Below are 56,372 nucleotides of genomic sequence, written 5' to 3'. Positions count from 1 at the left end.
AGCTTCGCCAGCAGGGCCGCGATCGGCGCGCCCACCGCGAGCAGCCCCAGCACCCAACGGGTGTGCGGCCGGATCAGCGGCACGAGCGCGTAGCCGATCGTCAGGAGCGTCAGCAGCGGCACGAACACGACAGCGGCGTGCAGCACCAGCGGGTGGGCGGGGAGGCCCATGAACTCCTCGAACATCGGCGTCTCCTCACATCGGTCGGACGTCGATCGTCCGGGAATGGACGCTATCGGTACCAGCCGGGCGTGTCACGCCCCAAGATTGCCACCGGCGCCCGTCCCGGTCGGCCCGGCCGCTGCGCCGGGCACCACGGTCCTGAGTCGTCGATGGTGGCAGCGCTCAGTGCGGGTTCCTGCCGAACGTGCTGCTCAGAGCGATCCGCGCAGCACACGGCAGCTCGCCCGGCGCCAACTGTGTGTGCGACGGCCGCCAGAGCTCGGCGCCCTTCGCGGTGACCCGGGCCAGGATGCAGTCGTACTGCGCGGCCCGCAGGGCCACCCCGACCCTGCCGCCCTGCGCGGTCACCTCCTGGGTGATGGCGGGGTCCAGTTTCAGGTCGTCGATCGCCGCGCGGACGGCGGTCTCGTCCGGGCTGACGCCCCGCAGTGCGCTCGTGAGCTGTTCGTCGAGGCCGTCGAGCGTCGGGTCCTGGGTGACCTGGAGAGGATCACCGGGCGGGCACTCGATGTCGTCGTCGCGGCTGTCGTCCTCCGGGCCGAGCTGAAGGCGGAAACAGATCGGCTCGTCCCGCTCGCCGATCACCGAGCCGTCCGCGCCGATCTCCACCCCGTGCCCCATCACCCGCAACACCAACGTCACGCCGGTCCCCCAGTGTGTCTCCCCGGTGACCGAGAGGACCGCGACGTCGGGGTCCTGGCTGGCCGAGTGCACGTACTTCTCGGCCTGGTAGAGGTGGTCGTACTCGAACCGGAAGAGAACCCGGTCGACCTTCTCCGCGGCGTCGGCCACGGCCGTGTCGTGGACCGGGTCGTCCGGGCCGTCGACGTAGTGCCACAGCGCGCCACCCACCAGCGCCACGGCCAGCAGCAGGCCCGCGCCGACAACCACTCGCCGTCTTCCCATCGCCACGGACCGGATTATGTCGCAGCCGGGACGCCGCCGATGCCCCTCGACTACCGCGACCGGGGCAGGCAGTCCTTCTTGTACTTCAGGCCGGAGCCGCACCAGCAGGCGTCGTTGCGCTCCGGCGGCCACGGGATGCGCGCGCTGGGCCGCGCCGAGACCTCGGCCGCGTACCCCGCCCGGACGCCCGCGTCGGTCGGGTCGCCGTCACGTCGACCGGCGAACGCGTTCAGCCCGGCCACCGTCGCGCCGAACACGCCCAGCCCGGCCTGACCGGCGCTCCTGAGTCGGACCAGCTCCTTCTCCAACCGGCCCCGGTGCGCGTCCCAGTCCGGGCCGTAGACCTCGGCGAGGGCGGGATGCTCGGAGATCAACGTGTCGAACTCGGCCCGAGGCCAGAAGAGCAGGTCGGACTCGGCGTCCCTGCGCTCGCCGGCCCGGCGCACGAGCTGGGTCTCCAGCCGGTCCGCCAGGTCGTCCTGCCGGTCGTGCGGCAGGTTCAGATTCCGTCGTACCCGATGCCGTTGTTGCAGCAGGAAGAAGGCCACCCCGGGCGCGTCCGGCGGACCGAGGTCGACAGCGGCGTCGGTGGCCGCGCCGGTGCCGCTCGCGCGGTCGCCGAGCAGGGAGTCGACCGCCTCGCTCAGCCAGGTCTCGGCGGTCGACGAACGGCCACCGGCGTCCAGCGCCGCGCTGACGTAGGCGGGGGCGTCGGGCTGCGTGAGCAGCAACGGGCGCAGGGCGGTCAACTCCGCCATCGCCTCGTCGTCCTGACCACCGGCCCGGAACAGCGCCCGCGCCCGCAGCGCCCGGGCGAACCCGGCCCGCGGGTCGTCCCCCGACGGGTACGCCGCCACGGCCTGCTCCGCGTAGCGCAGGGCCGCCTCGGGCCGCGCCCGGATCTCGGCGATCTCAGCGGCCAGGGTCAGGGCGTCCCCGGCGTCCTCCGGATCCTCCAGCCGGCCCTGCTCCGCCGCCTCGGCGAGGTCGGCGGCGACGCCGAGCGGGTTGGCCGTCCCGAGCGCCGAGCGGCGCAGTTCAGCGAGGTCAGCCTTGGTGAGTACGTCTCTCGTCGGCACGATCTCACGGTACGTCGGGGTGCGCGCGGTAGGCGGGCAGATCACCTGTTACGCCGCTCTCACCCCGCCGGAGCCGTGAACACGTGTGCCGGGCGGACTACGACCAGGCTCCGGCCGCCGCAGCCCGGGCGGCGTAGCTGTCGAAGTCGAGCGGCTCCCGGCCGAGCACCCGACGAACGCCGTCGGCCGGTTCGGCGAGATGGCCCGCGCGCATCCCGTCGAACAGGAGGTTGAGCGCCGAGGCCGTCTCCGCCGGATAACCCTCGGCGAGCAGTTCGGCGTGGTACTGCTCCGGGGTCAACTCCACGTAGCGGATCGAACGACCGGTCACCCTGGCGATCGTCGCCACCGCCGTGGCGAAGGTGAGCGCCCGAGGGCCCGACACGTCGTACACCTGTTCGTGATGGTCGGGGCTGGTCAGGAGCGTCGCGGCCACCTCGGCGATGTCCTGGGCGTCGACGAAGGGCTCCGGGGTGACGCCGATCGGCAGGGCCAGTCGGCCGTCGAGCAGCGGTTGGCGCCACAGGTCCTCGCTGAAGTTCTGGCTGAAGTTGTTCGCCCGGATGATCGACCACTGGACACCGGATGTCCGCACGGCCGTCTCCGCGGCGACCATGCCGGGGGAGAAGTCACCAACCTGGTCGATCCCGCGTCCGGACAGCGCCACGATCCGGCGCACACCCGAGTCGGCCGCCCGCGTCACGAAGTCGGCGGCCAGTGTCGGCTCCTCCGGGGCCAGCAGATAGACCGCCGAGGCGCCGGCCAGAGCCGGCTCCCAGGTGTCCCGCCGCGACCAGTCGAAGCGCACCTCGCCCGAGCGGGAGGCCGCCCGGGCGTGGTGGCCCGCCGCCCGGAGCGTCGGTACCAACCGGCGGCCCGTCTTACCGGTTCCGGCCATCACGAGAATCGACTCGGCGTTCGTCGTCATGCCACGAGTCAACTCGACCGGTCACGGTCGGCCCATGTGCTGTCGTACGCCGGGCATGTGTGATCGTCCGAGCGCCGTCATCCGGGATCTATCGTCGGTGTCATGGACCCGTTCGACAGTCTGCTGCGGAGCGTGCACGCGGACGGCGCGGCCTTCGGCCGTTCCGTCCTGACACCCCCCTCGGCGCTGCGGTTCACCGACGGTGCCCCGCTGACGCTCTGTGTCCCGCTGCGCGGCGAGGGTTGGCTCTCCCATCCGGAGAGCGACAAGCCCCACCTGGTACGGGTCGGGGAGGTCGCCGCCGCGCGTGGCCCGGCACCGTTCACGTTCTCCGCCGAGCCGCGATCGAGCTTCCAGCCGGGGGAACTCCGGGACGTCCGGCGCGGCCGGACCGGGGCGATCGACTCGACGGGCGCGGACCAGACCGAACGTCTCGTGCTGCTCGTCGGGGTGTACCACGTTCGAGGCCGGGTGCCCCAACGGCTGCTGGGTGCGCTGCCACCGGTGCTCGTCGTGCCGGACGAGCACGACTGCGCCCCACTGCGCGACTACCTGGACGCACAGCTCGACGCCGGCAGGCCCGGCCGCCAGATCGTGCTGGACCGCCTGTTGGACTGGTTGTTGGTGTGCACCGTGCGGGACTGGTTCGACCAACCGGACGCCGAGCCTCCCGGCTGGTACCGCGCGCTGAGCGACGACACCGTCGGCCCGGTGCTGCGCGCCATGCACGACGCCCCGGGTCGACCGTGGACCCTCGCCAGCCTGGCCGCGCAGGCCGGAGTCTCCCGGTCCACCATGGCGAAACGGTTCACCGACCTCGTCGGCGAGCCGCCGCTGACCTACCTCACCGACTGGCGGATGACCCTGGCCGCCGACGTGCTGGCCGAATCGACGGCGACGGTCGCCGCTGTCGCACACCAACTGGGGTACGCGGACGCCTTCGGCTTCAGCGCGGCCTTCAAACGGGTCCACGGGGTGAGCCCGAGCGGACACCGCCGGCTCACCCGGAGCGGCGACCAGGCGGCGTGATCGGGCCGATGGCCGCATCGCGGGGCCCGGAGCCGGTTGTCGAGTGGTCGCAAAACCAACCAACTACGGTCATCTGCCGTCAACCCGCCGTCGATAGCGTCCGGTCGCCAGTTTCTCGACCAGATCGCACGAAGGCGGAGTCATGGGCACGGTGGATCGGCGTACGTTCCTCAAGGCGATGGGGGTCCCCGCGATCGGCGCGGCGCGGTCGCCGTCATGACAGCGGGCGGGTGGGGCGTACCCGGTTCGGTGTGGTGCGTACATGTGCGCGTTCGCCCTGCCTGCCGACGAGGCTGAGGAATTCGACGGGCCCGGAGCTGGTGGCGCCGAACCAGTGGGGCGTGCGGGTATCGAACTCGGCGGCTTCCCCGGGTTGCAGGGTGAGCTCGTCGTCACCGAGGACCAGACGCAGGGTGCCGTTGAGGACGTAGACCCAGTCGAAGCCCTCATGGGTGCGCAGGTCGGGAACGCGATGGTCGTCGCCGGTGGGCAGGACGAACTTGTAGGCCTGGATGCCGCCGGGCCGACGCGTCAGCGGCAGGATGGTGGAGCCGTCGCCGACGGCGATGGGGCGCAGGTTGATACGGGGATCGCCGGTCAGTGGGGCGTCGACGAGTTCGTCGATGGTGACGTTGTGGGCGCGGGCGAGCGGGAGCAGTTGTTCGAGCGTGGGGCGTCGTAGGCCGGCTTCGAGTCGGGAGAGCGTGCTGGCGGAGATGCCGGTCTCCTCGGCCAGGTCGGTGAGCGTGATGTTGCGGCGCTGCCGTAGCTGCCTCAGCCGCGGGCCGACAGCGTCGAGGGTGCGGTCAAAGTCTTCGTCCACACCGTGATTTTGCCATTCGGCAAGAAGTTTTGCGCAATGTCGTCGAGCGGGCCACGATCACCCTTGGCGCGAGTCGTCGTCCCCCCGTTCCTCCTCAAGGGCCAGGTAGGCGCGCATCTCATCGCGGGCCCCCGGAAGGCCGTAGCCGCCGACCAGTTCGGTGACGTTGCCGAACTGCTGACCGCCGATCAGCCAGGGCGCGGTCGACCGGCCCAGGGCCTCGGCGAGCCGACGTTGTCGGGGCGTGAGGGCGTCGACAGGTGTTCCCGCCGTCATCGGGCCGTCCGGAAACGCCAGCGGCAGCGCCACCCCCAACGCCGTCAACGACCACTCGGCGCTGACGGTCGGCAACCGTTCGAGCAGCGCGTCGAACGCGCGGTCGGCGTGCTGCGGACCGAGCTGCCGCAGGGCGAGCGCCGCGTAGCCGCCCAGATCGCCGCCGAGGAACGGCACCCACTCGCCCTCCACCGGCTCGGCCGGGGCCTCGCCGGAAGCCGCCGACGCCCAGCCCAACAACTCGGCGACGGTCGCCGGGTCGGCCGCCGCGCCGAGCACCCGAGCCCGACCGACGGCGGCGGCCCAGCGGACCAGCGGGCGTGCATCGGTCAACCACCGGACGTCCGGCGCGGCACCGAGCAGCCCCGTGGACACCAGCATGGTGGCCACCTCGCCGGGCGTCGCCGCGACGCCGGTGGCGGCGTCGACCGCGCTGGCCAGCGCGGACACGCTGTCGTCGGCCTCCTCCGGAAACCAGGCCAGGAGGTACGCCGCGAACAGGCGCACATCGGGATCGGCGTGACCCAGTAGGGCGCGGATCGCGGGAACCCCGGCGCGCACCGCGTCGTAGGTCGCCAGCGCGACGTACGCCCACAGTCGGCCCTGATCCGCCTCGGACAGCGACTCGACGTAGAGGTACTCGACGTACTCCTTCCGGGTCTCGTCGGTGCCGGTCCACGGCGGCGGCTTCGCCGCGAGCAGCTCCCGACCACCCTCGGCGGCCCGGCGGTACTCGGCCACCGGGAAACCCTCCGGTAGGACACCCTCGTCGTACCCGACGGCCAGGGCGCTCAACAGCCCGAGCACCGCCGCCTGATCCGGGGTGACCGGATCGCCGAGCATCTGCAGCAGGAACGGCACCGCGTACGCGCTCGCCTCGAACCGGTTGCCCTGGTGGAAGATGTTGGTGTAGAGGTCGCCCAGCGCCTCGTCCCGGGTGGCCGAATCGGGGGAGAGCAGGGCACGCAGTTGGCCGGGCACGTCGTCGGCCGCCCCGTAGGCGTGGCCCAGCCGCGCCCAGTCGATGTCGTCGAGTCCGTCGAGCACGCCCCATGCTCTCCCGACCCCCTGACCATTCTGTGCGGTGGGTCGGTCAGAACTCCTCGTACACCGCAGGATCTTGATCGGAGAGCCGACCGTCCGGGCGGCCCAGCGCGGTGATGGCCTCGACCTGCGCGTCGGTGAGCGTGATGCCGAAGACGTCGAGGTTCTCGGCCTGCCGCTGCGGCGACGCGGCCTTGGGCAGCGGGATCACCTGGCGGGCCACATGCCAGGCGAGGATGGTCTGCGCCGGGCTGACGCCGAGGGTGTTCGCGATCTCCACGATCACGGGGTGCCGCAACAGGTCGTTGCCGTGGCCGAGCGGGCTCCAACCCTGCACCAGGATCCCCTGCTCCCGGTGGTAGTCGAGCGCCTCCTGCTGCGGGAAGTACGGGTGCACCTCGATCTGGTTGACCACCGGGGCGACACCGGTCTCGGCCACCAACCGCTCGATGTGCTCCGGCAGGAAGTTGGAGAGCCCGATGTGCCGCACCAGACCGCGCTCGCGCGCCTCGATCAGCGCCCGCCACGCCTGCACATACCTGTCGACTTTGGGGTTCGGCCAGTGGATCAGGTACAGGTCGACCCGGTCGAGGCCGGTGCGGAACACACTCTCCTCGATGGTGGTCAGCGCCGCGTCGTAGTCGTGGTGCCGCCCCGGCAGCTTCGACGTGACGATCAACTCGTCCCGCACGTCGCCCGCCGAACGGGCGGCCCGACCGACCGCGCCCTCGTTCTCGTAGTTCACCGCCGAGTCGAGCAGCCGGTAACCGGCCCGGATCGCGTGCCCGATCGCGTCGACGCCCGCCGAACCGTTCAGCTGGTACGTGCCGAGCCCGACCGCCGGCAGGGTGGTGCCGTCGGCAGCCGTCAGATGGGGAATCGTCATGATCGGAACCCTACCCGCGCGATCCGTCCCACAGGCTGCGTCTCCCGCCTGGACGGTGCCTCAGGCGGACCCGGGGTCGCCGGTGGGGGAGTCCCGGATGGCGAGTGCGGCCTGGACGAGCGCGGCGTGGGTCAGCGTCTGCGGGTAGTTACCGAGGTGGGCGCCCGTCGCGGGATCCATCTCCTCGGCGTAGAGGCCGAGTGGGCCGGCGTGGTCGACCATGGCCCGGAACAGCTCGACGGCCTCGCCGCGACGGCCGGTGCGGGCGAGCGCCTGAACGAGCCAGAACGAGCAGGGCAGGAACGCGCCCTCGGTGCCGGGAAGACCGTCCCGTCCGGGCGGGTAGCGGTAGAGCAGTGGACCGCCGGCGGACAGCCGGTCCCGGATGGCGTCGACGGTGCCCCGTACCCCGGGCGACTCGGCCGGGTCCATCCCCAGCAGCGGCAGGACGAGCACCGCCGCGTCGAGATCCGGGGAGCCGTAGCTGCGGACGTAGCTGCCCGCCGTCGGGTCGAAGCCGCGCGCCCGGACCTCGGCGGCGATGGCGTCCCGGGCCTCCTGCCAACGTCGACGTTGACGCCCCGGTAGGGGGTGCGTGTCCGCGATGGCCAGGGCACGGTCCAGGGCGAGCCAGCCCATGAGCTTGGAGTGGACGTGTTGGGCGGGCTCCCGTACCTCCCAGATGCCGGCGTCGGGCTCCCGCCAGCAACCGGCGACCACGTCGGCGAAGCCGCGCACCGCCCGCCACGTCTCGGCGTAGAGGCGGTGTCCGGCCTGGGCGAACGCCCAGGCGGCGTCGATCACCCAGCCGTACCCGTCGAGCTGGTGTTGACCGGCGGCGTCGTTGCCCATCCGGACCGGACGGCTGTCGAGGTAGCCGGGCCAACCGGGCAGTTCCCGTTCCGCCGGCACGTGCCGGCCGTGCACCGTGAGCAGCGCCGGCAGGCGTGGCCGTTGCAGCCGGCTGGCGTGCAACAGCCACGCGAGGAAACCCTGGGCCTCGTCTGACCTGCCGACGCTGAGGAAGGCGCTGACGCCGATGCTGGCGTCACGGGGCCAGACATAGCGGTAGTCCCAGTTACGTCCCCCACCCGGATCCTCGGGTAGGGACGTGGTCGGCGCGGCCACCGGCGCTCCCGAGGGCGAGTAGGTCAGCAGCCGCAGGGTGAGCAGACTTCGGACGACGTGTTCCCGGAACGGCAACCGCTCGTCGATCTCCGCGACCCAGGCCCGCCACCGGGCCTCGTCCTCACCGAGCAGGTCCCAGGCGGCCGTCGGCTCGACGTGGATCACCGGTTCGCGGTGAGCCACGGCCAGTACGAGAGTGACCGGCTGACCCGGCCGGACCGTGATCGAGGTGGGCCGACCCGGTTCGAATCTGAACGTGGGCGTGCTGTTCAGCGCGACCGCGAGCGCCCCCCACTCACACACGAGGCCGTGGCGACGCTGCTGCGCTCGGGGCCGACGGTGCCCGGCGCCGAGCCGAGGATCGAACTCCACCACCGCGCCGACGGCCGCCTGCTCCGCCGACAGCCGTCGGACGACAAGTGTCGTGGGCAGCAGGCGACCGCTGACCTCGGCCACCATCGCCTCGGTGAGGCGCAGCCGACCGCCGCCCACCACCCAGGTGGTCTCCAGGGTGGCGGTGTGCTGCCGGTATCGCCGTTCGACGACAGTGGCCGACCCGGCCGGGCCGATCCGGAACGTTCCCGCGTCCGGACCCCCGACCAGCCGGCCGAACAGGGGATCACCGTCGAAGCGCGGTACGCACAGCCAGTCCATCCCGCCGTCACTCGCCACCAGAGCGGCGGTACGCGTGTCGCCCAGCAGACCGTAGTCGTCGATCGGTGGCCCACCGGTCATGGCGATCGCCCCTTGCGGAGCCGGGCCGGCGGCCAGCGGGTCACCTGGCCTGCAGGAGCAGCCCGAGACAGACTCCGTAGACGAGGTGGACGACAGTCGTGACCAGCGGAGTCTCGACGCCGTAGTTGAGGGCGAACAGACCGGGCGGCTCCAACACCGCCGTGCTCGCCGGCCCCGCCCGCTGTGACGCCATGCGCGGGTGCACACCGGGAAGCAGCGGCAGGATCACGGTCAGCGCGATGCCGACGTGCACGATCCCGAGCAGCCCTCCGATCCACCAGTCCGCGCGGTGCAACAGCGCGAACGTGGCCGCGTAACCCAGGGCGAAACCCTGACCGGCGCAGAGGTGGAGGAAGAACCCGACGACCCGCGCCCGGTCGGGATCCGGGGTGAGGAAAGCCCCGAGAACCAGAGGAAGGTCGAGCCGGGTGAGACCGGCCAGCTGAGCGGAGATCATCGCCGCGGTGAGCGCCGCGGTGGCGACCAACCCGAACAACGCCCACCCGGCCCAGTCCATCTCAGCAGTCGTCGACGTCGCGGGCGTTCTCCGTCATCGGTCCACCCTCCGGCTGAACAGCGTGAATCCCACGGCCCGGACCGGACACCCGCCCACCGGGCGTCCGGTTTCTCACCATAAGCCACCCGGCCTGTCGGGCTGACCTGCTCACCCAGACGTACCTTGACGAGTGGGCGTCGGATCAGACGCGCCCTGTCGCCACCTCCGATAGGAGGTCCACCCACGTCGTGGTCGTCACGGCGCCCAGAGTCGTCGTTCGACGACTCTGTTCGATCTCTTTCCGCTGCCGTACGTGATGGCTTGGGGACATCGCCCATCGAGATCGTGGGGCACAGTGGAGGGCTGAGCGGGGTGCCGAGGTGCGTAGCGGGGGAGGTTGCGGAGTGCTTGGTCAAGATCCGGATGAGGCCCAGGAGATGCTGAATTCCTGGACAGCCGAGTTGTCGACACGCGCTCAGGCTGCCGCCGACCTGTCGGAGCGGGTTGCGGCCCTGGCGGCGTCGGCAGTCAGCGCGGACGGTGCGGTCCGCGTGACGGTCGCCGCCTCAGGGGCACTGACGGACCTACGGTTGGACGACCGCGTTCAGCGGATGCGAGGCTCCGAACTGGCCAGCATCATCATGGCCACGGTCGCCCGTGCGCAGGCCGGCTTGACCGATCAGGTGATCGTCGCGGTACACGACACCGTGGGCATCGACTCGGAAACCGGGCGGGCGGTCGCCGACACGTTCGCCAAGCGCTTCCCCAAGCCCTCTGACGAGCAGCCCGACCGGTGGGAACGAGGCACCAGCGGTGGCTGGTGACGCGGACATGCAGATGTCGGTGGCTGCGGTAATGCGGCACTCCGCGACGGTCGACGACGCCGCCGACAAGATGGAGACCGCTCGCGGCGCGGCGGCGTACGTGCAAATGGGCGCGGAGGCGTACGGGCAGATCTGCGGGTTCCTGCCTCGGTTGATCGACCCCGTGGCGGACAGAGCGGTGACCGCTCTGGGAGACTCCGCTTCGGCACTGCGTGAGGCGGCAGCCAACCTGCGAGCGGCTGCGGCCTCGACTGAGACGACCGACGCCGCGAGTGCGCGGCTACTGAATCAGAGTGGCGGCCGGTTGGGTCTGCCGCTGTGACGGACATGGCGGCCAACCCGCTGGTGGCGGCGCGCCAGGACTCGACCCGGTGGTACACCGGACTCGGGCTGTTGGAGGACGTCGCGGACACGGTGTCGGGCATCGAGTCGGGCAGCTGGATCGACTCGACGATCGGTGGTGTCGCCACGTCGATGGACGCTCTGGCCACCGTGCTCGACCCGCTTGGATCGCTGGTCAGTTGGGGCGTCGGATGGTTGCTCGAACACGTCAAGCCGCTGTCGGACGCGCTGGACTGGCTGGCCGGCGACCCGGACCAGATCAACGCGTACGCGTCCACGTGGCGGAATGTCGCCAAGCAGAGCACCGACGCGGTAGGTGACCTGCAAGCGGCGGTCTCCACGCAACTCGCCGAGTGGGATGGAGCCTCGGCGCGGGCCTACCGCGAACACATGTCGGGTCAGGTGCGGGCGATGGAGGGCATCGCTCGGGCTGCCGGCGGCATCGCTTCGCTGGTGGAGGGTGCCGGGTTGCTGGTGGCATTGGTCCGCGAGCTGGTTCGGGACCTCATCGCGGACTTCGTCTCGGTACTGGCGGTCAGGCTGCCACTCTGGCTGGCCGAGGCCGGCGCGACGCTGGGCATCGCGACTCCGTTGGTGATCTCCCAGGTGAGCAGCCTGGTGGCCAAGTGGGCGGCGCGAATCGGCAAACTGATCAGCGCGCTGATCAGCAGCCTGCGTCGGCTCACTCCGCTGCTCCGACGCTTGAGCGGCCTGATCGACGAGCTTGATGGCCTGCTGCGCCGGGCTGCCCGCACAGACCCGGTCAACCCGGCGCATGGCGCGACACCCAGGGGACGCACAAGGGATTGGGGAGAGCCGGATCTCGACTCGATGGGGCGTCGGTCGGACTGGGAGGATCCCTCCGCGCATCCACAGGCACCACCACCGCCGGACGCGAACCTCCCGGCCGGGGATCCGGTCTACCACCGGCCGAACAGCACGGCCATCGGCTACGACAGCGCCACGATGCGCAACTTCGACGCCGTGGCACCGATCCCCGGGCATCACGACGTGGTCGTGCACGGCGAACGTAGTGGCCTGTTCCGGCCCGGCCTCGTGGCGGCTGACGGTGCCGACCACCCCGCGAACTTCACCCACCCACAGCAGATCGCCGACGCCATCCGTGCCAACCCGCACTACGACGGCGGCCCGGTGCGGCTGGTGTCCTGTCACACCGGCACCGTTGCCCCCGAGGCCGGTGTACCACCGGCCGCGCAACAGGTTGCCGACGCCCTCGGGGTGCCAGTGATGGCGCCGACCGACGCTGTCGGTGTCGACCGGTATGGTCCCGTGGGGCAGACCCCGATGATCCGGGGCGACGGAGAGTGGAAGACCTTCTATCCGAACGGTGGGCGTTGATGGACGGCGGTCAGTTGAGGTCGGCGGGAATGTTCCGCGAATTCGGGCCGGTCCGCTCCGCCGAGCCGCAGGAGAGCATCTTCGACAGCGTCACCGCCAAGGAACTGCCGGACGTGGCCCAGGTGGTCGCCTATCTGAACTCGGGACACATCCTGATCGACGTGATGGACGTCGCCGACGACGCCTTCGACCCGAACCGGCAGGTGATGAACGGCTCGACCGTCATGACCGACGGCGACTGGCTTTGGCGGAAGGACCTCGCCTACTACGTACAGCGTCACCGCGTTGCGTTGCCGGAGGACTTCCTCGCGCTCATTCGCGAGCGTGACTACGTCGTCCCTTCGCGGGGCGTGCCGGAGCTGACGGCCTGTTCGCGGCAGGCACGCGACCTCATGTTCTGGAACAGCTGAAAGCTCTTCAGTAACGGCGCACGGCGTCGGCTTGAGGGGTGGCTCACCCTTACGTGACCTGTGCACGTTCAACGGGGTGTTCACGGTAACCACCCTGTCGTCATTCCAGCATCGCTCTGATGACTGCCTCGATCTCTGAAGTCGCGGGGTGCTGAGCCAGTAGGACGCGGATCCGGCGGCGCATAGCCACGAAGTTCATGTCTTCGGCCAAGCTGAGTCCGGCGATGTTCTGGCACTGCTCACGCCCAAGATCGGCGAGTCGTTGATGCGTCGGATCGGCGTCGTCATAGCTGGGAATGGGCAGCTTCCACAGGTTTTTGTCGATGTCCCGCTCGTCCTTTCCATAGGACATCATCGGTCGCACAAGCTCGGTGAGCACGGCGCTATTCAAGATCGCAGAGAGGAAGTGGCCCTCCTCCCAGCTCGCAATCGGGGCCCAGTAGAGCTTGTGATCGATGATCGCGGTTGGGTCGCCGACGACAGCGGCGGCGACGTGCATTCCCGCCTTGCCGTGCACCAAGCGCAGGGGAGCGGCGGGAAACTGCGTGGTCAACTTCTTCCGGAAGTCGAGTTGCTCGGTGAGAGTGAGGCGCGCGCTGCTGCGATGCGCCTCCCAGGTGGCCTCAGCCTGCCGCCACCAATCGGCGAGGCCGAAGTAGTAGTCGAGTCGGGATTCCGGCCCGGTCATCAGCGTGGAGCCGTCGATCGGGAGCACCGCCTGCTTCGCCGGCAGAATGCGGTACGGCAGCAGGCTTTCGCCGAGCAGCACCGGGCGGATGAATTCGCTCTCCACGACGCCTTCGAGCGCGGGCAAGTCCTTCCACGGCGTCTTCTCCAGGTTGCTCCGTGCCGAGCGCACCGCGTGGCGGCCGGCACCGAGGCCGAGCCGCCCTCCGGTGTCTGTCTCAACGAAGAAGAGCACCCTCGGCACGATCGTGGCGCCCTGCGTGAACCGTGATTTGTACGGCGATTCGGCGAGGGCTGAATCCGTGGCGACTAGATTGGCTGGCTCGCGGGTGACGAGGGACTCGACCTCATGCCGGGATCGGACGCTCGCCGGTAGTCGTCCGGTCCAACGCTCGGTCACCGAGGGGAGGCGCCGGTAGGTACTCAGGGTGGCCCGCTTGCCGAAGACGACGCCAGCGCCGCGCGGAAAGGGGTGCGGGCGCAGTCGCCGGAGGTCCCAGGAACCGGTGAAGGCGACGCCGGCCGGCTCGGCGGCATCTTCGTACCAGCCGCTGCGGAAGCCCGTGAAGTATTCGCGATCGAGCACCGAGTTGGGCATGACGAAAGCGAACGCGCCGCCGTCGCGAAGGTACTGCTGGACCGCCCGCGCCACGAACAGAGCTGAGAGGTCCTGGCTGGTAGCGAACTCTCGCCCGTGCCATAGTCCGCGGTCCCGGGACAGGTCTCTGAACTGTGCCTGCATGTCCCGAGGCATGTGGCGGTAGGCGAGCCACGGCGGATTACCGACCAGGACATCCATCCGGTTGTCTTTCAATGCGAGCCAGACGGGTCGGGCCAGGTTGCGTAGGTAGTAGCTCCAGATATGGTCGCGGCCCTCGTCGTGCAGGCGGCACATCGCCTCGAAGGTGCCGCGGATCATGGGTTGGTCGTCCGGCTCGATCTTCATGTGATGGAAGAACGCCGCCAGCGATGGTGGGCTGTCGGGATCTCGTGGTTTGGCCGCGATGCTGGCCAGGCCCGCGACAATTTGGTCGAAACGGCTCGGCTCCTTGAGCAGGTCCTTCGGGAAACGTAGCCATTCCTCGACCTCGTTTGCGTTGTAGCCTGCGCTGATCCGTACGTGCTCCTCGCTGAAAAGGTCGCGCCGTTCCCGCCACTGGATGCTGTCGCCGAGGTAGACCGGGATGGTGATGGCGTCACGCTGATCGGTCAGCCGCTCGTGACCGATAGCGAGCAGGTAGGTCACCCGTGCAAGCGCCACGGCGACCGGGTGCAGGTCAACACCGACCACATGCTTGGTGAGCTGCGTCAATGCGGTGTCGAGCGGGATTGCAGCTGCATCGGCTGCGGCAAGATAGCGGCGTACGGCGTGGAAGAGAAAGGTGCCGGAGCCGCAGGCGGGGTCGAGTACCCGTTGCCGCAAGGGCTCGGTGACGACGGTGTCGACGAGATGTTCGGCGAGCCAGTCTGGCGTGTAATACTCGCCCATCCGTTTGCGAGTCTCGGTGCCAATCATCGACTCGTAGAGCACCTTCAGGATGTCGTGATCGGCGCGCAGCCAGTCGAACCGGGCCAGCCGGCGGGTGAGCCCCTGGATGAACTCGCGGCCGCCGGGCACCTCCGTAGTCCAGCCGAAGAAGTCATGCTCGACCACCCCGAGGATGCGAGCCTGGTCGAACCGTTGGCCGGTGATGAGGTCCTGCGGCTGCAACTCCAGGGCATCGATCCCGACGACCAGGTGCGCGATGATGTGCGCACTGTTCATCAGCAGGGTGTGTTCCACAAAGAGATCCGGCTCGTCGACGAACTGTGTGCCGAGCGCACTGTCGAGAAGCTCTGCCCACAGCTTCCGCTTCAGCTGTACGGTCGGCAGATCCGCGTGCTCGTCGTAAAGCGCGGCGAGTGCGGCACGATCCAACTTGTGGGAGGTGCTTGCCGCGCCGAGGCGACGTGCCACCTCGGCAGGCTCCGGCCGGACCCGCTGACTCGTCGCCAGCACACCCTCAAGCCAATAGAAGAGGGCCAGCCCATCAGGACGGGTAGCAGCCAGCGTGTGGCTGTCGATGGGGGCCAGCGAGTCGCCGACCAACTGGTACGCACGCCAGGTGGTCCCGTCGGTGAGGATGCCGACGTACCGTTGGCCGCTCTCCTGGCTCCGTGACCGGACATAGCCGCCGAGCTGCCGTTCGGCCTCCCGCAGTGCACGTCCGGTCTGGAGCCGACGCTTGACCTCGATGACGGTGTAGCCGACTTCGATGTCGATACGCCCATTGCCTGCCGGCGCTTCGAGATTGATGTCGAGGTGCGAGTCGGCGAGGCCGAAGTCGCCAGCCAGCAGGAGTTGTCGTATGTCGGCCTGCAGAGTCGCTTCGCTACGTGTGACTGGACGATTGGCGATTCGCGCCAACAACGGCTGCAATGAAGCGGGGAAGCCGTCAGTCGCATGCGCCTGCGCTTGAGGTGACGTCTGGCGGCTACGGCTTGCATGTGGCGTACCGTCCGAGCGGGCCATGCATCAGTGTGGATCTGGATTCAAGCGGATCGTGAGTCGCTGTCGGATTATGGACAGCTACTGATGGTGTCGTCGTCAGTCAGCTTCCGGCGTGTGGTTCGTCGCCGCTCGTCGGTCGAGACAAGGGTTCGTAGTCGGCGCTACCGCGCGAGCCGTGACTGTTCACCGAGGAGGCCAGTGCGTCTCGGGTGGACGGTGAAATCAGGTTTAGCTGACGCGCTCTTCGCGTCCGGCGGTCGCGATGAAGTCTGCCCACGCCTGGGCGGTGAAGGTGAGAACCGGTCCCGTGGCATCCTTCGAGTCGCGTACGGCGATGATGCCGGCAAGATTGTCGGCGACCTCGACGCACGCGCCGCCGTTGTCGCCGCTGCGGGTGCTCTTGCGCCAGACGGCGCCGGTCAGGTCAGTCATGCCGCGTCTCCCCAGCGATCCGCTTGATCATGTCAGTCGATTCTGCCTCGCCGAGGGTCAACGTATCCAGCCCTCGCCAGACGCGCTCGTAGGCGGCCAACTCGTCGGGCTTGTCGAGGTAGAGCGCCCCGGTCAACGATTCGCTGTAGACCACGGACGGCTCCGGAGCCGTCCTGCCGCCCTTGGTGGCCGGGAAGTCGAGAATCATGAAGGTGCCGGCGACAGCGCCGGGCTGTGGCCCCGCAGCCAGCGGCAGCACCCGGACGGACACATTCGGTAGCTCCGACAGCTTGAGCAGGTGTTCGAGCTGTGCGGCCATGACGCTCGGCCCGTCCACTGTGCGTCGAAGCACCGCTTCCGACAACACTGCCTCCAGTCGTGGTGCGGGAGGAAGCCGCCTTTTGAGGAGCGCCTGCCGTTGAAGCCTCACCTGGACGGCACGCTCCCGTTCCTCGTCGCTGAGCATCCTGCCGAGCCGGTAGAGGGCGTCGGCGTAGCCCTTGGTCTGCAGGATGCCGGGGATCAGAGACTCGTCGAAGCCTCTGAGTCGAGAAGCAGCGGATTCCAGGCCGACGTACAGCTCGAACCAGTTCGGGACCGCATCGCCGTACGCGTGCCACCAGCCCTTCGACTTCGTCTCCACGGCCAGCCCGCGCATCGCCTCGGTCATCTCCGACGACACCCCGTACAACTCGCACATGGCCTTGACGTCGAGCACCCGGACAGAGCCCTGGCCGCATTCGAGGCGCCAGATCTTCTGCCGGCTGTATTCGAGGGCTTCGGCGGCGGCGTCGAGCGTCACGCCGGCCTCGTTGCGGAACTGCCGTAGTAGCCGGCCGAGCTGCCGACGCGGCACTGTCGATCCGATGTCGTCGGGCATCCGCACACTCCCTGGTTCCGTGACGCAACACTGCGTGACCCGCTCCTGCAACTCGTACGGGTTTCAGCAAAGAAAGTCAATGCACAACAGCGAAATTGCGGTTTAGAACGTTGCGTTTCCGCTCCGGACTGTCGCAGGCTGATCACAGCACGGCGGCCGTCCGGTCCCCCCGAACGGCCGCCGTGTTTCCCCGAACGCCCCTCGCCCCTCCGCGTCAGGAAGGCAGGCAGACATGAACGCCAGAAACCAGCGACCAGAGACGGCGAGCGGTGGTGCGACCTACCGCTCTGCCGCGTACACCAGTCTGCTGCCCTGGCAGGTGCGCGAGCGTCGCTTCACGCCGACCGGGCTCGGACGCCGAGGTTTGAACCCCGACGACGTGTACGCCTTCCTCGACCGGGTCGCCGTCGACATGGCCGCCGTCTATGCGGCCCTCGCCGAGAGCCGCCGCGAGACGGCCCGGATCAAGGACGGGCTGCGCCGCTGGCAGACCGAGCAGGCTCGCGCCCGCAACGAGCGGGGCCAGGCCCGATGAGCCAGCGGTACGTCATCCACCTGCCCGTCGTCGCCACCGACCTGCCCGCCGCACAGCGCCTGGCCCGGGTCATCGGCCGGTGGATGCTGGTGCTGCCGATGGTGGACCCGGGGGAGACCACGGTTTCTGAAGAGGACCAGCAGTTCCTTCGCCATCGGGTCTTCTGCGACCTGCGGCTGCCCGGCGGCCGTCGCTGCCTCCTACGCGACGGCCACGACGGCGACTGCTCCCGCCGCCTGCGCCGATGACGTGATTGACGCTGGCACCTTGAGATGGGCTGCGGGTCGCCTCCGTGCGGAGTCGGCCCCGATGTCATCGCGGCGGGAGCGCAAAGCCCTGCGGTGCCGACGCAACCCCTCGCAGGTCGATTCGTTGGTGCGACGAGGGGCGGACTGAGGAGGACGATGACGGCGGGACCTGGTGCCAGGCTGCTGCGCCCGCCGACGAGTTCGGGCCGAGCCACGTTCCTGGAGTTGTTCTTCGACCTGGCCTTCGTGGTGGCCCTCACCCAGGTCTCGCGACGGTTCGCCGAGCAGGGCGACGAAACCGGCTGGGCGTTGGTGAGCGGGTTCGGTCGTACCCTGCTGCTCTTCTTGGCGCTCTGGCTGGTCTGGTCGCACACCGCGTGGATCACCAGCCGCTACGAGCCGGAGCGGTCGATCATCCAGGCCGTCGTGGTCGGGACCATGTTCGCCGGCCTGGTGATGGCGGTGACGCTGCCACGCGCGATGGAGGAGCGGGCACTGCCGTTCGCGGTCGCGTACCTGTCGGTCATGGTGGTACGGCCGTTGGTGATCGCCGTCGCGTTGCGTGGCCATCCGCGACGGCTGGTGCCCTTCCGGCTCGCCATCTGGGCTACGGCGAGCACGCCGATGTGGCTGGCCGGGGCCCTGGGCCCGGACCGACTTCTCCCGGCGTGGTGGGCTGTCGCTCTCGGCGTCGACTACCTCGCCTGGATTCTGGGCTGGCCCCTGCCGAAGCTCGGGGCCTCGGCGGTGGGCCGCTGGCGGATCGCCGGGGTGCATCTCGCCGACCGCTACCAGCAGATGATTCTCATCGCCCTCGGTGAGTCGATCCTGCTCATCGGCATCGTCTTCGGCGGCGCTGACTACTCCGCCGAGCGGGCGGCGGCCTTCGCCGTCGCGTTCGTCACCAGCGCCCTGCTCTGGCGGATCTACTTCTACCGTGCCGGTCTGCTGCTGCCCGATGCGCTGAGTCGCGCGGGTATGCCCGGCCGGTTGGGCACGGCGTCGGAGCGTACGCATCTGCTGATCGTGCTCAGCGTGCTCGTCACGGCTGTGGGTTACGAGCTGGTGATCGACCATCCGTACGGGTCGCCGCGGCCGAGTTGGCTGCTGTTCGTGGTGGGTGGTCCGGCGCTCTTCCTCGTCGCCCGGATGCGGCTGGAGTACGAGATCTTCGGTCGGGCCTCCCGAGCCCTGGTGATCGGTCTGGCGGCTCTGCTGCTGCTCACGCCGGCGCTGTTCCGCTGGCGGTCGATGGTCTCGCTGACCGTGGTGGCCGGTGTGTTGGCCCTGGTCGCGCTGCTCGACGCGCTGCGCAGTCGGGGCCGTGCGCTGGAGGTGCCCGCCCCACCGGTCGGGCGGGAGCCGGCCGACCGGGACGACTCCGAGGCGTGACCAGGCGGGTAGGCCGGCACGTCGCGCTGCCGGGCCAGCCGAGGCGGATCGCGGGCGCCCTTCGCTAGCGGTCGGTTTCGGCCGACTGGCGCTCGGTGTTGATCCGAAGGAGCCCTTCCACCCCGCGGAGGAAGGTTTCGGACACCAGAGCGGGGTTGAACAGGCATCCGGCGGCCATGGCGCCGTCGCGGAGCATGACGAAGTGCCGCGCGGCGGGGTCGGCGGTCTCCTCGTGGACCTGCGCCATCAGCATGGTGAGCGTGTCCAGGAACCACTGCCGGTGGGCGATGATCTCCTGGTGCACGGGATGACCGGTGTCGGGATATTCGGCTGCGGCGTTCAGGAAGGCGCATCCGCGGAACGCGGGGGACTGGACGTTCTGGGCGATGGCGCCGGCGATGCCGAGGAGTGAGTCGACCGGCCCGGGGTTGGCGGCGATCGCCGCGTCGACCAGTCCACGCTCCAGGACGTGGATCTCCCGCAGGTAGGCCAGGATGAGGTCGTCCTTGCTCGGGAAGTGCCGGTAGAAGGTGGCCCGGGTCACCTGCGCCTCGGCGATGATCCGGTCGACGCCGACGGAGTGGATCCCTTCGGCATAGAAGAGCCGCATCGCCGTGGTGAGGAGCCGGAGTCGCGCGGCGGAGGGCCGGGCGTCGGGTTCGGTGCGCGCCATACCCACCATTCTAGCGGATAGAACGGTCGGTCGAGGCGCGCCACGACTGCTGGAGGCGTACGGCCGCTGACGCTGGGGGCGGACGTACCATCTCGGCATGGCACTGGACCCGGGGATGCGGTTCGGTCGACGGGCGGTGCTGCTGGCCGGCGCGGGGTTGCTCGTCGGCTGCTCGCAGGAACCCGAGGTGGGCGAGGTCCACCTGCGGCTGGCGACCGGGCCGGCGGGGGCGGTCTACCGGCGCATCGGTGGCGCGCTGGCCGACCACATCTCCGAGCAGGTGCCGGGCGCGACGGTGACCACCGTGCCGAGCAGGGCGTCCACCGACAACATCCGGATGCTGCGGGCCGGCGAGGTGCACCTCGGCCTGACGAGCCTGGACGCGTTGATCGAGTCCGACGGCAGCGCGCCCCGGGGGTTGTCGGCGATCTGTCGGCTCTACGACAGTCACCTGCATCTGGTGGTGATGGCCGATTCGGCGATCGGCGACTTCCGGGACCTCGAGGGCAGGCGCCTGTCAGTCGGTGCACGCGACTCGGGTACGGAGTTCACCTCGTCGCGGGTTCTGCGGCTCGGCCCGGTGACCGTCGTCCGCAGGCAGCTCAGCCAGGCCGAATCGGCGGCGGCGCTGCGCGACGGCACGATCGACGCGATGTTCTCGCTGACCGGCGTCCCGACACCCGCCATCACCGAGCTGGCGCAGCGGCACCCCATCCGGCTGATCCCGTTGGACGCGCAGGCGGGCGGGCTCTTCACGGCGTACCCGGGTCCGTACGCCCCGGCGATGATCCACGCGACTGCCTACACCGGTGTCCCGGCGACCCGCACGGTCGCCGTACCGAACGTACTGCTCGCCCGCGACGACCTGCCCGACGACCTCGTCTACGCCATCACCGACACGGTCTTCACGCACACCGGCGCGATCACCTCCGCCGGCCGGGACGACGCCGGCACCCTGCCCGAGGCGTGGCAGATCAACGTGCGTACCGGGATTTCGACGGCGTCGGTTGCGCTGCACCCGGGCGCGGCGGCCTGGTTCCGCGACCGGAAACGGTGACCGGGCCGTCAGATCGACGCCGGAGCGTCGGACGGCGACACCACCTGCGCCACGACCGGCAACACCACCACCGCGGCGAGACCGTGCCCGGAGCCGTCCGGACGCGGCAGGCCGTCCTCCAGGCGCAGCTCGCCCCCGGCCGCTCCGATCAGGTCGGCGCAGATCGCCAGCCCCAGGCCGGTCCCGGACACGTTCTGGTGCTGTGGCGACCGCCAGAACCGTCGTAACGCCTGGGCCCGCTCGGACCCGTCGATGCCCTGGCCGTCGTCGCGGACGGCGACCGCCACCACGGCCGCGGCACGGTCCACGACGCCCGCACCACCGGGGACGACCTGGGCGGCCACCTCCACGACCCGTGCGCCGGACAGCCGCAGCGCGTTGCTGACCAGCTCGTCCAGGATGCTGCCCAGGCCGCCCGGCGGCTCCAGCAACCGCAGACCCGGCGGTACGTCGACGGTCAGCGTCTGCCCGGCCGTGGCCGTCAGCGCCCGCCACCTGTCGACCCGGGTCGCCAGCACCTCGTCGAGGTCCACCGGCGACGCGGTCCGCAGACTCTCCATCCGCGCGCTGGCCTGCAACGAGTTCAGCATCCGCTGCATCGCCTTCAGCTCGTCGACGGCGACGTCGTACACCTGCCGACCGTCGCCCTCCGGTCGCAGGTGTGGCGCGAGGCTCTCCACCGCGAGCCGGAGGCTGGTCAACGGGTTGCGCAGCTGGTGCGAGGCGTCGGACACGAACGCGCGTTGTCGCTGCGCGGCGTTCTCGACGGCGTCCATCATGGTGTTGAACGACTGCGCCAGCCGCCGCAACTCGATCGGCCCGGCCTCGGCGTCGGCGCGGATCGTCAGGTCACCCGCGGAGATGCGCGAGGTCGCCGCGTCCAGTTGCCGTACCGGCCGCAGCACCCACGCCGACACCGGCCAGGCGACCGCCGCCAGCGCGACCAACGGCAGCAGCCCGAGCCCGGCCAGCCGGGCCCAGCGGACGAGGATCAGCTCACGCGTCCTGGACAGGTCGGAGATCGTCACGACGGCGCCGACGACCTCGCTGTCCCGGCCCACCGGCTCCGCCACGACGAGGGCGGAGTCGGCCCACGGCGCCCACTCCCAGGACGGTTCGGACCGGGCACCGGCCAGTGCCGCGGTCACGATCCGGGGCAGGGCCGGCTCGGTGCGCGCCGCCTCCTCGTACGCGTCGGCCGGCCCGAGGAGCACAGTGCCCGACGTGTCGATCAGCGCGACCGGGATGCCGTAGAGGTCGTGGTAGCGCGTCAGCTCCTGCTGCAACGCCTCGGTCCGTCCGGTGGACAGTGCGGTCTCGGCCAGCGAGGCGAACCGGCCGACGTCGTCGAGCCGGTTGACGTACGTCTCCTGCATCTCCCGTTCGGCCACGGTGACGCTGAGCGGCACCCCGAGCGCCGTGACGAGAAGCACCGCGAGGGGGACCAGGACGACGAGCAGGCGGCGGTGCACAGCGTCAGCCGATCAACTCCGGCTGGTCGGCCAGGAGCCGATAGCCGACGCCGTGGACGGTGCGGATGACCACTCCCGGCCCGAGTTTGTGCCGCAGCGCCGCGATGTGGGTGTCCAGGGTACGGCTCGACGACTCCCAGGCCGCACCCCAGATCTGGTCGAGGATGACGTCGCGACTGACCACGTTGGGCGCCCGCCGGGCCAGGAGCAGGAGCAGGTCGAACTCCTTGCGGGTCAACGGCACGGGGGTGCCGTCGACGGCGACCTCACGGGTGCCGACGCAGATCCGCACCGGGCCGAGGACCAACGGTGCGTCCGACCGGCCGGAGGCGCGGGCGGCACGGGTGCGCCGCAGCACGGCGTCGATCCGGGCGAGCAGTTCCGGTATGCCGAACGGCTTGACGATGTAGTCGTCCGCCCCGGCGCGCAGGCCACGGACCCGTTCGTGCTCCTCGGACCGCGCGGTCACCGCGATGACGGCGGTCTGCGGATGGTCACGCAACCTGCGGATCACGTCGAGCCCGTCGCCGTCGGGCAGACCCAGGTCGACGAGGACGACGTCGGACGGCGCGGCGCGCACCGCCTCCGCAGCCGTGGCGACCCGGTGGACCTCGAAGCCCGCCTGGGTCAGGACGGTCACCAGACCCCGCGCCACGCGGTCGTCATCCTCGATGACGGTTATCCGCATACCAGCGGATTGTACGGCCCGGACCGGCGCTCGCGCGGTCCGCGAGTTCTTGGGATTTCTCTGACACCATGCGTGCCCCGACCAGCAGAGACTGGGTTGTCGAAGACACCGAGGGATGTCCATGCGCTGATGGGGAGGACCGCCGTATGGGAACGACCAGTAGATACCGCGCCACCGGACGGATGATCGCCACGCTCGGCGTGGTCGGGCTCGTCGCGGCCTGCTCCGGAAACGGGGGCGCCACCGGCGGAGGCGACGCCGCGGGTTACCCGGACCAGAACATCACGATCGTCGTGCCGTTCAGCGCCGGCGGACCGACGGACACGGTCACCCGCATGATCGCCGAGCCGATGGCGGCGAAGCTCGGCGGCAAGATCGTCGTCCAGAACGTCGAGGGTGCCGGCGGCACTGTCGGTGCCGGCCAGGTCGCACGGGCCAAGTCGGACGGCTACACGGTGCTCATGCACCACATCGGCATGTCGACGGCGCCCGCCCTGTACAAGAGCCTGGGCTACAAGCCACTCGACGACTTCGAGACCGTCGGTCTGGTCACCGAGGTGCCGATGACGATCGTCGCCCGGAAGGACTTCGCGCCCGCGACGCTCCCGGACCTCGTCACCCACGTGAAGGCGAACGCCGGCACTGTCACGCTGGCCAACGCGGGCATCGGAGCCGCCTCCCACCTGTGCGGCCTGCTGTTCCAGACCGCCACCGGTGTGAAGCTCCAGGAGGTCCCGTACCAGGGCACCGGCCCCGCGTTGACCGACCTGGTCGGCGGGCAGGTGGACTTCATGTGCGACCAGACGACGAACACCAGCGGCCAGATCGCCGCGGGGAAGGTGAAGGCGTACGCGGTCACCACCCCAGAGCGGGTGAAGAGCCTTCCCGACCTGCCCACCACCACCGAGGCCGGGTTGCCGCAGCTGAAGGTCAGCGTGTGGCACGGGCTCTACGTACCGGCCGACACGCCGCCGGAGATCGTCCAGAAGCTGTCCGAGGCGTTGAAGGTGGCGCTGGCCGACCAGGGGGTCATCGAGCAGATGGCGAAGCTCGGCACCGCCCCGGTCCCGGCCCAGGACGCGACACCGGAGGCGCACCGGGCCAAGCTCGACGAGCAGCTCGCCACCTGGGCGAAGATCATTGCCGACGCCGGGGTCAAGGTGTCCTGAGGTGGACCGTCGTCGGTCGTTCCCGGACGTCCTCGCCGGGGGCGTGTTCGTCCTGATCGGTGGCGCGTTCGTGGTGGGGGCGCTCGGCTACGAGCTGGGCACCCCCACGCGGATGGGCCCGGGTGCCTTCCCACTGCTGGTGGGCGCGGCCGTGGTCGCCCTGGGACTGGCGATCGTCGGGAAGGGCCTCGTCGCCGGTGAGGTGATCTCGTTCGGACCCGTCCCGTGGCGGGCGGTCGCCGTCATCGTGCTCGCGGTCCTGTTCTTCGGCTTCACCGTCCGGCGTCTCGGTTTCGTCCCGACGACGGCGGTGACCGCCCTGCTCACGACCCTGGCCAGCAAACGCGTGCGGCTGCTCACGGCGGTGGCCGTGACCGCCGGGTTGACAGTGGCCAGCACGCTCATCTTCGTCGTCGGACTCCAGCTGCGGATTCCCCTGTGGGGCCCGTGGCTGGTGTTCTGACGCGGCATCCGGATTGAGGCATGGAACTCCTCGACAACCTCGCGCTGGGCTTCTCGACGGCCCTCCTGGTCCAGAACGTCCTCTACTGCTTCGTGGGTGTGCTGCTCGGCACCGCGGTGGGTGTCCTGCCCGGTATCGGGCCGACCGCGACGGTGGCGATGCTGCTGCCGATCACGTTCAGCTTCGAGCCGGTCACGGCGCTGATCATGCTGGCCGGCATCTACTACGGCGCGCAGTACGGGGGTTCGACGACAGCCATCCTGATCAACCTGCCCGGTGAGTCGTCGGCGGCGGTCACCGCGCTGGACGGGCACGAGATGGCCCGCCAGGGCCGGGCCGGACCGGCCCTCGCGGCCGCGGCGATCGGGTCCTTCGTCGCGGGTACGGTCGCCACCGTGGCGCTGGCCGCCGCTGCTCCACCGCTGGCCGGCGTCGCCTTGAAGTTCGGCCCGGCCGACTACTTCTCGCTCGTGCTGTTCGGCCTGATCGTGTCGATCGCGCTGGCGCGCGGCACGGCCCTCAAGGCCCTGGCGATGATCGCGCTCGGCGTGCTGCTCGGCACTGTCGGCCAGGACATCTACACCGGGACGCCCCGGTTCGTGTTCGAGCAGCGGGAGTTGTACGGGGGCATCGACTTCGTGTCGGTCGCCGTGGGCCTGTTCGGGGTGGCCGAGATCCTGCGCAACCTGGAGAACGAGCAGACCCGTACGGCGATCGTCAACCGGGTGACCAACCTCTGGCCGACCCGGGAGGACCGGCGTCGGATCGTCGCCCCGATCGCGCGGGGCACCGGTCTCGGCGCGGCGCTCGGTGTCCTGCCCGGGGGCGGCCACGTGCTCGCGTCGTTCACCTCGTACGCCGTCGAGAAGCGGGTCTCGAAGCGGCCGCAGGAGTTCGGGCACGGTGCCATCGAGGGGGTCGCCGGTCCCGAGTCGGCGAACAACGCCGCCGCGCAGACGTCGTTCATCCCGCTGCTCACCCTGGGTCTGCCCGCGCACCCGGTGATGGCACTGATGATCGGCGCGTTCATCGTCCACGGCATCACCCCCGGCCCGAACGTCATCAACGACGAACCGGCGCTGTTCTGGGGTCTGATCGCGTCGATGTGGATCGGTAACGTGATCCTGCTGCTGCTGAACCTGCCGCTGATCGGCCTCTGGGTGCGCATGCTGCGTATCCCGTACCAGGTGCTGTTCCCGATGATCATCCTGTTCGCCGCGATCGGCACCTACTCGCTGAACTTCAACGCGTACGACGTCTACGCGATCGCGTTCTTCGGGATCCTGGGCTACCTGCTGATCAAGTGCGGGTGCGAGCCGGCGCCGCTGCTGCTCGGCTTCGTCCTCGGCCCGTTGCTGGAGGAGCACCTGCGACGGGCGCTCATCATCTCCCGTGGCGACCCGTCGGTCTTCGTGACCCGACCGCTCTCCGCGGTGTTCCTGGTCCTGGCCGTCGCCGCGCTCGTGGTCGCCGTCCTCCCGGCGATCCGGCAGCGCCGCGCCGCCGTGTTCACCGAGGAGGAGTAGGGATTCCCGCCCCACGACGGTCGGTCGGCCATTGCCTCAATCGGGACCGCGTCTCGGTCGGGTCAACGAAGATTGTCCCGTGACGAGCAACAGCCCGCGCCGGATGATGACCAACCGGACCGTCTGGGAGGGGCGGTTCAACGCTCCGCTGCGCGCGTTCCTGCGCACCGAGACCGGCGGCGCGCGGGTCGTCCTGGTCGCCGCGGTGGTGGCGCTCGTGTGGGCCAACCTGCACCCGTCGTCGTACGAGTCGGTCTGGAGCACGTCCCTCTCCGTGCGGCTCGGCGACTGGCCGGTGTCACACGACCTGCGAACCTGGGTCAACAGCGGGTTGATGACGGTCTTCTTCCTGGTGGCGGGCCTGGAGTTGCGTCGGGAGTTCGACATCGGCGAGCTGCGGGAGCGGCGGCGACTGGCGTTGCCGTTGCTGGCCGGGGTCGGTGGCATGCTCGTGCCGATCGGGATCTACCTCGCGTTCAACGCGGGGCAGACCACCGCCGCCGGCTGGGGTGCGGTGATGGCCACCGACACGGCGCTCGCGCTCGGTGCGCTGGCCGTCTTCGGACCACGCTTCTCCGACCGGCTGCGCGGCTTCCTGCTGACCGTCTCCGTCGTCGACGACCTGGTCGCGATCGCGGTGCTGGCCATCGCGTACCCGAACCACCCCTCGACCACGGCGTTGCTCGTCGCGGCGGTGATCTTCGGTGTCGTGCTGGTCGTCCGGGCGTGGGGCGTGCGGTTCGGGCCGGTCTACGCGCTGTTGGGGCTGGCAGCCTGGGTCGCGGTCTCGGAGTCCGGTGTCGACCCGGTCGTGGTGGGCCTGATCATGGGGTTGCTGACGTACGCGTACGCCCCCGGGCGGGACGAGCTGCAGCGCGCGAGCGACCAGTTCCGCCTCTTCCGGGAACAGCCCACCCCGCAGCTCGCCCGGATGGCCCAGGCCGGTCTCACCTCGGCGCTGTCGCCGAACGAGCGGCTGCAGACCCTCTACCACCCGTGGGCGAGCTACGTGATCGTGCCGCTGTTCGCCCTGGCGAACGTCGGGATCATGCTCGACGGCGAGCTGCTGTCCCGGGCCCTGACCTCCCCGGTGACGCTCGGCGTCGTGGCGGCGTACGTCGTCGGCAAGCCGGCGGGGATCGTGGCCGCCTCGTGGCTGGTGGCCCGGCTGAGCGGCAACCGGTTCCGGCCGCCTGTCGGCTGGGTGGCCGTGGCGGGAGTGGGCACGGTCTCCGGTATCGGTTTCACCGTCGCCCTCCTGATCGCCACCCACGCCCTGCACGGTCCGGCGCTCGACGAGGCGAAGTTCGGCATCCTGGTCGCGACGGTCGGTTCGTCGGTCGTGACCTGGCTGGTGTTCCGTGCCGTCGCCCGACTCTCGCCGATGCGACGTGCGCGCGCCCTGCTCGGCGTCACCGAGGCCATCGTCGACCTGAAGCTTCCGGTCGAGTCGGGGCGCGACCACATGCGCGGGTCACTCGACGCGCCGGTGACGGTCGTCGAGTACGGCGACTTCGAGTGCCCCTACTGCGGGCAGGCCGAGCCGGTGGTGCGGGAGATGCTCGCCGACTTCGCCAACGTCCGGTACGTCTGGCGGCACCTGCCGCTCACCGACGTCCATCCGCACGCCCAGCTCGCCGCCGAGGCCGCCGAGGCGGCGGGGGAGCAGGGCGCCTTCTGGGAGATGCACGACCTGCTCCTCACCCACCAGGACGCGCTCAACCCCACCGACATCCTGGGCTACGCCGAGCAGCTCGACCTGGATCTCGACATGTTCCGGGAGCACATGGCCGGACGGATGGGTGTGGACCGGGTGGCCGAGGACGTCGAGTCGGCCGACCTGAGCGGGGTCACCGGCACCCCGACCTTCTTCATCAACGGCCGGCGCCACCACGGCGCGTACGACATCGTCGCGCTCTCGGCGGCGGTGAAGGGGGCGTTCGCCGCCGCGAAGCTCCGGCCCGAGTACCACCGTCGCGACCGTCGGCGCGGCGAGGGCCCGGCGACGAGCTGACCGCCCGTCATCCTCACCCGGTGGCCGCGGCATCCTGCGCTCGCTCCGCGCCGCGTGGGCCGAGGGTGTCGGTCGGTGCCTGTGGAGCTGAATCGTTTGCGACATCAGCCTCGATGTTCGCCCGTCGACGGCTGAGGGTCATGGTTCGGAAATTCATCCCCGAGGGCTGCGACCAACCGAGCTGATTCGTTTGCGACATCAGCTCCACAGGCAGCGTGCCAACCGACCCCGCCAAACCTCGCCGCCTCCAACCCATCGGGCAGGATCGTGGTGCCTGGCCGAATCCGATCACCGGCAGCGGTGGCAGGACGTCCGGACGGGCCGGGCCACGCCGGTTGGTGCGGTCCGACATGGATCACCGTGCGTATCCGTGTTCGTGTGATCACGATCGACTCGGCCTCTTGACTCCGGCGAAACATGCGGCCACGATCTGACAACGTTGTCACAGACCCTCGTCTGACAACGTTGTCACGTCTGGAGGCAGAATGTCCGAGCCATCGTCCCTGTCGCGGCGTACCTTCCTCTCCGCCGGAGCCACGCTGCTCGCGTCGGTCGGAGCGGCCGCGGTCCTCCCGGACGCGGCCGTAGCCGCCGCCCCGGCGACGCCGCCTGCCACCCCGCAGCCGACCGACCTCGCCCGGTACCGGCCGGTCGCGGTCTCCTCGACCGACTACGCGCCGACGCCCGCGACCTTCGCCGTGGACGGTCTGCCGCAGGTCGGCGTCCGGGGGAGTGGCTGGCGGGCGGCGGGCAACGCCGATCCACAGTGGATCTCCGTGGACCTGCAGGCGCTCTGCCGGGTCGAGGCCGTCACCCTGGTCTTCGAGGCGACGCTCGCCGACGGGCCGTTCGACGGCAACTACACCGAGACCGACGGCGACGAGATCCTCTCCAGCGCCGCCACGGCGTACCGGATCGAGGTCTCCACCGACGGCCACACCTGGCGGTCGGTCTACGAGACGACCGAGGGTCAGGGCGGCGTGCAGGCCATCAAGCTGCCCGAGCCGGTCGACGCCCGCTGGATCCGCATGACCGCCACGAAGCGTTCGAACAGCAACCCGGTGGGCCTCAACGGCTTCCAGGTGTACGGCGTGCCCCTGGCGCCTCGGCCGACGGCCGAGGGCTGGACGAGCTGGGAGGACGGCAACACCGGTCCGGCCCCCGCGCTCACCGTCGCCGCCGACGGCACGGTGCCGCTGGAGTCGGGCTGGTCGTTGACGATGGACGACTTCGCGGGCACCGCCGACGGTGCCGAACTCTCCCGGGCCGGCGTCGACGTCCGGTCCTGGCTGCCGGCGACGGTGCCCGGCACCGTGCTGGGCACCCTGGTCGAGCAGGGCCACCTGCCCGACCCCGTGTCCGGCTTCAACAACATGCGCATCCCCGAGGCGCTGTCCCGGCACACCTGGTGGTACCGGCGCGCCCTGCGGTTGCCACGCGGGCTGGACACGTCGGCCGGTCGGCGGATCTGGCTGGAGTTCGACGGCATCAACCACGAGGCGACCGCCTGGGTCAACGGCGTGCAGGTCGGCAGCGTCAAGCACCCCTTCGCGCGGGCGGCCTTCGACATCACCGACGCCCTCGCCGGTCACCGGGGCGAGCACGTCCTCGCCGTCCGGGTCACCCCGATGCCGCACCAGGGCACCCCCGGCGACAAGGGCCCCGACGGGCGTACCTTCCTCCAGTCGGCCCACCACTACCTCGACGCGCCGACCTACCTGGCGGTGTCCGGCTGGGACTGGATGCCCGCCGTCCGCGACCGGGTCACCGGCCTCTGGGACCACGTCCGGCTGCGCAGCACCGGCGCCGTGGTCGTCGGCGACCCGCACGTGCAGACCACGTTGCCGGACCTGCCCCAAACCGACACCGCCGAGGTCACCATCCGGGTGCCGGTCCGCAACGCGACGGCCACCGCCACCACGGTCACCGTCCGCGCCGAGTTCGACAAGGTACGCGTCGAGTCCACCGTCACCGTCCCCGCCGGCGGGAGCACCACCGTCACCTTCGCCCCGGAGCGCTTCCCCGCGTTGCGCCTGCGCAAGCCCCGGCTGTGGTGGCCCAACGGCTACGGCGACCCCCACCTGTACGACCTCACGCTCACCGCCACCGTCAAGCGCGCGGTCAGCGACCGGCGTGAGCTGCGCTTCGGCATCCGGCAGTTCGCCTACGACTGGCACCAGCCGATCGTGATCTCGCCGCCCGGCAAACCCGCCCTGGACTTCGTCGACGGGGCGGCGACCCAGACCGTCACGTTCGACCGGCAGCACGCCCGGCACGTCCGCATCCAGGCCGGTCAGCGCGCGACCGGCTGGGGCATCTCGATGTACGCGCTGTCGGTGGCCGACGGCACCGGCCCGGACCTCGCCCTGCGCCGCGACGCGACCGCCTCGTCGGCGGAGAACGACACGAACGTGGCCGCCAAGGCCGTCGACGGCGACGCGACCACCCGCTGGGCCTCGAAGGCCGAAGACGACCAGTGGATCCAGGTCGACCTCGGCGCGGCTGTCGACTTCGACCGGGTCACCATCGTCTGGGAGCAGGCGTACGCGCTGGACTACCGCGTGCAGGTCTCCGCCGACGGGGACACCTGGACCGACGTGACGTCGGTCAGCAACGACACCCCGCTGGGCAGCCGCGCCGAGCAGGTCGAGACGTTCGCCAGCCGGACCGCCCGGCACCTGCGCATCCAGACCGGTGCGCGGGTGACCTCGTGGGGGGTGTCCATGTGGACGCTCTCGGTGCGGCGGCAGGCCGAGCCGGACGTGGACCTGGCCCTGGGCAAGGTCGCCAGCGCGTCGTCGTCGGACGGCGACTCCAACGGACCGGACCGGGCCGTCGACGGCAACCCCCGCACCCGGTGGTCGTCGAAGTTCGAGGACGACCAGTGGATCCAGGTCGACCTCGGCGCACCGGTCACCTTCGACCAGGTCGTCATCGTCTGGGAGCAGGCGTACGCCCGCGACTTCGTCATCCAGGTGTCGGACGACGGGCGGTCGTGGACCGACGTGAAGTCGGTCAGCAACAAGATCACCGAGCTGAAGATCACCGTCAACGGTGTGCCGGTGTTCGCCCGGGGCGGCAACTGGGGCTGGGACGAGCTGCTGCGCCGGGTGCTGCCCGACCGGCTGGCCGACACCGTCGAGATGCACCGCGACATGAACTTCACGATGATCCGCAACTGGCTCGGCAGCAGCAACCGCGAGGAGCTGTACCGGGCCTGCGACGAGCAGGGCATCCTGGTCTGGAACGACTTCTGGCAGGCCGGCGGGTTCCTGCCCAACCCGCCCGGCTACGTGGACATCGCCGCCGACACGATCCGTCGGTTCCGGCACCACCCCAGCATCGTGGTGTGGTGCGGCGCCAACGAGGGTGACCCGCCGCCGATCGTCGACGCCGGCCTCAAGCAGGCGGTCAGCACCGAGCACCCGGAGATCCTCTACATCCCCAACTCCGCCAGCGGCATCGTCAGCGGGCGCGGGCCGTACCACTGGGTCGACCCGAGCACCTACACCGACGTGACGATGTACGAGGCCGACTCCTTCGGCTTCCACACCGAGATCGGCATGCCGGTCGTGTCGGTGGCGGAGAGCATGCGCAACCTCGTCGGTGACGCGAAGGAGTGGCCGATCAGCGAGGTGTGGAACTACCACGACTGGTCGACGATCGGTAACCAGCGCGTGGGGACGTACCAGGCGGCCATCGACGCGCGGCTCGGGGAGTCCGGCTCGCTCGACGAGTTCGCCACCCGGGCGCAGTTCGTCAACTACGAGAGCCACCGCGCCATGTTCGAGGCGTGGAACGCCAACCTGTGGCAGGACGCCACCGGCCTGCTGCTGTGGATGTCGCACCCGGCGTGGCACAGCACGGTCTGGCAGACCTACGACTACGACCTCGACGTGAACGGCGCCTACTACGGTGCCCGCAAGGGTTGCGAGCCGCTGCACGTGCAGGCCGACCCGGGCACCTGGCAGGTCCGGGTGGTCAACCACACCGCGGCGGCGCTCACCGGCGTGACGGTCACCGCCCGGCGGTACGACCTGTTCGGTCGGCAGGTGGGGACGCCGCAGCGGCAGCGGGTGGACGTGGCCCGTTCGGCGACGACGGCGGTCTTCCCGCTCGCCGCGCCGGACGATGGCGGGCTGCACCTGGTCCGCCTGGAGCTGCGCGACGGCCGTGACCGGCTGCTCACCGAGAACACCTACTGGCGCTACGACAAGGCCGAGCAGATGCGGGCGCTCAACGACCTGCCGAGCACCCGGCTGTCCACGTCCTCGGGCACGGTGCGTGTGGTGGACGGCCGCAACACGGTCACCACGACGGTCCGCAACCAGGGCCGTACGGTCGCCGCGTTGGTGCGGCTCGCCGTGCGTGACGAGCATGGTGCGAGGGTTCTGCCGGCCCGCTACGACGACAACTACTTCTGGCTCCTGCCGGGGGAGACCCGCGAGGTGCGGGTGTCGTGGCCCGCGCGGCCCGGCCTGGCCCGTCGAGCCCGGGTGACGGCGCAGGCGTACAACTCCTAGGAGTACGCGGTGGGAGGCGCGCGGTCCCGGCCGCCTCCCACCGCGTCGCGCCTGTCCCACCACCTGATGAGGGCGTTTAGGTCGGTTGGCGCACCTCGGTCCGGGACCGAGACCATGCTGTACCTGTGACACGGTCCGGTTCCCCGTCCGGCGCGGCACGGGTCTCGTTCGCGTTCTGGATCACGCTCGTGGGCACCACCGTGCCGACCCCGCTCTACCCGCTCTACGAGATGGAGTTCGGGTTCTCGTCGTTGACCGTGACCGTCGTCTACGCGTTGTACGCGTTGGGCGTGGTCATCGGGCTGCTGGTTCTCGGTCGGCTCTCCGACCAGATCGGCCGTCGTCCGGTCATCCTCATCGCGCTGGTCCTGTCGGTCGCCGCCGACGCGGTCTTCCTGTTCGCCGTGGACCTGGCGATGATCATCGTGGGTCGGATCATCGCCGGTCTCTCCGCCGCGCTGATCATCGGCGCGGCGACGGCGGCGCTGGCGGAGTTGATCAGCCGTCGGCATCCGAAACGGGCCGCCACCGTGTCGATCTTCGCGAACCTGGGTGGTCTCGCCACCGGCACGCTGCTGTCCGGGATCGTGTCCGACGTGGCCCCGGACCCGCTCCGGCTGCCCTGGGCGATCGTGCTCGTCCTGGCGGTGATCGCGATCATCGTGATGCGCGGTGTGCCGGAGACGGTGCGGGAGCGTTCACCGGTGACCCTGCGGGTGCAACGGTTGTCGGTGCCGCCGGCCATCCGGGGCGACTTCGTCCGTTCGGCGATCACCGCCGGGGCGGGTTTCGCGGCCCTCGGAGTGCTGACGTCGGTGACCGGCCTGTTCCTCGGCATGGTCCTGCACGAGGGGTCGCACACCCTGGCCGCGCTCGTGGTCTTCGTGGCCTTCACCGGTGCCGCGTTCGGTCAGTTGCTGACCCGCGTCCTGTCCTCGCGCGCCGCTCTGGCCTACGCCTGCGTCGGGCTGGTCGTGGGGGCCGGTCTGCTCGCGTTCAGCATGTGGATGGCCCTGCTGGCGACGCTCTTCGTCAGCGCGGCGGTCGTCGGGGTCGCGTCCGGTGTGGCGGTTGGCGACGGCGTCGCGACGATCACGATGAAGACCGCGCCGCAGCACCGGGCCGAGGCGGTGTCGACCTTCTTCGCCATCCTGTTCGCGATGCTCGGCGTGCCCGCGGTCGGGGTCGGCCTGCTGATCCAGACGATCGGGTTGCGGCCCGCCGGCGAGATCTTCAGCGCGGTGGTGGCGGTGCTCGCGCTGGTCGTCCTGCTCAGCCTCGTGCGGGGCGGCCGGACCCGGACCGCGAGCTGATCGCCGCCGGAGCGCGAAGGGGTTCGGCCGGGCTTCGGAAAGCCATTCAGGGAGGTCTTGCGGCGGTCATCGTATACAACATACGCTCCCCGAATCGCCCATTCGAGGAGCTCTCCATGACGAACCTCTTTGTCAGCGACACGAGCCGTTTTCTGCGGGCCGCGGTCGTGGCGGCCACCGTCGTCTGCGCGGTCGTCGCCTGCTCACCGGTGTCCGACAGCGGCGGCGACGACCAGTCCGGCGGCAACCAGTCGGCCGGCCAGGACTCCTTCGGTACGCCGGCCGACCCGGCCGCCGTGAAGCAGGGCGGCAAGCTGGTCATCGCCCTGTCCGCCGAGCCCGACGCGTTGGACCCGACGCTGTCGAGAAGCCTCTACTCCCGCTACGTCTTCCAGGCGATGTGCCAGAAGCTCTACGACGTCGACGAGAAGGCGCAGGTCGTACCCCAGCTCGCGACCGCGCTGCCCACCACGAGCGGCGACGGCCGGACGGTGACCATCCCGCTGCGCCCGGGCGTCCGCTTCGCCGACGGCACACCGTTCGACTCCGCCGCGGTGAAGGCGACCCTGCAACGCCACCTCACCAACTCCCGGTCGGCGCGCAAGAGCGAACTCGGTCCCATCGACGGCGTCGACACCCCGGACGCGCAGACCGTCGTCCTGCGGTTGAAGCAACCGTTCGCGCCGCTGCTGGGCGCCCTCGCCGACCGGGCCGGCATGATCATGAGCGCCACGGCGCTGCAGAGCCTCGGCGACGACTTCGCCTCCGCACCGGTCTGCGTCGGTCCCTTCAAGTTCGCCAAGCGGGTGCCCCAGAACTCGATCGACGTCGTGAAGGACCCGAACTACTACGACGCGAGCAAGGTGCACCTCGACGCCATCTCGTGGCGCATCCTCACCGACGCGAGCATCCGCGCCGCCAACCTGCGCTCCGGCGACGTGCAGGTCGCCGACAGCGTGTCCACCCAGGACGTCGCCTCCCTGCGGCAGGACGCCGCGGTCTCCGTCCTGCAGTCGCAGTCCCTCGGGTACCAGGGGTTGACCATCAACGTCGGCAACGTCGACGGGGTCGGCACCGCGCCCAAGCCCATCAATCGACCCCTCGCGCAGAACGCCAAGGTACGACAGGCGTTCGAGCACGCCATCGACCGCAAGGCGCTCGTCGACGCCGTCTTCAACGGCCTGCACACCGCCGCCTGCTCGCCGATCTCGCCCGCGAGCCCGTTCTCCTCGCCCGAGGCGCAGACCTGCCCGGCGCACGACCCCGCCAAGGCCAAGCAGTTGCTCACCGAGGCGGGCGTGCCGACGCCGTACCCGGTGACGATGCTCGCCTCCAACACCCCCGACACGCTGCGGCTCGCCCAGGCGCTGCAGTCCATGGTCAAGGACGGCGGGTTCGACCTGAAGATCAACCCGGTCGAGTACTCGTCGCTGCTCGACGAGCAGGACCGTGGCAACTTCGAGCTGTTGCAGCTCGGCTGGAGCGGGCGCATCGACCCGGACGCCAACATCACGAACTTCGTCGGCACCGGGGCCAGCCAGAACGTCGCCGGCTACAGCAACCCGCAGCTCGACACCCTGCTGACCCAGGCCCGCCAGGCCGGCGACGTCGAGGAGCGCAAGAAGCTGTACGGGCAGGCGGTCACCCTGCTGCAGCAGGACGACGCGCTCATCTACCTCTACCGGCAGCGGAACCTGACCGCCGTCAGCAAGCAGATCCAGGGCCTGCAGGTCTTCCCGGACGGTGTGCTCCGGGCGGGCTTCGCCGGCTTCGCCAAGTAGGTCACGGTGGCCCGATATCTGCTCACCCGTGCCTGGCAGTCGGCCCTGACCCTGCTGTTGTCGACGGTCGTGGTCTTCGTCGGCGTACGGGCGCTGCCCGGTGACCCGGCCCTCGCCCTCGCCGGCGAGGACCGGTCACCGGAGGCGCTGGAGGCGATCCGCCGGCACTACGGGCTGGACCAACCGCTGCCGGTCCAGTTCGCGCAGTACGTGGAGCGCATGGCGCAGGGCGACTTCGGGGTGTCCATCCGCACTGGCACCCCGGTCTCGTCGATGCTCACGACCGCCCTGCCGGTGACAGTCGAGTTGTCCGTCCTGGCGATCCTCATCGCCTCGGCGCTCGGGGTCGGCGCGGGCGTGCTCGCGGCGGTGCGTCGCGGACGGCCGGCGGAGTGGCTGGCCAACGGTCTGGCGCTGATCGGCCTGTCGGTGCCGCACTTCTGGCTGGGGCTGCTCGCGATCCTCTACCTGTCCGTGGCGACCGGGCTGTTCCCCGCCTCCGGCTTCGTGCCGATCCTGGAGGATCCGGTGGACAACCTGCACCACATCGTGCTGCCGGCGGTGATCCTCGGGACCGGCCTCGCCGCGATCATCATGCGGCAGACCCGCTCGGCGATGCTGGACTCGCTCTCGTCGGACTACGTGCGCACGGCGAAGGCGAAGGGCCTGCGACCGCGTGCCGTCATCACCCGGCACGCCCTGCGTAACAGCCTCATCGTGGTGGTGACCGTCGTGGGCCTCCAACTCGGAGGGCTGATCTCGGGCGCGGTCGTCACGGAACAGATCTTCGGGCTGCCGGGCTTCGGCAAGATGACGATCGACGCGGTGTTCCAGCGGGACTACCCGGTGATCCAGGCCGTCGTCCTGCTCACCGCGACGGCCTACATCGTGATCAACTTTCTGGTCGACCTGCTCTACTCGGTCATCGACCCCCGCATCCGGGTGACGGGAGATCCGGCATGACCGTCCTCACCGTACCGATGGCGGAGACCGCCGTCGGCGTCACCAGGCGTACGCGGGTGTTGCGCCGGTTGCGCCGCAACCCCCTCGCGGTGGTCAGTTTCGTCGTGCTCGCGCTCGCGGCGGTCATCGCGCTGCTCTCGCCGTGGATCGCGCCGTACTCCGTCGACCAGACCGACTTCGCCCGCACTGTCGCGCCGCCCGGCACCGCCGGGCACGTGCTCGGCACCGACGACCTCGGTCGGGACGTCCTCTCCCGCATCATGCTCGGCGCCCGGGCGTCGTTGCAGGTGGGGCTCCTGGCGGTGGCCACCTCCCTGGTCATCGGGGTGCCACTCGGGCTGGCGGCCGGCTACTTCCGCGCCTGGGACGCGGTCATCTCGCGCCTCACCGACCTGCTCCTCGCCTTCCCGTTCCTGATCATGGCGGTGGGGTTGGCGGCCATCCGGGGAGCCAGCCTCGGCAACGCCGCGGTGGCCATCGGCATCGCCCAGATCCCCGGGGTGATCCGGGTCGTCCGCTCCGACACGCTGCGCCTCAAGTCGTTGGACTTCGTCGCGGCGGCCGTGGTGGACGGGGCGAGTGACCTGTGGGTGCTGGCCCGGCACATCCTGCCGAACGCGACGTCGGTGATCCTGGTGCAGGCCACCGTCGCCATCCCGGCCGCGATCCTCGGCGAGGCGGTGCTGTCCTTCCTCGGCCTCGGCATCCAGCCACCGGCGCCCAGCCTGGGCACCATGCTGGCCACCGCCCAGCAGTTCGCCGCCCGGGCACCGTGGGCGGCGGTCTTCCCCGGTGTAGTGATCATGGGTTTGGCGCTGGCGTTCAACGTCTTCGGTGACGCCCTGCGGGACGCCCTCGACCCGAAGGGAGACCGCCGATGACCACGGTCACCGCGCCCGTGCTGGAGATCCGCGACCTCTCGGTGTCCTTCCCGACCGAGACCGGCACCGTCTCGGCGGTGGACGGCGTCAGCCTGGACCTCGCCCCCGGGGAGATCGTCGGAATGGTCGGCGAGTCGGGGTGCGGGAAGAGCGTCACCGCGATGAGCATCGCCGGTCTGCTGCCCGGCAGCGCCCGGATCACCGGCTCCGTACGCCTCGACGGCACCGAGCTGGTCGGCGCCCGCGAGTCGGCGTTGCGCCGGGTACGCGGGCAGGAGATCGCCTACATCTTCCAGGAGCCGATGACGTCGTTGAACCCGGTGCTCACCGTGGGGCGGCAGATCGGGGAGGTGCTCCAGGTCCACGAGCGGATGTCCCGACGGGCCGCCCGAGCCCGCGCCGTCGAGTTGCTGACGCTCGTCGGCATCCCGTCCGCAGCCCTTCGCGTCGACACCTATCCGCACCAGCTCTCCGGTGGCATGCGGCAACGCGTGATGATCGCGATGGCGGTGGCCTGCGGCCCGAAGGTGCTGGTGGCCGACGAGCCGACCACCGCGCTGGACGTCACCGTCCAGGCCGGCATCCTGCAGGTGCTTCGCGACCTGCGGGACCGGCTCGGCACCAGTGTCCTCGTCATCACGCACGACCTGGGCGTGGTCGCCGACATCGCGGACCGCGTCGTCGTCATGTACGCGGGGCGCGTCGTGGAGCGGGCACCCGTGGACGACCTGTTCGCACACCCCCGGCACCGGTACACCGCCGGGCTGCTGTCGGCGTCACCGCGGCCGGGGCGGCACGCCGGCACGCACCGGTTGACCGAGATCCCCGGCTTGGTGCCGGTGCTGTCGACACAACCCGACGCGTGCACCTTCGCGGACCGCTGCCCGGCCGCCGACACCACGTGCCGCGACGCGGCCCCGCCTCTGACGGGCATCGGTGGCGGGGACCACCTCGCGGCGTGCTGGCACCCCTGCCCCACCCAGGAGGCGACCCGATGACGCCGCAGCCGAACGCCCTGCAGATCGAGGACCTGGTGATGCACTTCGGCCCGGTCCGCGCCGTGGACGGGGTGTCCCTCACCATCCCGAGGGGGCGGGTCACGGCGCTGGTGGGGGAGAGCGGCTCCGGCAAGTCGACGGTGGGCCGCTGCGTGGTGCGGCTGGTCGAACCCACCGCCGGGACGATCCGGATCGCCGGCACCGACGTCACCCACCTGTCCCGGCGGCGGCTACGCCCGCACCGCGGCGCGGTGTCGATCGTCTTCCAGGACCCGGCCGCGTCACTGGACCCGCGCATGCTGGTGGGGGACATCGTGGCCGAGCCGCTGCGGCTGGCCGGCAGGCGGCTCTCCCGACGCGAACGGGACGCCCGCGTCGCCCCGCAACTCGAACGGGTGGGCCTCCGCGCCGAGGTGGCCCGCCGCTACCCCCACGAACTGTCCGGCGGGCAACGCCAACGGGTCAGCATCGCCCGGGCGCTGATCTCCGAGCCGATGCTGCTCATCGCCGACGAACCCACCAGCGCGCTCGACGTGTCGGTGCAGGCGTCGGTGCTCAACCTCCTCGCCGACCTGCAACGCGACATCGGGTTCGCCTGCCTCTTCATCACCCACGACCTGTCCGCCGTCGAGTACCTGGCCGACGAGATCGCCGTCATGTACCTGGGCCGACTCGTCGAGAAGGGCACCCGTGAGCGGATCTTCGCCCGGCCCGCCCACCCGTACACGCAGGCGCTGCTGTCCGCCGCGCCGGTGGCCGACCCGGTGCGCCAACGGCAGCGGCAGCCGGTGCTTCTCGGCGACGACCTGCCCTCCGCGCTCGACCCGCCGTCCGGCTGCCGGTTCCGGACCCGGTGCCCGCTCGCGTTCGACAGGTGCGCGACGGAGGTGCCGGCGCAGACGGCGATCGGCGACGGGATGGCCGCCTGCCACCTGGTCCGGCCGGACGGCACCGGCCCCGACGTTCGCACCGCAGATCCCAGTGAGGTGTTGTCATGACGTTCACCACCCGACCCACGTTGCAGGGCACCTTCGGCATGGTGTCCTCGACGCACTGGCTCGCCAGCCAGGCGGCGATGGGCATCCTCGAACGCGGCGGTAACGCCTTCGACGCGGCGGTCACCGCCGGGTTCGTCCTGCACGTGGTCGAGCCGCACCTGAACGGCCCGGGCGGCGAGGTCCCGGCCATCGTGGCCACCGTGCGGGACCCCAGACCGAAGGTGCTGTGCGGGCAGGGTCCGGCACCGGCCGGCGCCACCATCGCGCACTTCCGGTCCCTCGGAATGGATCTCGTCCCGGGGGCCGGGCCGCTCGCGGCGGCGGTACCCGGCGCCGTGGACGCCTGGCTCCTGCTGCTGCGCGAGCACGGCACACTCACCCTCGCCGAGGTGCTGGAGCCGGCGATCGGCTACGCCGCCGCCGGTCACCCGCTGGTGGGCCGGGTCGGTGACACCGTGGCGGCCGTGCGGTCGTTGTTCGAGGACCACTGGCCGACCTCCGCCGCGCTCTGGCTGCGCGGCGGCCGACCACCGCGCGCGGGGGAGATGGTCACCAACCCGGCGTACGCGGACACCCTGCGCCGACTCGTTCAGGCGGGGCAGGCGGCCGGCGCGGACCGGGAGGCGCAGATCGAGGCAGCGCGACGCGCCTGGAGCACGGGTTTCGTCGCCGAGGCGATCGACGCGTTCAGCCGACGGCCCTTCCAGGACTCCAGCGGCCGACCGAACGCCGGTCTGGTCACCGGGGACGACCTGGCCGCGTACTCGGCGACCTGGGAGGAGCCCGCCACCATCGACTGGCACGGCTACTCGGTGGCGAAGACCGGGTTCTGGGGTCAGGGCCCGGTGCTGTTGCAGGCGCTGGCCACCCTCGACGCGCTCGACGACCCCGCCGCGTACGACCCGGACACCGCTACCGGTGTGCACGCCCAGGTCGAGGCGCTCAAGCTCGCCTTCGCCGACCGGGAGGCCTGGTACGGCGACGACGTGGACGTGCCCGCCAAGGCGCTGCTCTCCCGGGAGTACGCGCGGGAGCGGGCGGCCCTCGTCGGTGACCGGGCGTCGGTTCAGTTGCGGCCGGGGCGCCCCGACGGGGCGCAGCCCCGCCTACCGGTGCACGTCCGACCCGGTGTCGGGCGGCGGGCCGACCCGACGGACGCGACGACGGGGGAGCCGACGGTGCAGTCGGACGGTGTGACCCGTGGCGACACCTGCCACGTCGACGTGGTCGACAGGTGGGGCAACATGATCTCCGCTACCCCGAGTGGTGGGTGGTTGCAGAGTTCGCCGACCATCCCGGAACTCGGCTTCCCGCTGGGCAGCAGGTTGCAGATGTTCTGGCTGGAGGAGGGTCTCGCGTCGTCGTTGGCGCCGGGGCGGCGCCCGCGTACGACGTTGAGCCCGACGATGGTGCACCGCGACGGGGAGCCGGTGCTGGCGTGCGGGACACCCGGTGGCGACCAGCAGGACCAGTGGCAGTTGCCGTTCCTGCTGCGGCACCTCGTCGGCGGTCGGTCCCTGCAGGAGGCGATCGACGCGCCGGCCTGGCACACGCTGGGCCTGCCGGGGTCGTTCTATCCACGGGACTCGGAGCCCGGCGTCCTGGTGGTGGAGGACCGCTACGACGACAGCGTGCCGGCGGCCCTGCGCGCGTACGGGCACGAGGTGCGTGTCGTCGACGGGTGGAGCCTCGGTCGGCTCTGTGCCGTGACCCGTGACCCGGCGACGGGTGTGCTGGCCGCCGGTGCGAACCCGCGCGGGATGCAGGGTTACGCCTGCGGCCGTTAGGCGGTCACTCCGTAGCCGCCCTCGGCGTTCTCGTGGGCAGCGGCGGACGCCGCGTCGAGGTGCGCGAGCGCGGCCCGCTCGGCGCGGTCGCCGTCACCTGACTCGATGGCGTCGACGAGCTGGATGTGCTCGGCCCACGAGTGTGGTGCGCGTTCCGCCGCCCCGAGCCGGAAGACCCACTGGACATGGAGGTAGAGCGACTTGGCGATCGACGACAGCCAGGGGTTCCCGCTGATCTGCAGGATGCGCAGGTGCAGTCTGCTGTTCAGCTCGGCGACCCGGGCCAGGTCCTGTCGCTGGGTCGCCTCGCGGCCCTGGTCGAGCAGGGCCCGCAGGGCGGCCACGTCGGCGGGGGTGGCCCGTTCGGCGGCCAGCCGGGCGGCCAGCGTCTCCAGGCGCTCGCGGACGGCGAACATGTCGGCGATGGTCCCGCTGCTCGGTGAGGCGACCACCGCTCCCCGGCGGGGGAGGATCAGGACGAAACCTTCGGCCTCGGCGACGCGCAGCGCCTCCCGGACCGGGTTGCGGGAGACGCCGAAGTCCTCGGCGAGCCGGTCCTCGGTGAGCCGTTCACCGGGCAGGTAGTCGCCGTCGATGATCGCGGTGCGCAGTGCGGTGAGGACCTGATCGCGTAACGGCAGGTGTTGGGCGCCGAGCTTGTCCCGCAGATCGTCAGCCACCTGGTCGCCTCTCCGTGAACATGTCCGGACAAAGTGTATACGAAGAACAATCTCTGGAGGGTGGCCGACGGTGTCGAGCACAGTCCCCCGCGTGATCCAGCCCGACCTCGCAGCTCAGCACGACCCGCGCCTCCTGCGCCGACGGCACGCGCTGGTCGTCGTGCTCACCTTCCTGACCGGCAGCGCCGACGCGCTCGGGTTCCTCTCCCTCGGCGGGGCCTTCGCCAGCGTCATGACCGGCAACATGGTCCTGCTCGGACTCTCGGCGGGCCGTGGCGACGCCGAGCTGGCGCTGACGTCGGGCTGCGCGATCGTCAGCTTCATCGTCGGTGTCCTCGCGGGGGCCCGCGTCGTCGGCTCGGCGCAACCGGACGACCCGGTCTGGCCGAGACGGGTCACCTGGGCGCTGGTCCTGGAACTGGTGGTGTTCGTCGTCTTCCTCGTCGTCTGGGAGGTCACGCTGCCCACCCCCGACGCGCGGGTGCACCTCGCGCTGCTCATGCTGTCCGCCGTCGCGCTGGGCGTGCAGAGCAGCGCGATCCAACGGTTCGGCGTGCCCGGCCTGTCCTCCACGTACCTCACCGGCACGCTCACCAGCCTGATCGCCGGCGTCGCCGCCCGCAGCCCCTGGGGCAGCCTGCGCCCCAAGGCGCAGGTCCTGCTGGCCCTCATGGTCGGCGCGGCGGTCGGCGCGCTCGTCGCCCTGCACCTGCCGGTCGTCGCCCCGGCGTTGTTGATCGTGCCACTGCTGCTCGTCATCGCCGTCTCCGCGCGGATGCGGGCCTGACCGTCTCGCCTCGCGACGCGTGGCAGGAGGGGGTCAGACACCACGCGCGAAGAGGGCCAGGCGTACCCGGTTGGGGCTGTCGGTCTTGGTCATCAGACTGGTGATGTGGGTCTTCACCGTGGTGACGCCGATGTGGAGTCGCTCGCCGATCTCGGTGTTGGACAGGCCCTCGGCGACCAGGTTCAGCACGTCCCGTTCGCGGGCGGTCAACCCCGGCACCGGTCGGGGTGTCTCGGGGCGGGCGTGTACCGCGCGTTGCACGAGACGTCGGAGCACCTCCGCACTGAACGGGCTGTCACCGGCGGCGGCCCGGCGGATGCCGTCCAGCAGATCGGTCGGGGGCGCGTCCTTGAGCAGGAACCCGCAGGCGCCGGCGGTCAGGGCGGGATAGAGGTGGTCGTCGTCGCCGAACGTGGTCAGCACCAGGATGCGGGTGGCGGGGCGTTCGGCGAGGATCCGGCTGGTCGCGGTGATCCCGTCGACGCCCGGCATGCGCAGGTCCATGACGACGACGTCGGGCAGCAGCCGCGCGGCGAGCGTGATCGCCTCGCGGCCGTTGTCGGCCTCCCCGACGACCTCGATGTCGGGTTGGGCGTCGCAGAGCATCCGCAGCCCGGCCCGGATGAGGTGCTGGTCGTCGACCAGCAGCACCCGGATCACGCCGGCTCCGGCGTGCGGGAGGCCGCCGGGGCCGCAGGGTCACCGGGAGTCGACCCGGCCGAGGCCGCACGGTCAGCGGGCGCCGACCCGGCCGAGGCCGCACGGTCGCCGGACACCGACCCGGCCGGGCTCCGGCCTGAGGCGCCGACCACGGCCGGGAGGGCGGTGCGCACCCGCCAGCCGGTGCCGGTCGGCCCCGCCTCCAACCGGCCGCCGAGGACCTCGACGCGCTCGCGCATGCCGGTGATGCCGTGCCCGCCACCGGCCGGGAGAGCAACCGGCACCCCGCCGCGGCCGGTGTCGGTGACCTCCCAGTGCACGGTGCCGTCGCGCACGGCGACGACGAGCCGCGCCACCGCTGACGTCCCGGCGTGTTTGGCCACGTTGGTCAGCGCCTCCTGGGTGAGCCGCAGCACGGCCATGCCGCGTACCGCGTCGAGTGAACCGATCGCCGCGTCGAGATCGGCCTCCACGGTGACACCCGCCTGTCGGGCCCGGTCGATGGACGCGCCGATCGCCGCCGGCAGCGCGGCGGGCTCGATCGCGGTCAGCGCCGCGTCGCCGCGTACCCCGTCGGGATTTCGCAGCACCGCGACCAGCCGGCGCAGTTCCGCGAGGGCCGCGGTGCCGGTGCCGTGCACGTCGTCGAAGACCTCGCCCACCCGGGGGTCCGGGTCGGTGAGCACGTGCCGGGCGACGCCGACCCGCAGGACCATCGACGCCACGTGGTGCGCGACCACGTCGTGCAGCTCGCGGGCGATGGCGCTGCGTTCGTCGGCGCGGGCCGCGCGGCTCTCCGACTCGTGCTGGCGTTGCTCGGCGAGGGCCCGCTCCAGCGCCTGCCGACTCAGCTCCCGGTTGGCGCGGATGACGAGGCCGAGCAGCACCGGCAGGCCGACCTCGACGGCGAGCCCGACGACCCCGGAGGCGAACCGGCGGGGCGGGTCGCCGATCGAGTCGGTCAGGTCGACGACCACCAGCAGCGCCGCGGCCAGCCAGATGGCCCGGGAGCCGCGCGCCCGCATGGTCATCTCGAACAACGCCCAACTGGCGCCGACCTGGTTGATGGTGAAGTCGTCGATCAGGCTGATGGCGACCGCCAGCAGCGCGGCCTGCGCCACCATGTTGACCGCCGGCCGGCGGTGCGCCACCAGCGCCGCGACGAACGCCGGCACCGCGAGGATCCACTGTGTCGTCGTGGGCGTGCTGGTGGAGTGCGGGACGACGAGCAGGTAGCACAGCCCGGTCAGGTCGAGAAGCACCATCCGCACGAGCGTGTCCCGCAGGTCGAACAGTCGCGCCAGCCAGCTCACGACGGTCAGCCTAGGCGTTGCCGGCCGGTGGCGGCGTCGGCCGCCGCCACCGGGTCCGGACCGCGAGGTACGCGGCCAGGCCGAGCGGTCCGAGCAGGATGGTCAGCAGCAGCACCGGAGCCATCACCAGCGCCGGCACCCCCCGTTCCCTGCTGTCCAACCACGCCCACCGCCCGACGAACAGGTCGAACGCGATCATGTGGGCCCAACCCGCCGCCGCGCCGTCGGAAGTGCCGAGCAGGTCCCGCACCCCGGCCAACGTCGGCGAGGCCACGGCCGGCAGCACCTCACCGAACGCCGGCAGCACCAGCAGCGCGTAGATCACCACAACCGGCAGGACGATCAGCGGCGAAGCGATGATCCGGGCGGTCCACGACCAGCGCGGCAGCAGGATCATCAGCGCCCAGAACGGCGCGGCCACCGCGAAGGTCAGGGAGAACAGCGTTTCGGTCATGCCGCCAGCGCCAGGTCCGGTCGGCGGCGGCGCGCCAGCACGAGCCCGGCGGCGGTCGCGGTCGTGACCACCAGGGCCGCGACCGCCGCGAGGGTCACGGCGTCCGGCCGTAGCAGCGGCTGTCCGCGCAGCGCCTGCCAGGTCAACATCACGGTGAGTACGCCGTACGCCCCGCCCGCGACGACCAGGAGCCGGACGCGGGTGCGCTCGTCGAGTCGGGTGGCGAACCGGCTCAGCAGGATCGCCAGGAGGGGCAGCGCCTGGAGGGCGTGCAGCCCGACGAAGTGCCCGATCCGCAGGTCGCCGCCGGTGGTGCTCCAGCCGACCACGGGCAGTCCCGCTCCGCCGTCGACGACCCCCACGCTGTGCGCCCCGGAGATCCCGTCGATCCCCGGCTCCTGCATGGGCAGCACCATCGGTATCGCCGCGAGCATGCCCAGCAGCGACAGGCCGAGCCCCCACCCGACCGCGGTCGCGGCGGCCCGGTCCGGGATCCGCCGGATCAGCAGCACGACGCCGATCAGGAGGTGCGCGAGGAACAGCACCATGATCGCCGCGCCCATCACCGAGAACAGTGCGCTGTTCAACGCGGAGGTGCCGTTGAAGTGGCTGGTCTGCCCGCGTACGACCTGGCCGACGATCACCACCATCTCGATCACCGCCATCGCGACGACGACCGTCGCCGCCCACTCTGCGGCTCGGCTGCGTCGTGGCAACAGGGTGAGCATCCAGGCGAGCGTCACGCCGTACAGCACGAAGGACACCGCGAACTTGAACGGCTTGAGCCAGATCGGCGCCCCGGTGAGGACGCGCGAGTCGACGAGGATGCCGACCACGCAGACGACGGCGAGCACCGCCATCGCGGATACGAAGAGCATCAGTGGGCGGTGCCAGTGTGCCGCCCGGCGCACATCGATTGTCATGTCTGTAGATGGTCGTGGTCGGGCCCGTCGATCACGTCCGACCGGAAGCCCCGGTTGCGGCCACCGGTCGGAACGCGTCTCCTACCGCGGTAGGAGACGAAACCGGGCGAGGCCCGTCGCCGGTAGTGGCACAATGGCCGGCCTGCCGATCGGACGGGGAACGATGATGGCGACCGATGAGGACCGTATCCAGCCGAATGAGACCACCGTGCCGTTGCTGCCCTGCCCGACGCCGGAGGAGACCCTGGCGTTCTGGCGTGCGCTCGGGTTCGAGGTGGTCTACGAGCAGCTCAAGCCTTACGTGTACCTGGCCTTCACCTTCAGTGGGTTCCAGCTGCACTACGGCCCGGCTCCCAAGGACCTGGACCCGGCGAGGGAGGCGTCCGGCGGCTGCCTGGTGATGGTCGACGCGGTCGCGCCGTACCACGCGGTCTTCGCCGACGCGATGCGCAGCACGTACGGCAAGGTGCCGGCCAAGGGTCTGCCTCGAATATCCCGCTACCGGGCCGGCACGTCGCGGTTCAGCGTCGTCGACCCGTCGGGCAACACCATCACCTTCATCCAGCGCGACGAGCCGAAGGATGTGGAGTACGGCGGGTCGAAGGAGCTCGAGGGGCTGGCCCGGGTCCTCGACAACGCCCGGATCCTGCGCGAGTTCAAGATGGACGACCGGGCGGCCTACCGGGCGCTCGACTCGGGGATGCGCCGCCGTGCCGAGGACGCGCCGGTGGTCGAGCAGGCGATGGCGTTGGCCGCCCTGATCGAACTGGCGACCGCGCTGGAGAAGGCCGATCAGGTGCCCGAGTGGGGCGCCCGACTCCGGTCGCTGTCCCTGAGCCTGGAGCAGCGGACGCAGGTGGAGGGGTACGTCGCCGACCCGACCGTCCTCGAACCGTGGTGGCCCGACCCGCGCTGAGCCCGAACCATCCCGCGATCCGGGCCGACGTCATAGGTCATAACCGCACAGACGTCATCTCGTTCGCGGGAAAGGCACGGAATTACCGCTTTAGGGTAAGTAAGGCCGGGACGCTTACCTGCTCCGATAGCGTTCGAAAGAGAGGAAAACTCGTATTCCTCCCTTCGGGTGCAAAGGAGTCAGTGATGAAGCGCAGCATCGCGCTCGCGGCAGCCCTCCTGGCGGGTCTGACCAGCGTCGGATCGACCCCCGGGACCGCCTTCGCCGACGGCGGCGGCCCTGGTTACCACGACGACCGCAAGGGGGGTGAACATCATCACGGCGGCGAGGGCGCGGTCTTCGTGCAGACCAACAAGGCCGAAGGCAACACCATCAAGGTGTACGACCGCGACGAGGACGGCCGCCTCACCAAAGCGGGTGAGTACGAGACCGGAGGGCTGGGCGGGTTCACCATCGGCGCTCCGCTCGACGCGCTCGCCTCGCAGGGGTCCCTGACCTACCACCGCGGTCTCCTCTTCGCGGTGAACGCCGGCAGCAACACCGTGACGGTCTTCGGCGTCGAGGGCACCAGGTTGCGCAAGCTCCAGGTCATCTGGTCCGGCGGTCTGCTGCCGGTCAGCGTCGCGGCCCGTGGTGACCTCGTCTACGTCCTCAACGCCGGTGGCGAGGGGTCGGTGCAGGGCTTCAAGCTGCACAAGGGGCACCTGTCGCGGATCGAGAACGCCAACCGGTCGCTCGGCCTGCACAACGGCAACCCGCCCGCGTTCGGGACCGCTCCGGCCCAGGTCAAGATCGACCCGGACAGCGAGTTCGTGCTGGTGTCGACCAAGGCCGCGAACGTCATGTTCAGCTACGAGATCGGTCGTCACGGCGAGTTGGCCCGCAACCCCGTCATCAGCGACGCGGGCAACGCCCCGTTCGGCTTCACCTTCGACACCGACGACACGCTGCTGGTCACCGAGTCCGGGGCGAACGCGGTCAGCCTGTTCGAGCTGGAGGAGGACGGCGAGCTGGACCAGATCGGGCCGTCGGTGCCCAACGGCCAGCAGGCGACGTGCTGGATCCAGCGCGTCGGCGACTACTTCTACGTCGCCAACGCCGGCACCTCCACCATCAGCTCCTACCGGGTCGACGACCACGGCAAGCTCGAACTGGTCGACGCCGTCGCCGCGGACACCGGCGGCGGGTCGATCGACATGACCACCAGCGACGGCTTCCTGTACGTGCAGAACGCCACCGCCGGCAACGTGCAGGGCTACGAGGTGCACGAGGACGGCTCGTTGAAGCTCGTCACCACCGTGGAGGGCCTGCCGAAGTTCGCCGACGGCATCGGCATGGAGGGCATCGCCGCCTCCTGAACGCATCACCCGCCGGCCCTGGTCGCTCACCGACCGGGGCCGGCGTCCGCGTGTCACCGGCAGGCGCGGGTGAGGCTAGGACGCCAACCGTTCGGCCACGCCGTGCTCTGCCGGAATGAACTCGGCCTCGTCGTCCGACTTGTTGATCTCCGACCACACCGCGTCGAGGGAGAGGCCGAGGACGTCGGCGATCACCGCGATGGTCGGGAAGGCGGGGGTGGCGATGCGGCCGGACTCGATCTTTCGGAGCGTCTCCGGTGAGACACCCGCGTCCAGCGCGGTGAGGAGCATCGAGCGCTCCCCCCGGGCGCGGCGCAGGAGGGCACCGAGACGCTGTCCGCGTTCGACCTCTGCGGGGGTGAGCGGCAACCTGACCATGCCCCGATTCTAGTACCGGGATAATATGGCCGGGATACTTATTGGTTCGAGGAAGGCCCGGCATGATCGAGATCCTGAGCCCCACCGACCTGCCGCGCGCCCGGGACACCGGCGCGCTGGTCGCCGGCATCCTCCAGACGCTGAAGAGCCGCAGCGTGGTCGGCACGAACCTGCTGGACATCGACGCCTGGGCACAGCGCATGATCGTCGAGGCCGGGGCGCAGTCCTGCTACGTCGACTACGAGCCGTCCTTCGGGCGCGGGCCGTTCGGCCACTACATCTGCACGTCCGTCAACGACGCGGTGCTGCACGGGCTGCCACACGACTACCGGCTCGCCGACGGCGACCTGCTGTCGCTCGACCTCGCCGTCTCGCTGGGTGGAGTCGTCGCCGACTCCGCGATCAGCTTCATCGTGGGCGAGGCGCAGCCTCCGGAGAGCGTCGCGCTCATCGACGCCACCCAGCGCGCGTTGACCGCCGGTATCGCCGCCGCCGGCCCCGGAGTCCCCATCGGTGACATCTCCCACGCCATCGGCTCGGTTCTCGGCGGGGCCGGATACTCGATCAACACCGAGTTCGGCGGTCACGGCGTCGGCTCGACGATGCACCAGGACCCGCACGTCTCCAACACCGGACGGCCGGGCCGCGGCTACCGGTTGCGCCCCGGCCTGCTGCTGGCCCTGGAGCCGTGGGTCATGGCGGACACCGCCACGCTGGTCACCGACCCCGACGGGTGGACCCTGCGCAGCGTGACCGGCTGCCGGACGGCGCACAGCGAGCACACCATCGCCGTCACCGAAGACGGCGTCGAGGTGCTCACCCTGCCGAGGCCCTGACCCCGCCCGGCGACCGGACGCCCCTACGGTGGACGATTAGCCGGCCACCCACGGGGCACGTCCCACTGTGACGCCCTGCCGAGTCGCGTTCAGAATGAACCGATCGGTCATGTTTTCCGTGATGACGGTCAGGGTCACCCACCAGAGTCACGGAGGCGCGATGTCAACGGTTCGAACGGGTCCGGTCATCGGACTGCTCGCGCAGATCGGCGTGCTGGGGGTGCTCGCGCAGACGGTCGGCCTCGGCCCGGCCGGGTGGACGGCCGGGCTGGCGTACGGGGTGGCGCTGTGCGTCCTGCTCAGTCGGGGGATGTCCCGCGCAGGCGCGCGTGACCTGAGCCCGGCCGACCGGGTGACCCTGAGCCGGGCGATCCTCGTCGGTGGCGTGACGGCCCTCGCGGCGGAGTCGCTCACCCGACCGGCGCCGGTGGCGCTGATGGTCGTCCTCACCAGTGTGGCGCTGGCCCTCGACGCCGTGGACGGATACACGGCCCGCCGTACCGGCACGTCCAGTGACCTCGGCGCACGGTTCGACATGGAGATCGACTCCTTCCTGGTCCTGGTGCTCTGCCTGCACGTGGCCCCCTCGGTGGGCGGCTGGGTGCTCGCCATCGGCGCGATGCGGTACGTCTTCGTCGCCGCGAGCTGGGTGCTGGGCTGGATGCGCGGATCGTTGCCGCCGCGCTACTGGCGCAAGGTCGTCGCCGCGATCCAGGGCGTGGTGCTGACGGTGGCGATGGGCGACGCGCTGCCCGGGCCGCTGACGGTCGTCGTGGTGGTGGCGTCGCTGGCGCTGCTGGTCGAGTCGTTCGGGCGGGACGTCACGTGGCTGTGGACGACCCGTCACCTCCGCCGCGCCCCGGTCCACGACGCTTCGGAGGACCGGCGCACTCCGGTCATCCACGGCACGACCGACGGGCTGCCCTGGCCGGAACATCGGACGGTCGCCGTGGCCCGACGCGGGATCGCCCGCGTCTGAGCCGCCCCGATGTCACGCTCGACGAAGATCATGGAAGGATGCCCGGGTTGTCGCTCTTGACGCGCGTACGTCAGATGCCGAGCCAGGGACGGAAGACGATGAGGGACGAGCCTTCGGACGTCACCGCCACCGACGGGACCGAGGCCGAGGGGCGGCCGAAGCGCACCGTCGTGGCCCGCCTGGTCACCCTCCTGGCTGTGCTGCTCGTGCTGCTCGTGCTCACCCTCCCGTACGACTTCGGCCGCCTCAGCCCGGGGGCGTTCGTGCGGATCCCGCTGGAGGCGCTGCTGGCCGTCGCCCTCCTGCTCGCCCTGCCGACCCGCTGGAGTCGGTTGGTGGCGACCATCGCCGGGGTGGCTCTCGGCCTGCTCGGCCTGCTGAAGCTGTTCGACCTGGGGTTCACCGCCGCGCTCAGCCGGGCCTTCGACCCGGTGCTGGACTGGGCGTTGCTCGACGAGGGGTTCGCCTTCGTCAGCGAGTCCTACGGCCGGCCCGTCGCCATCGGCGTGGCGATCACCCTGGCGGTGGTGGCCGTCGGCCTACCCACCCTGGTCACGCTGTCGATGCGACGACTGCGCCGGCTGGTGATCCGGCACCGCACCGGGACCACGCGGGTCGTGGCGGCGCTGGTGGTCGTCTGGGTGGTCTGCGCCGCGTTCAACGTGCGGGTGGTCGAGGGCGTGACGGTCGCCGACACGTCCGCGACCACCCTGACCAACGGCCACGGCTTCCAGGTGCGCCTGCGTCTCGACGACCGGGAGAGGTTCGCCGCGCTCCTCGGCGAGGACCGGTTCGCCGGCACTCCCGGCGACCAACTCCTCACCGCGCTGCGCGGTAAGAACGTGGTCATCTCCTTCGTGGAGAGCTACGGCCGGGACGCCGTCGAGGACCCGGAGTTCGCCTCACAGGTCGGCGCCGTCCTCGACGGCGGAACCAGCCGACTCAACGCGGCCGGGTTCGCCGCGCAGAGCGGTTTCCTCACCTCGCCGACGTTCGGCGGCGGCAGTTGGCTCGCCCATGACACGCTGCTCTCCGGCCTCTGGGTCGACAACGACCAGCGGCACCGCACCCTGTTGGCGAGTGACCGACTGACCCTCAACAAGGCGTTCCAACGGGCGAGCTGGCAGACCGTCGGCGTGATGCCCGCGGTGAGCAAGCCGTGGCCGGAGGGTTCGTTCTTCGGCTACGACCGGTTCTACGACGCCCGGAAGCTCGCCTACCGGGGGCCGAAGTTCAGCTTCGGCACCATGCCCGACCAGTACACCCTCGCCAGCTGGCGTCGTCTGGAGCAGGCGAAGCCCACCGGCGTCCCGACGATGACGGAACTCGCGCTGGTGTCGAGCCACGCGCCGTGGACGCCCGTCCCGGACCTGGTCGACTGGGCCGCCCTCGGCAACGGGGCGATCTTCAAGGGGACCGCCGAGGAATCCGACGACAAGCGACGCAACACCGAGCAGATCCGCGCGGACTACCGGCACTCCATCGAGTACACGTTGAGCGCGCTCATCTCCTACGTGCAGACCTACGGCGACGACGACCTCGTGTTCATCTTCCTCGGCGACCACCAGCCCGCCGCCGTGGTCACCGGCGACAACGCCAGCCGAGACGTCCCGATCTCCATCATCACCCGGGACCGGGCCGTCCTGGACCGGATCTCCGGGTGGGGTTGGCAGGACGGGCTCAAGCCGGGACCGCAGGCACCGGTCTGGCGGATGGACACCTTCCGGGACCGGTTCCTGACCGCCTTCGGGCCGTAACCCGACCACCCTCACGGACTGGATCAGACAGATGACGGCTGGCACCGACACCAGGATCGCCGCGCTCCGGACCGACCCGGCGATGTCCCCGTTGCACCGATCGCTGGACGTCTACTACGGCGACGCCGAGCGAGGCGCGCGGATGGACGCCTTCTACTCCCGGTTCGTCGCCGAGGGGGATCTCGTCTTCGACGTCGGCTCGCACGTGGGCGACCACATCGCCAGCTTCCGTCGCCTCGGGGCGCGGGTGGTGGCCGTGGAGCCGCAGCCGCTGTGCCTGCGCGCCCTGCGGGCGATCTACGCCGACGACGACCAGGTGACGCTCGTCGAAGCGGTCTGCGGCGCGGCACCCGGGAGCACCCGCTTCCACGTCAACTCCGCCAACCCCACCGTGTCCACCGCCTCGCCCGACTTCATGCGGGCCGCGGAGGGCGCCGGCGGGTGGGAGGGCCAGGTGTGGGACGCCGACATCGAGGTCCCGGTGGTCACCGTCGACGCCCTCGTCACCGAGTACGGCGTGCCGACCTTCGCGAAGATCGACGTGGAGGGGTTCGAGGACGAGGTGCTGGCCGGTCTGACCCGCCCGTTGCCCGCGCTCTCGTTCGAGTTCACCACCATCGCGCGCCCGGTCGCCTCCCGGTGTCTCGACCGCCTCACCGCGCTCGGCTTCGACGGCTTCGACGTGGCGCTGGGCGACGACAAGTCGATGACGTTCCGACGCTGGGTCTCCGCGACCGACATGGCGACGCACCTCGCCGCGCTGCCGCACCACGCCAACTCCGGCGACGTGTACTGCGTGACCGGCGGCGGGTCGGCCCACCGCCGCTCGTAGCGCGCCCTGTCGCGTACCCTCCGCGGATGGACCTCGATGATCTCCCGCTGGCCGAGTTCGCGTTCCCGGGGCCGTTGCGGGACAAGCTCGTGGGCGCGATCCTCTCCGGCGCGAAGACCTCGACCACCGGCCTGCTGGCCGGGTACGAGCGCGCCAACGAGCCGCTGCCCGAGGTCGGTCACCTCTCCGCCGTGGTGGACTCCGCCGGCCGGCGGGTCGCGGTCATCGAACTGACCGAGGTACGGGTGATCCGTCTCGCGGACGTCGACCTGCGCCACGCCCTGGACGAGGGGGAGGGCGACGAGTCCGTGGCGCAGTGGCGGGCGGGGCACGAGACGTTCTGGCACAGCGCGGAGGTCCGTGAGGAGTTGGGCGACCCAGACTTCACTGTGGACGACGACACGCTGGTGGTGACCGAGCGCTTCCGCCTGGTGCACGTGGTCTGACGCCCGCCATTCGTCGGGGCGCGGCGATCGTTGGCAGCTCAGCAGCCCGGCGCCCGGCGTGTCGAACTGCTCAGCTGACAACGATCAAGCGGATAGCGGTGCGGCGGCATCGAGGGTCGGCTAACCACTCTACTTCGACGGTCCTGCCTCAGCCACATAGACGCCTTTTCCGGGGAATCCCTCGACCAGTTCCCGGTCTTTGAGGATGGTCATGACCCGGTTGATGGTGGAGATGTGCACGTTGTGTTGTTCGGCCAGCTCGCGTGTGGACGGCAGCTTCTCTCCCGGGGTGAGTTCTCCGGACTTGATCTTCTCGGCGATCTCGTTGGCGATGCGCCGGTAGTCCACTCTCTCGGTCGGCATGAGTCGATCTCCGTGGGTTCCCTGGTTTCGGCACCCTGATTCGATCACGAGCAGAGCTGTTCCAACAAGTTCCAAGCTGTTGCTTGACCTACTCCTACAGGTTGGAATAGGTTGGTGGCTCAGTCGGGTTCCCTGGTTTCGGCAAACTCCTGGGTTCCCGACGGCAACCCACCTGGGGGAGCACGACGTATGGACTCTGCCTCCCAGGTGGGGACTAATCGTGATCGCAGGGAGGGTGCCGACTGTGCCGATCGACGAGCCGATCTCCACGGCAACCGCGTTGTTCACTGCCAGGAGGGTTCTGGACGTCCATTGGACCCGGGCGCTCGACCGGCCGTGGCGGGCAGGCGGGTGCCTGGAGTGCCGCAGTCGCGACAACTGTCCGCAGCTCGACTGGGCGATCGAGCTGGTCGCCGACGTGGCAGCGGTGATGTTCCAGAAACGCTGATCCGTGTGTTCGGAGGCGTACGGGACTTCGGTGCCGGGGCTGGTCTTCGTAACCTGGGTCGGCCACACTGCGCGGTATGGGTGATCGTTCGCGCCGGTGGGCGTGGGTTGCAGTCCTGGTCATCGGGCTGATCCTTTACTTGGCGGTGCTGCGGACCCTGGTCAGCACGCAGAATCCGAACTTCGTGCCGGCGTTGATCCTGCTCGGGGCGACGCTGGTGCCGTTGACGTTCCTGACGTTCGCGCAGGCCCGCACCGGGCGGTGGCAGGTGCCGGCGTCGGTGTTGGTGACGTCGGCGTTCTTCGGCGGTGTGATCGGCACGGTGGTCGCCGGCACCCTGGAGTACGACACCCTTCGCGGCCTCGGCACCCTGCCCATGCTGTTCGTGGCGCTGATCGAGGAGTCGGCGAAGCTGATCGTGCCGGTGGTGCTGCTGTTCACGGTGGTGGCCCAGCACCGACGCCGGGTGCCCTCGGACGGGCTGGTCATCGGCGTCGCCGCCGGCATGGGGTTCGCCGCGTTGGAGACGATGGGGTACGCGTTCAGCGCGCTGCTGAGTTCGCAGGGCAACATCGGGGCGGTGGAGCAGACCCTGTTCATCCGTGGTCTGACCGCGCCCGCCGGTCACACGGCCTGGACCGGGCTCACCGCCGGCGCCCTGTGGGCGTTGCTGGCCACCCCGAGCGCCCGTCGGCTGCTCGGGTTCATCGGCACGTTCGTCGGCGTCGTCGTCCTGCACACCCTCTGGGACACGTTCACCGGCTCGCTGGTCTTCGTCGTGGTGGCGCTCGTCAGCATCGGCTGGCTGTTCTGGGAGCTGCACCGCTACCGGGCGTTCAACGACCACCCCGTCGACCGGTTGCCACCGCACTGACCCGTCACCGCACCGCATGCCTCTTCCGGCCCGTACCGAGGGCTGGGGGAGGCATGACTGTTCGTGATCCCGCTGCGACGGGGACGGCACCTCGACTAATGTCAGGCTGTTCACATTTGGTGTGATTAGTCGGGAAGGTGCGCGATGGGGGTACCTCGCTGGATCGAGGGCTGGCCGGTCTACCGGCAGCTCACCGGCACCGACCCGCTCGGCCGGGGCACGGCGGCCGAGTCCGCCGGATCTCGCGCGCTCACCGCCCGCACCGACACCGCCGACTCGATGGCCCGGTCCGTCTGCCCGTACTGCGCGGTGGGTTGTGGGCAGCGGGTGTTCGTCAAGGACGGGCAGGTCAGTCAGATCGAGGGTGACCCGGACAGCCCCATCTCGCGGGGTCGGCTCTGCCCGAAGGGCGCGGCCAGTAAGAGTCTGGTGACCAGCCCACTGCGGCAGACCAAGGTCCGCTACCGCCGCCCGTACGGCACCGAGTGGGAGGACCTCGACCTCGACACGGCGATGAACATGATTGCCGACCGGGTGCTGGCCGCCCGCGACGAGACCTGGGAGGACGTCGACCCCGAGGGCCGGCCGCTCAACCGGACGCTGGGCATCTCCAGTCTGGGTGGGGCGACGCTGGACAACGAGGAGAACTACCTCATCAAGAAGTTGTTCACCGCGATGGGGGCGCTCCAGATCGAGAACCAGGCCCGTATTTGACACTCCTCGACCGTCCCCGGTCTGGGGACCAGCTTCGGCCGTGGCGGCGCCACCCAGTACCAGCAGGACCTGTCGAACTCGGACGTCATCGTCATCCAGGGTTCGAACATGGCCGAGGCGCACCCGGTGGGTTTCCAGTGGGTGATGGAGGCCAAGCGCCGGGGCGCGAAGGTGTTCCACGTCGACCCACGCTTCACCCGCACCAGCGCGCTGGCCGACGCGTACCTGCCGATCC

The 56,372-nt window shown here is 70.5% G+C and carries 53 protein-coding genes and 1 pseudogene (2 of these 54 only partly in view); 32 read left to right on the top strand and 22 right to left on the bottom strand.

What is annotated here, in order from left to right; all coding sequences use genetic code 11:
• From O7616_RS23545 to O7616_RS23530, 4 genes are all read right to left on the bottom strand, one after another.
• A protein-coding gene (locus O7616_RS23545) for a DUF2231 domain-containing protein (RefSeq protein WP_282303977.1) crosses the window boundary here: on the bottom strand, positions 1-185 show its 5' portion. The gene continues 310 nt to the left of window position 1, outside the view; 185 of the gene's 495 nt are visible here — the first part of the coding sequence; its start codon is at positions 183-185; its stop codon lies off the left edge, out of view.
• Positions 186-345: 160 nt separating this feature from the next.
• Positions 346-1,095, bottom strand: a complete 750-nt coding sequence (locus tag O7616_RS23540; protein ID WP_282303976.1) for a hypothetical protein — start codon at positions 1,093-1,095, stop codon at positions 346-348.
• Between the two features lie 44 nt (positions 1,096-1,139).
• Positions 1,140-2,168 (bottom strand): SEC-C metal-binding domain-containing protein, encoded by a 1,029-nt coding sequence (locus O7616_RS23535; protein ID WP_282303975.1) that lies wholly within the window; start codon positions 2,166-2,168, stop codon positions 1,140-1,142.
• A 97-nt stretch (positions 2,169-2,265) separates the two neighbouring features.
• Positions 2,266-3,096 (bottom strand): NAD(P)H-binding protein, encoded by an 831-nt coding sequence (locus tag O7616_RS23530; RefSeq protein WP_282303974.1) that lies wholly within the window; start codon positions 3,094-3,096, stop codon positions 2,266-2,268.
• Positions 3,097-3,198: 102 nt separating this feature from the next.
• Here O7616_RS23530 and O7616_RS23525 point away from each other — a divergent pair, with 102 nt between their 5' ends.
• Positions 3,199-4,125 (top strand): AraC family transcriptional regulator, encoded by a 927-nt coding sequence (locus tag O7616_RS23525; protein ID WP_282303973.1) that lies wholly within the window; start codon positions 3,199-3,201, stop codon positions 4,123-4,125.
• A 214-nt stretch (positions 4,126-4,339) separates the two neighbouring features.
• Here O7616_RS23525 and O7616_RS23520 read toward each other — a convergent pair whose 3' ends face one another.
• The 5 genes from O7616_RS23520 to O7616_RS23500 are packed head-to-tail and all read right to left on the bottom strand — an operon-like array spanning position 4,340 to position 9,534.
• Complete coding sequence (locus O7616_RS23520) at positions 4,340-4,948, bottom strand: XRE family transcriptional regulator (protein ID WP_282303972.1); 609 nt, start codon at positions 4,946-4,948, stop codon at positions 4,340-4,342.
• Positions 4,949-5,005: 57 nt separating this feature from the next.
• A complete protein-coding gene (locus tag O7616_RS23515) occupies positions 5,006-6,271 on the bottom strand; it encodes a hypothetical protein (RefSeq protein WP_282303971.1) in 1,266 nt (421 codons plus the stop codon).
• 46 nt (positions 6,272-6,317) lie between these two features.
• Positions 6,318-7,154: an aldo/keto reductase gene (locus tag O7616_RS23510; protein WP_282303970.1), complete on the bottom strand. Its 837-nt coding sequence runs from the start codon at positions 7,152-7,154 to the stop codon at positions 6,318-6,320.
• Between the two features lie 60 nt (positions 7,155-7,214).
• Complete coding sequence (locus O7616_RS23505; RefSeq protein WP_282303969.1) at positions 7,215-9,017, bottom strand: glycoside hydrolase family 15 protein; 1,803 nt, start codon at positions 9,015-9,017, stop codon at positions 7,215-7,217.
• A gap of 40 nt (positions 9,018-9,057) precedes the next feature.
• Positions 9,058-9,534 (bottom strand): hypothetical protein, encoded by a 477-nt coding sequence (locus O7616_RS23500; protein WP_282303968.1) that lies wholly within the window; start codon positions 9,532-9,534, stop codon positions 9,058-9,060.
• Between the two features lie 416 nt (positions 9,535-9,950).
• On the opposite strand from O7616_RS23500, the gene O7616_RS23495 reads away from it, so the two are divergent.
• Genes O7616_RS23495 through O7616_RS23480 form a run of 4 tightly spaced genes read left to right on the top strand, consistent with a single transcriptional unit; the run spans position 9,951 to position 12,448 of the window.
• A complete protein-coding gene (locus O7616_RS23495) occupies positions 9,951-10,337 on the top strand; it encodes a YbaB/EbfC family nucleoid-associated protein (protein WP_282303967.1) in 387 nt (128 codons plus the stop codon).
• Positions 10,327-10,659, top strand: coding sequence for a hypothetical protein (locus O7616_RS23490; protein WP_282303966.1), 333 nt, complete (start codon positions 10,327-10,329; stop codon positions 10,657-10,659). The genes O7616_RS23495 and O7616_RS23490 overlap by 11 nt, the downstream gene beginning before the upstream one ends.
• Positions 10,656-12,038 (top strand): WXG100 family type VII secretion target, encoded by a 1,383-nt coding sequence (locus O7616_RS23485; protein WP_282303965.1) that lies wholly within the window; start codon positions 10,656-10,658, stop codon positions 12,036-12,038. The genes O7616_RS23490 and O7616_RS23485 overlap by 4 nt, the downstream gene beginning before the upstream one ends.
• On the top strand, positions 12,038-12,448 hold the full coding sequence (locus O7616_RS23480) for a hypothetical protein (RefSeq protein ID WP_282303964.1): 411 nt from the start codon (positions 12,038-12,040) through the stop codon (positions 12,446-12,448). The genes O7616_RS23485 and O7616_RS23480 overlap by 1 nt, the downstream gene beginning before the upstream one ends.
• A gap of 100 nt (positions 12,449-12,548) precedes the next feature.
• On the opposite strand, the gene O7616_RS23475 is transcribed toward O7616_RS23480, so the two are convergent.
• The 3 genes from O7616_RS23475 to O7616_RS23465 form a co-directional block, all read right to left on the bottom strand.
• Positions 12,549-15,647, bottom strand: a complete 3,099-nt coding sequence (locus O7616_RS23475; protein WP_282303963.1) for an N-6 DNA methylase — start codon at positions 15,645-15,647, stop codon at positions 12,549-12,551.
• A gap of 207 nt (positions 15,648-15,854) precedes the next feature.
• Entirely contained in the window at positions 15,855-16,058 is a 204-nt protein-coding gene (locus tag O7616_RS23470) for a DUF397 domain-containing protein (protein WP_282303962.1), read from the bottom strand.
• On the bottom strand, positions 16,051-16,938 hold the full coding sequence (locus O7616_RS23465) for a helix-turn-helix transcriptional regulator (protein WP_282303961.1): 888 nt from the start codon (positions 16,936-16,938) through the stop codon (positions 16,051-16,053). The genes O7616_RS23470 and O7616_RS23465 overlap by 8 nt, the downstream gene beginning before the upstream one ends.
• Positions 16,939-17,170: 232 nt before the next feature.
• On the opposite strand from O7616_RS23465, the gene O7616_RS23460 reads away from it, so the two are divergent.
• The 3 genes from O7616_RS23460 (at position 17,171) to O7616_RS23450 (ending at position 19,113) form a co-directional block, all read left to right on the top strand.
• Positions 17,171-17,473 (top strand): DivIVA domain-containing protein, encoded by a 303-nt coding sequence (locus O7616_RS23460; RefSeq protein WP_282303960.1) that lies wholly within the window; start codon positions 17,171-17,173, stop codon positions 17,471-17,473.
• Positions 17,470-17,721: a hypothetical protein gene (locus O7616_RS23455; protein WP_282303959.1), complete on the top strand. Its 252-nt coding sequence runs from the start codon at positions 17,470-17,472 to the stop codon at positions 17,719-17,721. Before O7616_RS23460 ends, O7616_RS23455 begins: the two co-directional genes overlap by 4 nt.
• Before the next feature lie 156 nt (positions 17,722-17,877).
• Complete coding sequence (locus tag O7616_RS23450) at positions 17,878-19,113, top strand: low temperature requirement protein A (RefSeq protein ID WP_282303958.1); 1,236 nt, start codon at positions 17,878-17,880, stop codon at positions 19,111-19,113.
• A gap of 64 nt (positions 19,114-19,177) precedes the next feature.
• Here O7616_RS23450 and O7616_RS23445 read toward each other — a convergent pair whose 3' ends face one another.
• Positions 19,178-19,786, bottom strand: a complete 609-nt coding sequence (locus O7616_RS23445; protein ID WP_282303957.1) for a TetR/AcrR family transcriptional regulator — start codon at positions 19,784-19,786, stop codon at positions 19,178-19,180.
• A gap of 97 nt (positions 19,787-19,883) precedes the next feature.
• Between O7616_RS23445 and O7616_RS23440 the strand changes: the two genes are divergently transcribed.
• Positions 19,884-20,843 carry a TAXI family TRAP transporter solute-binding subunit gene (locus O7616_RS23440; protein ID WP_282303956.1) on the top strand — a complete coding sequence of 320 codons (960 nt, stop codon included), beginning with the start codon at positions 19,884-19,886 and terminating at the stop codon, positions 20,841-20,843.
• An 8-nt stretch (positions 20,844-20,851) separates the two neighbouring features.
• Here O7616_RS23440 and O7616_RS23435 read toward each other — a convergent pair whose 3' ends face one another.
• A complete protein-coding gene (locus O7616_RS23435) occupies positions 20,852-22,315 on the bottom strand; it encodes a HAMP domain-containing sensor histidine kinase (RefSeq protein WP_282303955.1) in 1,464 nt (487 codons plus the stop codon).
• Positions 22,316-22,319: 4 nt separating this feature from the next.
• Positions 22,320-23,003 carry a response regulator transcription factor gene (locus O7616_RS23430; protein WP_282303954.1) on the bottom strand — a complete coding sequence of 228 codons (684 nt, stop codon included), beginning with the start codon at positions 23,001-23,003 and terminating at the stop codon, positions 22,320-22,322.
• A gap of 146 nt (positions 23,004-23,149) precedes the next feature.
• On the opposite strand from O7616_RS23430, the gene O7616_RS23425 reads away from it, so the two are divergent.
• The 12 genes from O7616_RS23425 (at position 23,150) to O7616_RS23370 (ending at position 41,419) form a co-directional block, all read left to right on the top strand.
• Complete coding sequence (locus O7616_RS23425) at positions 23,150-24,172, top strand: tripartite tricarboxylate transporter substrate-binding protein (protein ID WP_282303953.1); 1,023 nt, start codon at positions 23,150-23,152, stop codon at positions 24,170-24,172.
• Position 24,173: 1 nt separating this feature from the next.
• Entirely contained in the window at positions 24,174-24,635 is a 462-nt protein-coding gene (locus O7616_RS23420; RefSeq protein WP_282303952.1) for a tripartite tricarboxylate transporter TctB family protein, read from the top strand.
• 20 nt (positions 24,636-24,655) lie between these two features.
• Positions 24,656-26,161 carry a tripartite tricarboxylate transporter permease gene (locus O7616_RS23415; RefSeq protein ID WP_282303951.1) on the top strand — a complete coding sequence of 502 codons (1,506 nt, stop codon included), beginning with the start codon at positions 24,656-24,658 and terminating at the stop codon, positions 26,159-26,161.
• A 103-nt stretch (positions 26,162-26,264) separates the two neighbouring features.
• Complete coding sequence (gene nhaA, locus O7616_RS23410) at positions 26,265-28,175, top strand: Na+/H+ antiporter NhaA (RefSeq protein WP_282307706.1); 1,911 nt, start codon at positions 26,265-26,267, stop codon at positions 28,173-28,175.
• Positions 28,176-28,660: 485 nt separating this feature from the next.
• Positions 28,661-32,698 (top strand): discoidin domain-containing protein, encoded by a 4,038-nt coding sequence (locus tag O7616_RS23405; protein WP_282303950.1) that lies wholly within the window; start codon positions 28,661-28,663, stop codon positions 32,696-32,698.
• Between the two features lie 125 nt (positions 32,699-32,823).
• Positions 32,824-34,011 (top strand): MFS transporter, encoded by a 1,188-nt coding sequence (locus O7616_RS23400; protein WP_282303949.1) that lies wholly within the window; start codon positions 32,824-32,826, stop codon positions 34,009-34,011.
• Between the two features lie 116 nt (positions 34,012-34,127).
• Positions 34,128-35,792, top strand: coding sequence for an ABC transporter substrate-binding protein (locus tag O7616_RS23395; protein ID WP_282303948.1), 1,665 nt, complete (start codon positions 34,128-34,130; stop codon positions 35,790-35,792).
• A gap of 6 nt (positions 35,793-35,798) precedes the next feature.
• On the top strand, positions 35,799-36,755 hold the full coding sequence (locus tag O7616_RS23390) for an ABC transporter permease (RefSeq protein ID WP_145780691.1): 957 nt from the start codon (positions 35,799-35,801) through the stop codon (positions 36,753-36,755).
• On the top strand, positions 36,752-37,636 hold the full coding sequence (locus O7616_RS23385; protein ID WP_282303947.1) for an ABC transporter permease: 885 nt from the start codon (positions 36,752-36,754) through the stop codon (positions 37,634-37,636). The genes O7616_RS23390 and O7616_RS23385 overlap by 4 nt, the downstream gene beginning before the upstream one ends.
• The gene (locus O7616_RS23380) at positions 37,633-38,634 is read left to right on the top strand and encodes an ABC transporter ATP-binding protein (protein WP_282303946.1); all 1,002 of its coding nucleotides are present in this window, start codon (positions 37,633-37,635) and stop codon (positions 38,632-38,634) included. The genes O7616_RS23385 and O7616_RS23380 overlap by 4 nt, the downstream gene beginning before the upstream one ends.
• On the top strand, positions 38,631-39,632 hold the full coding sequence (locus O7616_RS23375; protein ID WP_282303945.1) for an oligopeptide/dipeptide ABC transporter ATP-binding protein: 1,002 nt from the start codon (positions 38,631-38,633) through the stop codon (positions 39,630-39,632). The genes O7616_RS23380 and O7616_RS23375 overlap by 4 nt, the downstream gene beginning before the upstream one ends.
• Positions 39,629-41,419: a gamma-glutamyltransferase family protein gene (locus O7616_RS23370; protein WP_282303944.1), complete on the top strand. Its 1,791-nt coding sequence runs from the start codon at positions 39,629-39,631 to the stop codon at positions 41,417-41,419. Before O7616_RS23375 ends, O7616_RS23370 begins: the two co-directional genes overlap by 4 nt.
• Here the strand turns inward: O7616_RS23370 and O7616_RS23365 are convergent.
• A complete protein-coding gene (locus O7616_RS23365; RefSeq protein WP_282303943.1) occupies positions 41,416-42,099 on the bottom strand; it encodes a GntR family transcriptional regulator in 684 nt (227 codons plus the stop codon). The genes O7616_RS23370 and O7616_RS23365 overlap by 4 nt on opposite strands.
• A gap of 91 nt (positions 42,100-42,190) precedes the next feature.
• On the opposite strand from O7616_RS23365, the gene O7616_RS23360 reads away from it, so the two are divergent.
• On the top strand, positions 42,191-42,886 hold the full coding sequence (locus O7616_RS23360) for a YoaK family protein (RefSeq protein ID WP_282303942.1): 696 nt from the start codon (positions 42,191-42,193) through the stop codon (positions 42,884-42,886).
• Between the two features lie 33 nt (positions 42,887-42,919).
• Here O7616_RS23360 and O7616_RS23355 read toward each other — a convergent pair whose 3' ends face one another.
• From O7616_RS23355 to O7616_RS23340, 4 genes are read right to left on the bottom strand one after another with little or no spacing between them, the layout of a single operon-like run.
• Entirely contained in the window at positions 42,920-43,546 is a 627-nt protein-coding gene (locus O7616_RS23355) for a response regulator transcription factor (RefSeq protein WP_282303941.1), read from the bottom strand.
• Positions 43,543-44,859: a histidine kinase gene (locus O7616_RS23350; protein WP_282303940.1), complete on the bottom strand. Its 1,317-nt coding sequence runs from the start codon at positions 44,857-44,859 to the stop codon at positions 43,543-43,545. The genes O7616_RS23355 and O7616_RS23350 overlap by 4 nt, the downstream gene beginning before the upstream one ends.
• A 10-nt stretch (positions 44,860-44,869) precedes the next feature.
• Positions 44,870-45,313 carry an ABA4-like family protein gene (locus tag O7616_RS23345; protein ID WP_282303939.1) on the bottom strand — a complete coding sequence of 148 codons (444 nt, stop codon included), beginning with the start codon at positions 45,311-45,313 and terminating at the stop codon, positions 44,870-44,872.
• Positions 45,310-46,236, bottom strand: a complete 927-nt coding sequence (locus O7616_RS23340) for a hypothetical protein (RefSeq protein ID WP_282303938.1) — start codon at positions 46,234-46,236, stop codon at positions 45,310-45,312. The genes O7616_RS23345 and O7616_RS23340 overlap by 4 nt, the downstream gene beginning before the upstream one ends.
• A gap of 166 nt (positions 46,237-46,402) precedes the next feature.
• Between O7616_RS23340 and O7616_RS23335 the strand changes: the two genes are divergently transcribed.
• The gene (locus O7616_RS23335; RefSeq protein WP_282303937.1) at positions 46,403-47,152 is read left to right on the top strand and encodes a glyoxalase; all 750 of its coding nucleotides are present in this window, start codon (positions 46,403-46,405) and stop codon (positions 47,150-47,152) included.
• A 185-nt stretch (positions 47,153-47,337) separates the two neighbouring features.
• Positions 47,338-48,510 carry a beta-propeller fold lactonase family protein gene (locus tag O7616_RS23330; protein ID WP_282303936.1) on the top strand — a complete coding sequence of 391 codons (1,173 nt, stop codon included), beginning with the start codon at positions 47,338-47,340 and terminating at the stop codon, positions 48,508-48,510.
• Between the two features lie 75 nt (positions 48,511-48,585).
• Here O7616_RS23330 and O7616_RS23325 read toward each other — a convergent pair whose 3' ends face one another.
• On the bottom strand, positions 48,586-48,888 hold the full coding sequence (locus tag O7616_RS23325) for a helix-turn-helix transcriptional regulator (RefSeq protein ID WP_282303935.1): 303 nt from the start codon (positions 48,886-48,888) through the stop codon (positions 48,586-48,588).
• A 62-nt stretch (positions 48,889-48,950) separates the two neighbouring features.
• Here O7616_RS23325 and map point away from each other — a divergent pair, with 62 nt between their 5' ends.
• The 5 genes and pseudogenes from map to O7616_RS23300 all read left to right on the top strand — a co-directional run bounded on the left by map (position 48,951) and on the right by O7616_RS23300 (position 53,738).
• Entirely contained in the window at positions 48,951-49,724 is a 774-nt protein-coding gene (gene map / locus O7616_RS23320) for a type I methionyl aminopeptidase (RefSeq protein WP_282303934.1), read from the top strand.
• Between the two features lie 160 nt (positions 49,725-49,884).
• Positions 49,885-50,559, top strand: a pseudogene (locus O7616_RS23315) (CDP-alcohol phosphatidyltransferase family protein); the annotation flags it as partial.
• Between the two features lie 242 nt (positions 50,560-50,801).
• Positions 50,802-52,460, top strand: coding sequence for a sulfatase-like hydrolase/transferase (locus O7616_RS23310; RefSeq protein WP_282303933.1), 1,659 nt, complete (start codon positions 50,802-50,804; stop codon positions 52,458-52,460).
• Between the two features lie 31 nt (positions 52,461-52,491).
• The gene (locus O7616_RS23305) at positions 52,492-53,292 is read left to right on the top strand and encodes an FkbM family methyltransferase (RefSeq protein WP_282303932.1); all 801 of its coding nucleotides are present in this window, start codon (positions 52,492-52,494) and stop codon (positions 53,290-53,292) included.
• Positions 53,293-53,318: 26 nt separating this feature from the next.
• A complete protein-coding gene (locus O7616_RS23300) occupies positions 53,319-53,738 on the top strand; it encodes an ASCH domain-containing protein (RefSeq protein WP_282303931.1) in 420 nt (139 codons plus the stop codon).
• 129 nt (positions 53,739-53,867) lie between these two features.
• Here the strand turns inward: O7616_RS23300 and O7616_RS23295 are convergent, their stop codons facing one another.
• A complete protein-coding gene (locus O7616_RS23295) occupies positions 53,868-54,101 on the bottom strand; it encodes a winged helix-turn-helix domain-containing protein (RefSeq protein WP_282303930.1) in 234 nt (77 codons plus the stop codon).
• 244 nt (positions 54,102-54,345) lie between these two features.
• Here O7616_RS23295 and O7616_RS23290 point away from each other — a divergent pair, with 244 nt between their 5' ends.
• The 3 genes from O7616_RS23290 to fdh form a co-directional block, all read left to right on the top strand.
• Positions 54,346-54,549: a hypothetical protein gene (locus O7616_RS23290; RefSeq protein WP_282303929.1), complete on the top strand. Its 204-nt coding sequence runs from the start codon at positions 54,346-54,348 to the stop codon at positions 54,547-54,549.
• A gap of 76 nt (positions 54,550-54,625) precedes the next feature.
• Complete coding sequence (locus tag O7616_RS23285; protein WP_282303928.1) at positions 54,626-55,423, top strand: PrsW family intramembrane metalloprotease; 798 nt, start codon at positions 54,626-54,628, stop codon at positions 55,421-55,423.
• A gap of 144 nt (positions 55,424-55,567) precedes the next feature.
• On the top strand, positions 55,568-56,372 hold the start of the coding sequence (gene fdh / locus O7616_RS23280) for a formate dehydrogenase (protein ID WP_282303927.1). The gene runs 2,471 nt beyond the window's last position; 805 of the gene's 3,276 nt are visible here — the first part of the coding sequence; its start codon is at positions 55,568-55,570; its stop codon lies beyond the right edge, outside the window.

The organism is Micromonospora sp. WMMD964, from assembly GCF_029581455.1.
GTDB lineage: Bacteria > Actinomycetota > Actinomycetes > Mycobacteriales > Micromonosporaceae > Micromonospora.
This window is presented reverse-complemented; position numbering and strand designations above follow the sequence as displayed.

What these genes read in the sequence shown, in the direction of transcription:
- O7616_RS23395 (WP_282303948.1), top strand. Translation starts at nt 34,128, where the DNA reads ATGACGAACCTCTTTGTCAGCGACACGAGCCGTTTTCTGCGGGCCGCG.
- O7616_RS23335 (WP_282303937.1), top strand. Translation starts at nt 46,403, where the DNA reads ATGGCGACCGATGAGGACCGTATCCAGCCGAATGAGACCACCGTGCCG.
- O7616_RS23300 (WP_282303931.1), top strand. Translation starts at nt 53,319, where the DNA reads ATGGACCTCGATGATCTCCCGCTGGCCGAGTTCGCGTTCCCGGGGCCG.
- O7616_RS23415 (WP_282303951.1), top strand. Translation starts at nt 24,656, where the DNA reads ATGGAACTCCTCGACAACCTCGCGCTGGGCTTCTCGACGGCCCTCCTG.
- O7616_RS23310 (WP_282303933.1), top strand. Translation starts at nt 50,802, where the DNA reads ATGAGGGACGAGCCTTCGGACGTCACCGCCACCGACGGGACCGAGGCC.
- O7616_RS23440 (WP_282303956.1), top strand. Translation starts at nt 19,884, where the DNA reads ATGGCACTGGACCCGGGGATGCGGTTCGGTCGACGGGCGGTGCTGCTG.
- O7616_RS23455 (WP_282303959.1), top strand. Translation starts at nt 17,470, where the DNA reads ATGAGCCAGCGGTACGTCATCCACCTGCCCGTCGTCGCCACCGACCTG.
- O7616_RS23345 (WP_282303939.1), bottom strand. Translation starts at nt 45,313, where the DNA reads ATGACCGAAACGCTGTTCTCCCTGACCTTCGCGGTGGCCGCGCCGTTC.
- O7616_RS23495 (WP_282303967.1), top strand. Translation starts at nt 9,951, where the DNA reads ATGCTGAATTCCTGGACAGCCGAGTTGTCGACACGCGCTCAGGCTGCC.
- O7616_RS23295 (WP_282303930.1), bottom strand. Translation starts at nt 54,101, where the DNA reads ATGCCGACCGAGAGAGTGGACTACCGGCGCATCGCCAACGAGATCGCC.
- O7616_RS23475 (WP_282303963.1), bottom strand. Translation starts at nt 15,647, where the DNA reads ATGGCCCGCTCGGACGGTACGCCACATGCAAGCCGTAGCCGCCAGACG.
- O7616_RS23465 (WP_282303961.1), bottom strand. Translation starts at nt 16,938, where the DNA reads ATGCCCGACGACATCGGATCGACAGTGCCGCGTCGGCAGCTCGGCCGG.
- O7616_RS23460 (WP_282303960.1), top strand. Translation starts at nt 17,171, where the DNA reads ATGAACGCCAGAAACCAGCGACCAGAGACGGCGAGCGGTGGTGCGACC.
- O7616_RS23380 (WP_282303946.1), top strand. Translation starts at nt 37,633, where the DNA reads ATGACCACGGTCACCGCGCCCGTGCTGGAGATCCGCGACCTCTCGGTG.
- O7616_RS23470 (WP_282303962.1), bottom strand. Translation starts at nt 16,058, where the DNA reads ATGACTGACCTGACCGGCGCCGTCTGGCGCAAGAGCACCCGCAGCGGC.
- O7616_RS23385 (WP_282303947.1), top strand. Translation starts at nt 36,752, where the DNA reads ATGACCGTCCTCACCGTACCGATGGCGGAGACCGCCGTCGGCGTCACC.
- O7616_RS23405 (WP_282303950.1), top strand. Translation starts at nt 28,661, where the DNA reads ATGTCCGAGCCATCGTCCCTGTCGCGGCGTACCTTCCTCTCCGCCGGA.
- O7616_RS23425 (WP_282303953.1), top strand. Translation starts at nt 23,150, where the DNA reads ATGGGAACGACCAGTAGATACCGCGCCACCGGACGGATGATCGCCACG.
- O7616_RS23305 (WP_282303932.1), top strand. Translation starts at nt 52,492, where the DNA reads ATGACGGCTGGCACCGACACCAGGATCGCCGCGCTCCGGACCGACCCG.
- O7616_RS23530 (WP_282303974.1), bottom strand. Translation starts at nt 3,096, where the DNA reads ATGACGACGAACGCCGAGTCGATTCTCGTGATGGCCGGAACCGGTAAG.
- O7616_RS23525 (WP_282303973.1), top strand. Translation starts at nt 3,199, where the DNA reads ATGGACCCGTTCGACAGTCTGCTGCGGAGCGTGCACGCGGACGGCGCG.
- O7616_RS23370 (WP_282303944.1), top strand. Translation starts at nt 39,629, where the DNA reads ATGACGTTCACCACCCGACCCACGTTGCAGGGCACCTTCGGCATGGTG.
- O7616_RS23510 (WP_282303970.1), bottom strand. Translation starts at nt 7,154, where the DNA reads ATGACGATTCCCCATCTGACGGCTGCCGACGGCACCACCCTGCCGGCG.
- nhaA (WP_282307706.1), top strand. Translation starts at nt 26,265, where the DNA reads ATGATGACCAACCGGACCGTCTGGGAGGGGCGGTTCAACGCTCCGCTG.
- O7616_RS23430 (WP_282303954.1), bottom strand. Translation starts at nt 23,003, where the DNA reads ATGCGGATAACCGTCATCGAGGATGACGACCGCGTGGCGCGGGGTCTG.
- O7616_RS23505 (WP_282303969.1), bottom strand. Translation starts at nt 9,017, where the DNA reads ATGACCGGTGGGCCACCGATCGACGACTACGGTCTGCTGGGCGACACG.
- O7616_RS23340 (WP_282303938.1), bottom strand. Translation starts at nt 46,236, where the DNA reads ATGACAATCGATGTGCGCCGGGCGGCACACTGGCACCGCCCACTGATG.
- O7616_RS23480 (WP_282303964.1), top strand. Translation starts at nt 12,038, where the DNA reads ATGGACGGCGGTCAGTTGAGGTCGGCGGGAATGTTCCGCGAATTCGGG.
- O7616_RS23285 (WP_282303928.1), top strand. Translation starts at nt 54,626, where the DNA reads ATGGGTGATCGTTCGCGCCGGTGGGCGTGGGTTGCAGTCCTGGTCATC.
- O7616_RS23500 (WP_282303968.1), bottom strand. Translation starts at nt 9,534, where the DNA reads ATGGACTGGGCCGGGTGGGCGTTGTTCGGGTTGGTCGCCACCGCGGCG.
- O7616_RS23325 (WP_282303935.1), bottom strand. Translation starts at nt 48,888, where the DNA reads ATGGTCAGGTTGCCGCTCACCCCCGCAGAGGTCGAACGCGGACAGCGT.
- map (WP_282303934.1), top strand. Translation starts at nt 48,951, where the DNA reads ATGATCGAGATCCTGAGCCCCACCGACCTGCCGCGCGCCCGGGACACC.
- O7616_RS23330 (WP_282303936.1), top strand. Translation starts at nt 47,338, where the DNA reads ATGAAGCGCAGCATCGCGCTCGCGGCAGCCCTCCTGGCGGGTCTGACC.
- O7616_RS23450 (WP_282303958.1), top strand. Translation starts at nt 17,878, where the DNA reads ATGACGGCGGGACCTGGTGCCAGGCTGCTGCGCCCGCCGACGAGTTCG.
- O7616_RS23375 (WP_282303945.1), top strand. Translation starts at nt 38,631, where the DNA reads ATGACGCCGCAGCCGAACGCCCTGCAGATCGAGGACCTGGTGATGCAC.
- O7616_RS23445 (WP_282303957.1), bottom strand. Translation starts at nt 19,786, where the DNA reads ATGGCGCGCACCGAACCCGACGCCCGGCCCTCCGCCGCGCGACTCCGG.